The 57671-nt window shown below is 71.4% G+C and carries 51 protein-coding genes (1 of these 51 running past the window's edge); 23 read left to right on the top strand and 28 right to left on the bottom strand.

What is annotated here, in order from left to right; all coding sequences use genetic code 11:
* Window positions 1–135: 135 nt before the first annotated feature.
* Together AB0B94_RS26490 and AB0B94_RS26495 are read right to left on the bottom strand one after the other, a co-directional pair.
* A complete protein-coding gene (locus AB0B94_RS26490) occupies window positions 136–1593 on the bottom strand; it encodes an ATP-binding protein (RefSeq protein WP_357285952.1) in 1458 nt (485 codons plus the stop codon).
* A 42-nt stretch (window positions 1594–1635) separates the two neighbouring features.
* Entirely contained in the window at window positions 1636–3294 is a 1659-nt protein-coding gene (locus tag AB0B94_RS26495; RefSeq protein ID WP_357285955.1) for an FAD-dependent oxidoreductase, read from the bottom strand.
* Window positions 3295–3445: 151 nt separating this feature from the next.
* Here AB0B94_RS26495 and AB0B94_RS26500 point away from each other — a divergent pair, with 151 nt between their 5' ends.
* From AB0B94_RS26500 to AB0B94_RS26530, 7 genes are all read left to right on the top strand, one after another.
* On the top strand, window positions 3446–5683 hold the full coding sequence (locus tag AB0B94_RS26500; protein WP_357285958.1) for a hypothetical protein: 2238 nt from the start codon (window positions 3446–3448) through the stop codon (window positions 5681–5683).
* 43 nt (window positions 5684–5726) lie between these two features.
* Window positions 5727–6218, top strand: coding sequence for an SsrA-binding protein SmpB (gene smpB, locus AB0B94_RS26505; RefSeq protein WP_357285962.1), 492 nt, complete (start codon window positions 5727–5729; stop codon window positions 6216–6218).
* Between the two features lie 319 nt (window positions 6219–6537).
* The gene (locus AB0B94_RS26510) at window positions 6538–6930 is read left to right on the top strand and encodes an SCO5389 family protein (RefSeq protein ID WP_357285967.1); all 393 of its coding nucleotides are present in this window, start codon (window positions 6538–6540) and stop codon (window positions 6928–6930) included.
* 460 nt (window positions 6931–7390) lie between these two features.
* Window positions 7391–7813: a MerR family DNA-binding transcriptional regulator gene (locus AB0B94_RS26515; protein WP_210782284.1), complete on the top strand. Its 423-nt coding sequence runs from the start codon at window positions 7391–7393 to the stop codon at window positions 7811–7813.
* Between the two features lie 164 nt (window positions 7814–7977).
* Entirely contained in the window at window positions 7978–8769 is a 792-nt protein-coding gene (gene modA, locus AB0B94_RS26520; RefSeq protein ID WP_357285972.1) for a molybdate ABC transporter substrate-binding protein, read from the top strand.
* Window positions 8766–9602, top strand: coding sequence for an ABC transporter permease (locus AB0B94_RS26525; protein WP_357285976.1), 837 nt, complete (start codon window positions 8766–8768; stop codon window positions 9600–9602). Before modA ends, AB0B94_RS26525 begins: the two co-directional genes overlap by 4 nt.
* Window positions 9599–10666: an ABC transporter ATP-binding protein gene (locus AB0B94_RS26530; RefSeq protein WP_357285979.1), complete on the top strand. Its 1068-nt coding sequence runs from the start codon at window positions 9599–9601 to the stop codon at window positions 10664–10666. The genes AB0B94_RS26525 and AB0B94_RS26530 overlap by 4 nt, the downstream gene beginning before the upstream one ends.
* A 282-nt stretch (window positions 10667–10948) precedes the next feature.
* On the opposite strand, the gene AB0B94_RS26535 is transcribed toward AB0B94_RS26530, so the two are convergent.
* From AB0B94_RS26535 to AB0B94_RS26550, 4 genes are all read right to left on the bottom strand, one after another.
* A complete protein-coding gene (locus AB0B94_RS26535) occupies window positions 10949–11362 on the bottom strand; it encodes a type II toxin-antitoxin system Phd/YefM family antitoxin (protein WP_112590058.1) in 414 nt (137 codons plus the stop codon).
* A 29-nt stretch (window positions 11363–11391) separates the two neighbouring features.
* Window positions 11392–11964 carry a GNAT family protein gene (locus AB0B94_RS26540; RefSeq protein WP_357285982.1) on the bottom strand — a complete coding sequence of 191 codons (573 nt, stop codon included), beginning with the start codon at window positions 11962–11964 and terminating at the stop codon, window positions 11392–11394.
* 75 nt (window positions 11965–12039) lie between these two features.
* A complete protein-coding gene (locus AB0B94_RS26545) occupies window positions 12040–12480 on the bottom strand; it encodes a hypothetical protein (RefSeq protein WP_357285985.1) in 441 nt (146 codons plus the stop codon).
* A 34-nt stretch (window positions 12481–12514) separates the two neighbouring features.
* The gene (locus AB0B94_RS26550) at window positions 12515–13741 is read right to left on the bottom strand and encodes a hypothetical protein (protein WP_357285988.1); all 1227 of its coding nucleotides are present in this window, start codon (window positions 13739–13741) and stop codon (window positions 12515–12517) included.
* A 176-nt stretch (window positions 13742–13917) separates the two neighbouring features.
* On the opposite strand from AB0B94_RS26550, the gene AB0B94_RS26555 reads away from it, so the two are divergent.
* Window positions 13918–15471 carry an NAD(P)/FAD-dependent oxidoreductase gene (locus AB0B94_RS26555; RefSeq protein ID WP_357285991.1) on the top strand — a complete coding sequence of 518 codons (1554 nt, stop codon included), beginning with the start codon at window positions 13918–13920 and terminating at the stop codon, window positions 15469–15471.
* Window positions 15472–15504: 33 nt separating this feature from the next.
* Here AB0B94_RS26555 and AB0B94_RS26560 read toward each other — a convergent pair whose 3' ends face one another.
* Together AB0B94_RS26560 and AB0B94_RS26565 are read right to left on the bottom strand one after the other, a co-directional pair.
* Window positions 15505–16323, bottom strand: a complete 819-nt coding sequence (locus AB0B94_RS26560) for a hypothetical protein (protein ID WP_357285994.1) — start codon at window positions 16321–16323, stop codon at window positions 15505–15507.
* Between the two features lie 102 nt (window positions 16324–16425).
* Complete coding sequence (locus AB0B94_RS26565) at window positions 16426–17151, bottom strand: TetR/AcrR family transcriptional regulator (RefSeq protein WP_357285997.1); 726 nt, start codon at window positions 17149–17151, stop codon at window positions 16426–16428.
* A 22-nt stretch (window positions 17152–17173) separates the two neighbouring features.
* Here AB0B94_RS26565 and AB0B94_RS26570 point away from each other — a divergent pair, with 22 nt between their 5' ends.
* Both AB0B94_RS26570 and AB0B94_RS26575 read left to right on the top strand, forming a co-directional pair.
* The gene (locus tag AB0B94_RS26570) at window positions 17174–18301 is read left to right on the top strand and encodes an NAD(P)/FAD-dependent oxidoreductase (RefSeq protein ID WP_357286000.1); all 1128 of its coding nucleotides are present in this window, start codon (window positions 17174–17176) and stop codon (window positions 18299–18301) included.
* 234 nt (window positions 18302–18535) lie between these two features.
* Window positions 18536–22000: a ThuA domain-containing protein gene (locus tag AB0B94_RS26575; RefSeq protein WP_357286004.1), complete on the top strand. Its 3465-nt coding sequence runs from the start codon at window positions 18536–18538 to the stop codon at window positions 21998–22000.
* Window positions 22001–22125: 125 nt separating this feature from the next.
* Here the strand turns inward: AB0B94_RS26575 and AB0B94_RS26580 are convergent, their stop codons facing one another.
* Window positions 22126–22593 (bottom strand): nuclear transport factor 2 family protein, encoded by a 468-nt coding sequence (locus AB0B94_RS26580; RefSeq protein ID WP_357286007.1) that lies wholly within the window; start codon window positions 22591–22593, stop codon window positions 22126–22128.
* 195 nt (window positions 22594–22788) lie between these two features.
* Here AB0B94_RS26580 and AB0B94_RS26585 point away from each other — a divergent pair, with 195 nt between their 5' ends.
* Entirely contained in the window at window positions 22789–23433 is a 645-nt protein-coding gene (locus AB0B94_RS26585; RefSeq protein ID WP_357286012.1) for an alpha/beta hydrolase, read from the top strand.
* An 82-nt stretch (window positions 23434–23515) separates the two neighbouring features.
* Window positions 23516–24040, top strand: a complete 525-nt coding sequence (pyrE, locus tag AB0B94_RS26590) for an orotate phosphoribosyltransferase (protein ID WP_357286015.1) — start codon at window positions 23516–23518, stop codon at window positions 24038–24040.
* Window positions 24041–24409: 369 nt separating this feature from the next.
* Here pyrE and AB0B94_RS26595 read toward each other — a convergent pair whose 3' ends face one another.
* From AB0B94_RS26595 to AB0B94_RS26640, 10 genes are all read right to left on the bottom strand, one after another.
* A complete protein-coding gene (locus tag AB0B94_RS26595) occupies window positions 24410–27475 on the bottom strand; it encodes a S8 family serine peptidase (protein ID WP_357286019.1) in 3066 nt (1021 codons plus the stop codon).
* Between the two features lie 362 nt (window positions 27476–27837).
* On the bottom strand, window positions 27838–29019 hold the full coding sequence (locus AB0B94_RS26600; protein WP_357286022.1) for a hypothetical protein: 1182 nt from the start codon (window positions 29017–29019) through the stop codon (window positions 27838–27840).
* Window positions 29012–29815, bottom strand: a complete 804-nt coding sequence (locus AB0B94_RS26605) for a sugar phosphate isomerase/epimerase family protein (protein ID WP_357286025.1) — start codon at window positions 29813–29815, stop codon at window positions 29012–29014. Before AB0B94_RS26605 ends, AB0B94_RS26600 begins: the two co-directional genes overlap by 8 nt.
* Window positions 29812–30963: a dihydrodipicolinate synthase family protein gene (locus AB0B94_RS26610; RefSeq protein WP_357286027.1), complete on the bottom strand. Its 1152-nt coding sequence runs from the start codon at window positions 30961–30963 to the stop codon at window positions 29812–29814. Before AB0B94_RS26610 ends, AB0B94_RS26605 begins: the two co-directional genes overlap by 4 nt.
* A complete protein-coding gene (locus tag AB0B94_RS26615) occupies window positions 30960–32111 on the bottom strand; it encodes a Gfo/Idh/MocA family oxidoreductase (RefSeq protein ID WP_357286032.1) in 1152 nt (383 codons plus the stop codon). The genes AB0B94_RS26610 and AB0B94_RS26615 overlap by 4 nt, the downstream gene beginning before the upstream one ends.
* Before the next feature lie 38 nt (window positions 32112–32149).
* On the bottom strand, window positions 32150–32944 hold the full coding sequence (locus AB0B94_RS26620) for an ABC transporter ATP-binding protein (protein ID WP_238669169.1): 795 nt from the start codon (window positions 32942–32944) through the stop codon (window positions 32150–32152).
* Between the two features lie 4 nt (window positions 32945–32948).
* Window positions 32949–33953 carry an ABC transporter substrate-binding protein gene (locus AB0B94_RS26625; protein ID WP_091400123.1) on the bottom strand — a complete coding sequence of 335 codons (1005 nt, stop codon included), beginning with the start codon at window positions 33951–33953 and terminating at the stop codon, window positions 32949–32951.
* Between the two features lie 23 nt (window positions 33954–33976).
* Complete coding sequence (locus tag AB0B94_RS26630) at window positions 33977–34945, bottom strand: ABC transporter permease (RefSeq protein ID WP_357286037.1); 969 nt, start codon at window positions 34943–34945, stop codon at window positions 33977–33979.
* Between the two features lie 168 nt (window positions 34946–35113).
* Window positions 35114–35830: a cupin domain-containing protein gene (locus AB0B94_RS26635; RefSeq protein WP_357286041.1), complete on the bottom strand. Its 717-nt coding sequence runs from the start codon at window positions 35828–35830 to the stop codon at window positions 35114–35116.
* Complete coding sequence (locus AB0B94_RS26640; protein WP_357286045.1) at window positions 35823–36167, bottom strand: cupin domain-containing protein; 345 nt, start codon at window positions 36165–36167, stop codon at window positions 35823–35825. The genes AB0B94_RS26635 and AB0B94_RS26640 overlap by 8 nt, the downstream gene beginning before the upstream one ends.
* Before the next feature lie 93 nt (window positions 36168–36260).
* On the opposite strand from AB0B94_RS26640, the gene AB0B94_RS26645 reads away from it, so the two are divergent.
* A complete protein-coding gene (locus tag AB0B94_RS26645) occupies window positions 36261–37334 on the top strand; it encodes a LacI family DNA-binding transcriptional regulator (RefSeq protein ID WP_357286048.1) in 1074 nt (357 codons plus the stop codon).
* On the top strand, window positions 37331–38350 hold the full coding sequence (locus tag AB0B94_RS26650) for an aminoglycoside phosphotransferase family protein (RefSeq protein WP_357286051.1): 1020 nt from the start codon (window positions 37331–37333) through the stop codon (window positions 38348–38350). Before AB0B94_RS26645 ends, AB0B94_RS26650 begins: the two co-directional genes overlap by 4 nt.
* A gap of 52 nt (window positions 38351–38402) precedes the next feature.
* Here the strand turns inward: AB0B94_RS26650 and AB0B94_RS26655 are convergent, their stop codons facing one another.
* Window positions 38403–39065, bottom strand: coding sequence for a fasciclin domain-containing protein (locus AB0B94_RS26655; RefSeq protein ID WP_357286054.1), 663 nt, complete (start codon window positions 39063–39065; stop codon window positions 38403–38405).
* Window positions 39066–39198: 133 nt separating this feature from the next.
* Here AB0B94_RS26655 and AB0B94_RS26660 point away from each other — a divergent pair, with 133 nt between their 5' ends.
* A complete protein-coding gene (locus AB0B94_RS26660; protein ID WP_357286057.1) occupies window positions 39199–39684 on the top strand; it encodes a GNAT family N-acetyltransferase in 486 nt (161 codons plus the stop codon).
* Between the two features lie 151 nt (window positions 39685–39835).
* On the opposite strand, the gene AB0B94_RS26665 is transcribed toward AB0B94_RS26660, so the two are convergent.
* Entirely contained in the window at window positions 39836–41119 is a 1284-nt protein-coding gene (locus AB0B94_RS26665) for an MFS transporter (protein ID WP_357286060.1), read from the bottom strand.
* Window positions 41120–41244: 125 nt separating this feature from the next.
* Between AB0B94_RS26665 and AB0B94_RS26670 the strand changes: the two genes are divergently transcribed.
* Together AB0B94_RS26670 and AB0B94_RS26675 are read left to right on the top strand one after the other, a co-directional pair.
* Complete coding sequence (locus tag AB0B94_RS26670; protein ID WP_357286063.1) at window positions 41245–42447, top strand: FAD-dependent oxidoreductase; 1203 nt, start codon at window positions 41245–41247, stop codon at window positions 42445–42447.
* Entirely contained in the window at window positions 42444–43361 is a 918-nt protein-coding gene (locus AB0B94_RS26675) for an RNA polymerase sigma-70 factor (RefSeq protein ID WP_357286066.1), read from the top strand. Before AB0B94_RS26670 ends, AB0B94_RS26675 begins: the two co-directional genes overlap by 4 nt.
* 16 nt (window positions 43362–43377) lie before the next feature.
* On the opposite strand, the gene AB0B94_RS26680 is transcribed toward AB0B94_RS26675, so the two are convergent.
* A complete protein-coding gene (locus AB0B94_RS26680; RefSeq protein ID WP_357286069.1) occupies window positions 43378–44283 on the bottom strand; it encodes a LysR family transcriptional regulator in 906 nt (301 codons plus the stop codon).
* Between the two features lie 152 nt (window positions 44284–44435).
* Here AB0B94_RS26680 and AB0B94_RS26685 point away from each other — a divergent pair, with 152 nt between their 5' ends.
* The gene (locus AB0B94_RS26685) at window positions 44436–45374 is read left to right on the top strand and encodes an SDR family NAD(P)-dependent oxidoreductase (protein WP_357286075.1); all 939 of its coding nucleotides are present in this window, start codon (window positions 44436–44438) and stop codon (window positions 45372–45374) included.
* A gap of 56 nt (window positions 45375–45430) precedes the next feature.
* Here the strand turns inward: AB0B94_RS26685 and AB0B94_RS26690 are convergent, their stop codons facing one another.
* Window positions 45431–45991: an NAD(P)H-dependent oxidoreductase gene (locus AB0B94_RS26690; RefSeq protein ID WP_112672976.1), complete on the bottom strand. Its 561-nt coding sequence runs from the start codon at window positions 45989–45991 to the stop codon at window positions 45431–45433.
* 137 nt (window positions 45992–46128) lie between these two features.
* Between AB0B94_RS26690 and AB0B94_RS26695 the strand changes: the two genes are divergently transcribed.
* Window positions 46129–46602, top strand: coding sequence for a MarR family transcriptional regulator (locus AB0B94_RS26695; protein ID WP_238669158.1), 474 nt, complete (start codon window positions 46129–46131; stop codon window positions 46600–46602).
* Window positions 46603–46686: 84 nt separating this feature from the next.
* On the opposite strand, the gene AB0B94_RS26700 is transcribed toward AB0B94_RS26695, so the two are convergent.
* The 5 genes from AB0B94_RS26700 to AB0B94_RS26720 form a co-directional block, all read right to left on the bottom strand.
* On the bottom strand, window positions 46687–48534 hold the full coding sequence (locus AB0B94_RS26700; protein ID WP_357286081.1) for an IucA/IucC family siderophore biosynthesis protein: 1848 nt from the start codon (window positions 48532–48534) through the stop codon (window positions 46687–46689).
* Window positions 48531–49139, bottom strand: coding sequence for a GNAT family N-acetyltransferase (locus AB0B94_RS26705; protein ID WP_357286084.1), 609 nt, complete (start codon window positions 49137–49139; stop codon window positions 48531–48533). The genes AB0B94_RS26700 and AB0B94_RS26705 overlap by 4 nt, the downstream gene beginning before the upstream one ends.
* Entirely contained in the window at window positions 49136–50413 is a 1278-nt protein-coding gene (locus AB0B94_RS26710; protein WP_357286515.1) for a SidA/IucD/PvdA family monooxygenase, read from the bottom strand. Before AB0B94_RS26710 ends, AB0B94_RS26705 begins: the two co-directional genes overlap by 4 nt.
* 35 nt (window positions 50414–50448) lie before the next feature.
* Window positions 50449–51987 carry an aspartate aminotransferase family protein gene (locus AB0B94_RS26715; protein WP_357286091.1) on the bottom strand — a complete coding sequence of 513 codons (1539 nt, stop codon included), beginning with the start codon at window positions 51985–51987 and terminating at the stop codon, window positions 50449–50451.
* A gap of 80 nt (window positions 51988–52067) precedes the next feature.
* Window positions 52068–53099, bottom strand: a complete 1032-nt coding sequence (locus AB0B94_RS26720; protein ID WP_357286094.1) for an ABC transporter substrate-binding protein — start codon at window positions 53097–53099, stop codon at window positions 52068–52070.
* A gap of 157 nt (window positions 53100–53256) precedes the next feature.
* Between AB0B94_RS26720 and AB0B94_RS26725 the strand changes: the two genes are divergently transcribed.
* The 4 genes in view from AB0B94_RS26725 to AB0B94_RS26740 are tightly spaced (at most 29 nt apart) and all read left to right on the top strand, a layout consistent with a single transcriptional unit that may run on beyond the window.
* Window positions 53257–54285: an iron chelate uptake ABC transporter family permease subunit gene (locus AB0B94_RS26725; protein WP_357286518.1), complete on the top strand. Its 1029-nt coding sequence runs from the start codon at window positions 53257–53259 to the stop codon at window positions 54283–54285.
* On the top strand, window positions 54282–55310 hold the full coding sequence (locus tag AB0B94_RS26730; protein ID WP_357286097.1) for an iron chelate uptake ABC transporter family permease subunit: 1029 nt from the start codon (window positions 54282–54284) through the stop codon (window positions 55308–55310). Before AB0B94_RS26725 ends, AB0B94_RS26730 begins: the two co-directional genes overlap by 4 nt.
* Window positions 55311–55339: 29 nt before the next feature.
* Complete coding sequence (locus AB0B94_RS26735; RefSeq protein WP_145788821.1) at window positions 55340–56164, top strand: ABC transporter ATP-binding protein; 825 nt, start codon at window positions 55340–55342, stop codon at window positions 56162–56164.
* On the top strand, window positions 56161–57671 hold the 5' portion of the coding sequence (locus AB0B94_RS26740) for a penicillin acylase family protein (protein WP_357286102.1). 547 nt of this gene lie beyond the right edge of the window; 1511 of the gene's 2058 nt are visible here — the first part of the coding sequence; its start codon is at window positions 56161–56163; the stop codon falls past the right edge of the window. Before AB0B94_RS26735 ends, AB0B94_RS26740 begins: the two co-directional genes overlap by 4 nt.

Genomic DNA, 57671 nt, shown 5'->3' on the forward strand with positions numbered 1-57671 from the left:
GGCGCGGGGCGGCGCGGCGCGGGGCGGCGCGGGGTGGGGCGGCGCGGGGTGGGGCGGGGCGAGGTGGGGCGGGGCGAGGCGGCGGGGGGACTTGCTTGGTCCGGGCGCCGCCTGATCCTGCCCGCGTGCTGCCCGCTAGGTGGTCGGCGGGTCGTGGGGCGCGTCCGGTGCGCCCTCGATGATCGGCAGCAGGACCCGGAAGGTGGTGCGTCCCGGCTCGGTCTCCACCCTGATGTCGCCGTGGTGTTTGTGCACCACGATCCGGTAGGAGATGTCCAGCCCCAGACCGGTGCCCGCGCCGACCGGCTTGGTGGTGAAGAACGGCTCGAAGATGCGCGGGCGCACCTGCGGCGGGATGCCCGGCCCGGTGTCGACTATCTCCACCGCCAGTTGGTCGCCGACCCGTCCGGTGCGGACGGTCAGCACACCCTTCTCCCCCATCGCGCCCAACGCGTTGTCGATCAGGTTGGTCCACACCTGGTTCAGCTCGGCCGCGTACGCCGGGACGGGTGGTAGGTCCCGGTCGTACTCGCGGACCAGCTTGACCTCGGCGGGGATCTTGCCCTTGAACATCACCAGCGTGGCGTCGAGCAGGTCGTGCACGTCCACCACCCGGTGCGGCGCGCGGTCCAGCTGCGAGTACTGCTTGGCGGCGTCCACGAGCCCGGAGATCCGGGTGACCGCGTCGCCGATCTCGCGCATCAGCAGCTCGGTGTCGACGGTGTAGGTGAGCCAACGCACCGCCGCCTCCAGGTCCGCGGCGCCGACCGCGTCCTTCACCCGAGCCAGCCAGGCTGCGTCGAGCCCACCGCCGACCAGGATCGGCGCCAGGTCCCAGGCTCCGCCGACGCCATGGTCCTCCAGCCAGTCGGTGAGGGTGTCCTCGGCGTCGGAGGTGGCCATCGGGGTCAACTTCGGCGCGGTGGCCACCCGGGAGACCGCCTCCTCCTGCAGGGCGACCAGGCCGTGCAGGGCGCTTCCGTCGAGCCGCCCGTCGGCGATCATGGCAAGCTTGTGCCGCATCCCGGCGACCCGGTCCCGCAGAACCGACGTGGCCCGCACCGCCGCCGCGGCCGGGTTGTTCAGCTCATGGGTCAGCCCCGCAGAGAGCGAACCGAGCGCCAACAACCGCTCCCGCTCACCGACGATGGCCTGGCTGTCCCGCATCCCGAAGAACAACCCTTCCAACAGGTGCATGGGCATCGGGAACCAGGACCGCAGGGCGTACGCGAAGTCCTCCGCCGGCAGCACGAAGAACTCCGCGTCGGTCACCGCCCGCAGGCTGTTGCGGTAGATCTGCTCGACCTGGTCACCCAGGTACGCCTGAGTCGCCCCGCCGTACACCCCGCGCTGGTCGGTTCGGCTGACCTCGACGTCGTCGCCGCGCACCAGGCGACTCAACGCCACCGCCCCGCGCACCAGCACGAAGAAGCAGGTCGCGGGCTCACCCTCGCCGTACACGAGGGTGCCGCCGGCGCGCTGCTCGACCCGGCCGTGCTCGGCCAGCCAGTCGAGCTGCCCGTCGTCGAGCGCCTCGAACAGGAACAGGGTGCGCAACTGCGCCGGTGTCAGCCGGTCAGACTCGGTGGGCACAGGGACTCCTTCGCTCGCGGCTGTGGGGCTCGCAACACCGGCTCATTGGGCCTCCAGGTAGCGGTGCACCAGCGACACCGCCATCGCACCCTCGCCAACGGCCGAGGCGACCCGTTTGACCGACTCGGCCCGCACGTCCCCGGCGGCGAACACGCCGGGCACGCTGGTTTCCAGGTGGTACGGGTCGCGCGACAGCGACCAGCCGGCCGGCCGCCGCCCCCCGGCGAGCAGATCCGGACCGGTCACGATGAAACCACGGTCGTCACGGACCAGCACCCCGTCCAGCCAGTCGGTGCGGGGCTCCGCGCCGATGAAGATGAACAACCAGGAGGTGTCGACCGAGCGGGCCTCCCCGGTGCGGGTGTCGCACAGGGTGAGCCGTTCCAGGTGGTCCTCCCCCGCCCCGCCGACCACGGCGGTGTGCGGGTGCACGGTGATCTTGTCGATCCGTTCCAGCTGGTCGATCAGGTAACGCGACATCGAGGCGGTCAGGTCCGCACCACGGATGAGCAGGTGCACCCTCGACGCGTACCGGGAGAAGTGGACCGCCGCCTGGCCGGCGGAGTTGGCCCCGCCGACGATGTAGACGTCCTGCTCGACGCAGCTTGGCGCTTCGGTGGCGGCGGCGCCGTAGAACACCCCCCGCCCGGTGAAGTCGGCCAGTCCAGGAGCGTCGAGCACCCGGTACGACACGCCGGTGGCCAGCACCACGGTGTGCGCGGCGATCTCGGTGCCGTCGCCGAAGCGCAGCAGGCGGGCGCCGCCGGCCTCGCTGAGACCGACCACCTCCCGGGCACTGAGCAGCTCGGCACCGAACTTGACCGCCTGCCGCCGAGCCCGATCGGTCAACTGCGCGCCGGAGACACCGTCCGGGAAGCCCAGGTAGTTCTCGATGCGGCTGCTCTGCCCGGCCTGACCGCCGGTCGCCCGTCGCTCCACGAGCACGGTGCGCAGTCCCTCCGACGCGCCGTACACCGCCGAACCGAGACCGGCGGGGCCACCGCCGATCACCACCAGGTCGTAGAAGTCACACGCCGGCACCACAGTCAACCCGGCCAGCGCGGCCAACTCGGCCTCGCTCGGGGCGACCAACGCCTTGCCCTCCGGCGTCACCACCAGGGGTACGTCCGCCTCGGTGGCCCCGGCCGCGTCGAGCAACCGGACCCCCTCCGGGTCGTCGGACAACAGCCACCGGTACGGCACCAGGTTGCGGGCCAGGAAGTCGCGGACCTTGAACGACGGGGCCGACCAGCGGTGCCCGACGACCCGGATCTCCGCGCTGGCCGCGTCCGGGGTGACCGCCCACGCCTCCAGCAGCCCGTCGACCACCGGGTACAGCTTCTCCTCGGGCGGGTGCCAGGGCTTGAGCAGGTAGTGGTCCAGGTCGACCACGTTGATGGCCTCGATCGCCGCGTCGGTGTCCGCGTACGCGGTGAGCAGCACCCTGCGGGCCGCCGGGAAGATGTCCATTGCCGCTTCCAGGAACTCGACGCCGGTCATCTCCGGCATCCGGTGGTCGGCCAGCAGCAGCGCCACCTGTTCGCCGCGCAGTTTGACCTCGCGCAGCGCGTCCAGCGCCTCCGGGCCGGAGGACGCCCGCAACACCCGGTAGCGGTCGCCGTACCGGCGCCGGATGTCCCGGGCCACCGCCCGGGACACCACGGGGTCGTCGTCGACGGTCAGGATCACCGGGTTCGCCATGGCGCCATGAAATCACCTGTCGAGGGTCGACCGCACCATGGCCGAGTCCCGGCTCACGGTTGGCCGCCCCGCAGACGGGTAAGCCGGGGAGCCGCGCGGGTGGCCGGACATCGACGACCCGCCCGGTCGCCGCGCACACCTCGGGGGGCCCATGGCGGACGCGACACCGACCGAACCGACGACGTCGGGCGGGATCGTGGAGCTACGGGTGCACGGTGTCTCCGGCGCGGGCGCGGACCAGGTGTTGGACCGGCCGCACGTGCACCAGGTCGCCGGGGACCGCAGCGGAGGTTTCTACCGACCGCGCCCCGGCTATCCGGACTCCACCGGGACGGACGGGGTGACGCTGGAGGCGTACCGCTGGAGTGACCTGCCGTCCGGCACGGCGGTGCGGACGCTGTCACTGGTCTTCCTGCTGCCGTTCATGCTCTGCAACGTGGCGCTCTGGATGCGCCCGGCGAAAACCGTCTCGAACCGCGGCTTCATGGCGCTGTGCCGGATACTCGCGCTCACCCTCACCATGCTCTACGTGCTCTCCATCGTCGGGGTGGCGCTGGACCTGATCGCCTGGCGCTGCATGGACACCCCGTCGTGCCTGGCCGGCCGGAGCTGGCTGTCGTGGCTCGGCGGGCGACCGACCGGTCTGCGCCTGGGTGTGCTGGCGTTCCTGCCGGTCGCCGCCATCGGGCTCGTCTGGTGGCTGGGCGCACGCCCGAGCCATTCGTTCGACGCCTTCCGGACGCCGGCGACGCGGACGTCGAAACACCAGCTCAGCGCCGTCGGCCAGTGGGACGGTGAGCCACTGGTGGGTCGGCTGCGCTCGGTCCACGTCGCGGCGGCGTTCGCCACGCTGAGCGCCAGCCTGCTGGCCGCGCGAGCCAGCCAGCACCGCTCGTCGGTGATGGTGATCCTGCTGACGGCCACCGCGGCGGTGCTGCTGGCCTGCCTGGTCCTGGTCAGCGTGGTGCCCAGCATCGACCGTACCGACCCGTCGCCCCGGGTGGACGGCATTTTTCGCGGGCTGCGCACCATCGCCTGCGGCCTCACGATGCTGGTGATCGTGCACGTCGTCATCAGCCCGGCGCCATGGCCGCAAGGCGGCGCGCTGCCCGGTTACGGCGCGATCGTGGCCTGGCTGTTCGTCAGCCAGACGGTGCTGGTGGTCGCGCTCGCCACGCTGGTGATCTGGCGGCGGGGCGGTGGGCAGAGCCGGTCACCCATACGCGCGTTGGGAGCGCCGGTCTTCATGACGATCTCGGCCGGGCTCGCGGTGGCGTTCTCGGCCGAGCTGGTCTACCGGGTAGCGGACCTGCTCGATCGCGAGGGTACGACAGCGGACGGCCTGGAAACCAGCCCTCCCCTGGCGTACAAATGGGCGATCTTCGGGTTTTTCCTGGCCGTGGTGACCGCGCTGCTGGTGGCCGGTTTGGTCACCAGAATGACCCGGCGCGGGCGACGGCGCGCCGCCCGGGCGATCGTTGCCGCCGACTTCCCGCACGCGCCGCCGAGCGCGGCGGCCCGGCTGCGGCGGGTCGAGCAGGCGGTGGCCCGGGCCCGCTTCACGGAACGGTTGGAACCGCTCTCCGTGGTGTACGCCGGCCTGGCGGCGCTCGGCCTGGCCACCAGCGTGCTCGGCCTGCTCCAGCTCCTACCCGGCGACGTGGCGCAGCGCTACGTCGGCGTGCCGGAGGGCATGGTCAACTTTTTGATCGGTTCCGGTAGCTACGTGATCGCCGCGATCCTGCTCGGCCTGGTGGTGGGCGGCATCTTCGCGTACCGGACGGCGCAGTTCCGCCGGTACGTGGGCGTGCTCTGGGATCTGGGCACCTTCTGGCCCCGGGCGGCGCACCCGTTCGCGCCGCCCTGCTACGCCGAGCGGGCCGTGCCGGAGTTGGCCAAGCGGATCACCTACCTGGTGGAACAGGGCCACTGTGTGCTGCTGGCCGGGCACAGCCACGGCTCGGTGCTGCTCGCCGCCACGGTTCTGCAACTGCCCACCCGGATCACCGAGCGGGTAGCCCTGCTGACCTACGGGTCACCGCTGGGCCGGCTGTACTCCCGGCTCTTCCCGGCCTACGCCGACGAGCCGGCGCTGCGGGAGATCGGCGAACGAATCGGCTGGCGCTGGATCAACCTGTGGCGGGACACCGACCCGATCGGCGGCTGGATCTTCGCCTCCCACCGTCCCGGGGAGACCGAGACGCTGACCGGTCCGCCGGCAAGCGTGGACCGGCGGTTGACCGACCCGCAGGACGTGGTGCCGGCGCCCAGCGACAGCGTTCCCCCACCGATCCTCGGACACTGGCCGTGCGAGTCGCAGGAGGCGTTCACGGACGCGGTACGGGAACTCACCGCGCGACTACGCCCCGCACACCCGGCAGGCGACTGAGCCGGCCGGTACTACTGCTCCGGCAGCCGGATATCGTCGCCTGGTGACTGCGTCCAAGCCACCCGCCCGCCGGTTGATCGCCTCGAACAAGAAGGCCCGGCACGAGTACACGGTGCTGCGCACGTACGAGGCGGGCATCGTGCTGGTCGGCACCGAGGTGAAGTCGCTGCGCGAGGGGCGGGCCTCGCTGGTGGACGCGTTCGCGCACGAGCGTGACGGCGAGATCGTGTTGTACGGCCTGCACATCGCCGAGTACACCTACGGCACGTGGACCAACCACGCCCCGCGCCGCAACCGCAAACTGCTGCTGCACCGTGCCGAGATCGACCGGATCCTGGACAAGGTCCGCGAGGGCGGGGTGACCCTCGTTCCGCTGTCGATGTACTTCGAGAACGGCTACGCGAAGGTCGAACTGGCCCTCGCCAAGGGCAAGCGCTCCTACGACAAGCGGCAGACCCTGGCCGAGCGCGACGCCAACCGGGAGATCGCCCGCGAGCTGGGCCGGCACCTCAAGGGCCACCCCCGCCGGCCCTGACGCCGTGACGGGCCATCCGCGCGCTTCCCGTGGGCGCGCATTCGCAGCGCCCGTCGCAGGCTCTCTTCCCTAGCACCGTCGCACGTGCTGCGTGCGGTCGCCTTCGCGTGGGCTCGCGCGGGCGCGCTCGCTGGTGGCTCTCGCGGGCGCGCTCTCGCGGGCGCTTCGCGGGCGCGCTCTCGGGTGCGTTCCTACGTGCTTCGCGTGTAGGTCACGGCGCGGCGCGCCGAGACATCGTTGACGTCGTCCGAGAGACGTGGTCTGCTCAGTCGACGCCGTTGTTGAAAACGGTAATCATTGGCTTAAGCGGAGGAGAACCATGTCGCTCACTGTCCCGCCCGCCCTGCTCGACGCCGCCGAACGCGGCCCCATCGACGACGAGGCGTTCATCGCCTGCGTCCGTGACTCACTGCCGTACGCCTGGGCCACCATCAGCCGGGTCGTCGCCGAACTGGAGGCCAGCGACGCCGACCTGTCCGACAACGTCGTCCCGCCGCCCACCGACGCCGACCGGGGCCAACTGCTCCGCGCGCTGGCGAGCGATGCGATCCGCGCCGGTCTGGAGCGACACTTCGGCGTACGCCTGGCCTTCCAGAACTGCCACCGCGTCGCCGCGTTCCGTCCGTCCGCCGTCGACACCGAGCGCTACCGCCGCTTCGTGTCGACCCGTGGCCAACTGCTCAACCAGTCCCCCGAACTCCGCAACTGCTGACCCGCGGCGGGCGGGCTCCCGCGAGCCCGCCCGCCCCCACGCCAGCGCTGCCGCGCCCCGCCCCACCGCGCCCCGCCTCACCGCCCGCCTCACCGCGCCCCGCCTCACCGCCTCACCGCCTCACCGCCTTACCGCGCCCCGCGCCCCACTCCCACGCCCCACGCCTTGCGCCCCATGCCCACGCCCACTCCCGTGCCCGACTTCCGCGCCCCGCGCGCCGCGCCAGGCGCCCGTGCCACGCGCCATGATCGTGCTCGATCCACGATGTAGTGGCCTCGTCGATACGCCGATACCACTACTTCCTGGTTCGAGCACGATCTTGCGGCCCGCCCGAGCACGCCATGGGCATCCTGAGGCCGAACGCGGAGACGCAGCTGCCGGCCTTGACACTCATTTATCCACGCGACTGCTGCACATCCTGGCCTTCCGTCATGGCAAATGCGGGCGTTAAGGTGAGCGGGTGACGACGTACCGGATCGGGGAGGCGGCCGACCTGCTCGGCGTCAGCGCCGACACCATCCGCCGCTGGGTGGACGCCGGGCGCCTGACGGCCGGGCGCGACGAGCACGGCCACCGGGTCGTCGACGGCGTCGACCTGGCGTCCTTCGCTCGCGCTCAAGCCACCGATCCGGATGCGGGCGCCGAGTTCTCCTCGGCCCGCAACCGGTTGCGCGGCATCGTCGTCGACGTCCGTAAGGACACGGTGATGGCCCAGGTCGACATCCAGGCGGGCCCGTTCCGGGTCGTGTCGCTGATGAGCCGGGAGGCCGTCGACGAGCTCGACCTGCGGGTCGGTTCGGTGGCAGTTGCCGTGATCAAGTCGACCACTGTCGTGGTCGAGCGGGCCGCACCCGCCCCGGCGCGCGGACGGTCGGCCAGATGAACGCGCGGACAGTAAGCCAGATCAACGCGCGGACAGTAAGCCAGATCAACGCGCGGACAGTAGGCCAGATCAACGCGCGGACAGTAAGCCAGATCAACGCGCGGACAGTAAGCCAGATCAACGCGCGGACAGTAGGCCAGATCAACGCGGGGACATCGGGGCGGATGAACTCGCGGAGCAGGCGTACGGCGGTGGCTGTCCTGGTGGCGGCCGGCCTGGCGGTGACCGGCTGCGGCGCGGGCGACGGCCGGGCAACCGGCAGCGGTGGGAACGGGCGGGTGACCGGCCCGGTGACGGTGTTCGCGGCCGCCTCGCTGACCGAGTCGTTCACCCGCATCGGGAAGGACTTCGAGGCCGCCAACCCGGGCAGCCGCGTGACCCTCAACGTCGCCGGCAGTTCCGCCCTGGCCAACCAGATCACCCAGGGCGCGCCGGCGGACGTGTTCGCCTCGGCCGCCCCGGCGAACATGACCACTGTCGTCGAGGCTGGCGACGCCGATGGCACGCCGAGCGTCTTCGCCCGCAACCAGCTGGTGATCGCGGTGCCCCGGGGCAACCCGAAGGCAGTGGCCGGCCTGGCCGACCTGAGCGGCCCGGGTGTGAAGGTGGCGCTCTGCGCCAGTCAGGTTCCCTGTGGCGCGGCGTCCCGCAGAGCACTGGACGCGGCCGGCGTCGCGCTGACGCCGGTCACACTGGAACGGGACGTCAAGGGTGCGCTGGCCAAGGTGAAGCTCGGCGAGGTCGACGCGGCACTGGTCTACCGCACTGACACCCGGGCGGCGAGCGCCGACGTGACGGGCGTGGAGTTTCCCGAGTCGGCTCGGGCAGTCAACGACTACCCGATCGTCGCGCTGAAGGACGCCCCGAATCCGAACGGCGCACGGGCCTTCGTCGCGTACGTCCGCTCGGCGCCGGCGCAGGCGGTCCTCGCCGAGGCGGGGTTCCAGGCTCCGTGAGGCGGGTCCACGACCACAAGGCATCCCGCGTTCGCCCGGCCACGTCTCGACGCAGGGGTGGGGTGCCGGCGGCGCTGTTGATCCCGGCCGGTCTGGGGTTGCTGTTCCTCGTCCTGCCGTTGGCGGGGCTGCTGATCCGGGCACCGTGGACGACCCTGCTGCAGCGGCTCACCGAGCCGGGCGCGTTGACCGCTCTGCGGCTGTCGGTGCAGACCGCCACCCTGGCCACCGCGCTCTGTCTGCTGCTCGGGGTGCCGCTCGCCTGGGTGCTGGCCCGGATCGAGTTTCCCGGCCGTCGGCTGGTGCGCGCGCTGGTCACCGTGCCGCTGGTGCTGCCGCCGGTGGTCGGTGGGGTGGCGTTGTTGCTGGTCTTCGGCCGGCGTGGCCTGCTCGGCGGCTGGCTGGACGGCACGTTCGGTATCACCCTGCCCTTCACCACCACGGGGGTGGTGCTGGCCGAGTCGTTCGTCGCCATGCCGTTCCTGGTGATCGCCGTGGAGGGTGCGCTACGCGCCGCCGATCACCGCTACGAGGAGGCCGCGGCGACGTTGGGCGCCAGCCGGTGGACCACCTTCACCCACGTCACGCTGCCGCTGGTGGCGCCCGGTCTGGCCGCCGGGGCGGTGCTCTGCTGGGCGCGGGCGCTCGGCGAGTTCGGTGCCACCATCACCTTCGCCGGCAACTACCCCGGTCGGACGCAGACCATGCCGCTCGCCGTCTACCTGGCGTTGGAGACGGACCTGGAGTCCGCGATCGTGCTCAGCCTGGTGCTGCTCGTCGTGTCGGTGGGCATCCTGGTGTCGTTGCGGGAGCGCTGGATGACCACCGCATGAGCGACCGACTTCTCGACGCGCGGCTCGTCGTCGACCGGGGCGTCTTCCGGCTCGACGTGCCGCTGCGGGTCGCGCCGGGCGAGGTGGTGGCGCTGCTCGGCCCGAACGGCGCCGGCAAGACCACGGCGCTGCGGGCGCTGGCCGGGCTGCATCCCCTCACCGACGGGCACGTCACCCTCGACGAGGTCGACCTGGACCGTCCGGCGACCGGTGGCTGGGTACCCACCGAACGCCGGTCGATCGGAGTGGTGTTCCAGGACTACCTGCTCTTTCCGCACCTCAGCGCATTGGACAATGTGGCCTTCGGGCCGCGCCGGCACGGCGTCGAGCGGCGGGCCGCCCGCGCCACGGCCCGGGAGTGGCTGGGCCGGGTGGGGCTTGACGCGCAGGTGCAGCGCCGGCCTCGACAGCTCTCCGGCGGTCAGGCGCAGCGGGTGGCGCTGGCCCGCGCGCTGGCCGTGGCACCGTCGCTGCTGCTGCTGGACGAGCCGCTCGCCGCGCTGGACGCCCGCACCCGGCTGGACACCCGCGCGGAGCTGCACCGGCACCTGTCGGCGCACGCGGGCGCGACGGTGCTGGTCACCCACGACCCGCTGGACGCGCTGGCGTTGGCCGACCGACTGGTCATCGTCGAGGGTGGCCGGGTGGTGCAGGAGGGTGACGGACCGAGCGTCACCGCCCGCCCGCGCACCGACTACGTCGCCCGGCTCGTCGGGCTGAACCTGTACCGGGGTCGCGCCGACGGGCACGGGGTTCGGGTGTCGCCGGAGCTGACCCTCACGGTCGCCGACAGGTTGGACGGCGAAGCGTTCGTGGCGTTCCGTCCGGCCGCTGTGGCTCTGCACCCGGCCCGGCCGGAGGGCAGCCCGCGCAACACCTGGGCGGGCACCGTGGCCGGCGTACAGCGCCACGGTGACAACGTGCGGGTGCAACTGGACGGGCCGATCGGGGTGGCCGCCGACGTCACGCCGGCCGCCGCCGCCCAGCTGCGGCTTGTCCCCGGCCAGCAGGTCTGGGTGGCGGTCAAGGCGACCGAGACTCACGCGTACCCGGCCACTGGCTGATCCGGCGTCCGCCGACCCGCGCAGACACCAGCCCGCGCGGATGGCGGGCCCGCGCAGACACCAAAGCCCACACAGACACCAAAACCCACGCGGACACCAAAACCCACGCGGACACCAAAACCCACGCGGACACCAAAGCCCATGCGGACGGCGGGCCCACGCGGACACCAGCCCGCTCACCACGCCAACGCGGACCCCGTCAGGCGGTCGCGACACCGCCGCACACACAGGGCGCGGCACCCGGCTCAGCTGGCGCGGCCAACTCGCGGGCGCGGACGCGGGTCAGCCGGCGAGCAGGTCGGCGTGTGCGGCGCGCAGCCTGGCCAGCGTCGGGTCGCTGCCCGGGACGACCCGGCTATCCAGCTCGGCCCACGCCTCGGCCAGCGCCGCGCGGACCGCGCCAAGCTCGGCGGCGTGCCGCTGGGTGCTGCGTCGGTGCTGCTCCTCGAGGCGGCGGGCCCAGCCGGCGGTGACTGTCGCGAGCCGGTCGGCGTCGGCGCGGGCCTGGGCGCCGCTGCGGGCGGCTGCGGCGGGGACGATCGCGGCGACCGGGCGGGGATCGCCGTCGCGGGTGACGACGGTGACCGCGTCGGTCAGCTCGGCCAGCGCGACGAGCTGACTGAACCGGGTGCGCGCCTCACGCAGCGGCACGGAACGCGGCGGGTCGGAATGAGGGGTGAGCGCGGGGACGGCCATGGATGCATGGTGCCGCGCGGGTATGACAACTATTCGTTGTCGCCAGTGGACGGTGCGTGGCGGGCGGACCATTCGTCAGCCAGCACCGACCAGATTTCAATGTCGATCCGACCGTGCGGTCCGGGGCTGACCTGGCGCAGCGTGCCGTCGAGGCGCAGGCCGAGCCGGTCGGCGAGGGCTTTGCTGCGGGTGTTGTCGGCGTTGGTACGCCACTCCACCCGCTGGATGCCGCGCTCGCGCACCGCCCAGTCGACGATCCGGCGCACCGCCGGGGCGACCATGCCTCTGCCCTGCGCCGCCGGCTCCACCCAGCAACCGACCTCGCAGACGCCCCGGGTCACGTCGAACGACACGAACATGACCCCACCGACGAGCGAGCCCCGCCACCACAGGCCCCAGATGCCACCGCCGTCGCTGGCCCAGAGGTCGGCGTAGCGCTGCAACACGGCACGGGCCGACGGCAGGTCGGTGGCGACGAAGGACGGCGACACCCAGGGTTGGATGTGCTGGCGGGCCCGATCGAGGTGGACGAGGAACTCCTCGGCCCGCCACGGCTCCAGCGGGCGCAGCTCGACGTCCTCGGTCAGCGGCAGGGCGAACACCGGGCCTCCACTCAGTCTGCTTCGTCGGTAGCAGGCTCGCACGGGCACCTTGGTCGAGGCACGCCGCCCTCACGCTCACGCCGGCAGGTGGGTCTGCAGCGCGGCGAACTGGGCCACGGTCAGGTAGGAGGGGTTGGCGGCCTGCGGCTGACGGAGCACCTCCAGGCCGGCGAGCCGGTCATCGGCGCGCAGCAGCAGCCGGGACACCCGGTCCGGTTCGGCGAGGATGCGCAGATCCAGCGGCACCGACCACTGCTGCCCGGGTGCGCCTGGCTCGGCCGCCCCGGTGACCCGTCCGACGCCCCACACCCCGTACGGCAGTCGACTCCGGCTGCCGCTGGCCCAGAAGACCACCGGCTGTCCGGCGCACATCAACCGCGCCCGGTAGCCGGGACGTACGCACCAGCTCGTCACCAGTGGCTCACTGGCGAACCGGGCGGTGAGGTCGACCTGGTCCGCGTTGCCCTTGATCAGCCAGGCGCCCAGGTCGTCGAGGCGTACCCGTGGCTCGGTCATCGCGTACATCTTGCCCGGCCGACGGCAGCGCCAATCAGATGATCGTGTGGGTCCAGTAGCTGAGCCAGAGTACGAACAGCACGCCCTGCACCACGGCGAGCGTCGCGGTCAGCCACACGTCGACGCTGGCGTGGCGGGCCCAGCGGGCCAGCACCAGCGCCACCGGAAAGGCGGCGAGCAGATAGCGCAGCAGGCTCTTGTACACCGGCGGGCCCATCGACAGCGGCACCAGCACCATGAGGATGCCGTACACCAGGTAGGCCAGCTCCCGGCGGCGGAACCCGGCGACCAGCAGGGCGAGGACGGCCACGGCGAAGCACGCCCGAGCGGCGTCGCGCGGCTCCCCGACCAACCCGTTGAGCAGCACCGGGACGGGGTTCTGCACCTTGATGCCCCAGCCGGTCTCCTGGGCGTGCTGGTAGGCGAACCAGTCCCCGCCCCGCCATCGGCAGTAGGCCATGAAGGTGAACCATCCGGCGGGTAGCAGCAGCAACGGCCAGCCGATCCGGAGGTAGCCGAGCAGGGCGCGCGGCCCGAGCCGCCAGTCGTGCTGCCGGAGCAGCACCAGGGCCAGCGGCAGCGCCACGAGCAGGCCGACGGAGCGGCTCATCGCCAGGAAGTAGCCGATCACGCCGACCAGCAGCCACTGGCGTCGCTCGGCGTAGTAGAAGGTGGCCAATGCGAGGCAGACGAAGAGCGACTCGGTCAGCGCGGCCTGGAACAGGAACGCGGTTGGCAGCAGCACCAGGTACCGCGTGAACCGGCGGGCCGCGTACGCGTCGCCGAGCAGCAGCTCCGCCAACCGGTAGCCGTACCAGAGGGCCAGCAGGAACGCGACGTTGCTGATCAGCAACAGGGCCAGTGCGGTGTCGCCGCCGATCAGCGCGCCGACCGGCCGGGCCAGGAACGGGTACAGCAGGGGGAAGCCGAAGTCCACCCACGGCCCGGTCAGGGGCAGGGTGCTCAGCCGCAGGTAGAGCAGCGAGTCCCAGGCGAACCAGAAGGAGATCCACCGTTGCCCGGAGATCTCCCGCTGTTGCGCCCACATCAACGCCTCATCCGGGGGTGGGGCACCGGGGACGCCGTCCCAGGCGTGCAGGACCAGCAGCCCGAGCACTGTGAGCAGCAGCTTCGCGCCGAGGAACAGGCAGATGACGTACGGCCAGGGCGCCGGCACCCGGCGGGCCAGGCGCGCTCCGCCGCGGCCGGCCGCGACCGCCCGCGCGGCCAGCGTCGTCGCGCCGCTGCGCCACCGGTTCATCCGCCCCGCTTCCCCGCTCCCCCGGTCCGCCGGCCGCGCGGGGGAGTCGCTCTTCTCGTGGTACGCCGCAGCGCGCCCCGCCGAAGCAGGGGCCAACCGCCATCAAGTGTGACATTCTGCGCAGAGCGGGTGGACGCCGCGCCTCAACCATGGCGGTGAGCAGGGAGCGCGTCAGCATGAGCGAGCAGAACGGCACTGTGGTCATCGGTGCGGGGCCGGCCGGGCTCACCGCGGCGTACGAGCTGCTCCGGCACGGCCGGTCGGTGCAGGTGTTCGAGGCCGACGAGGTGGTCGGCGGGATCAGTCGGACAGTGGAGCGCGACGGGTGGCGGTTCGACATCGGCGGGCACCGGTTCTTCACCAAGGTGCCCCGGGTGGAGGCGTTCTGGCACGAGATCCTGCCGGACGAGGATTTCCTGACCCGGCCCCGGATGAGCCGCATCTTCTACCGGGGCGCCCTGTTCAACTACCCGCTCAGCGCCGTGAACGCGCTGCGCAACCTGGGTCTGCCGGAGGCCGTCCGCTGCCTCGGCTCGTACGCCCGCGCCCGGCTGCGCCCGCCACGGGACCAGTCACACTTCGAGGGCTGGGTGTCGGCCCGGTTCGGTTGGCGGCTGTACTCGATCTTCTTCAAGACCTACACCGAGAAGGTCTGGGGTATGCCGGCGGACCGGTTGCAGGCCGACTGGGCGGCGCAGCGGATCAAGAACCTGTCGCTGGCCACGGCGATCCGCAACGCGCTGCTGCCCCGACGTCGACGTACCGACGTGACCAGCCTGATCGAGGAGTTCCAGTACCCGAAGTACGGGCCCGGGATGATGTGGGAGCGCTGCGCCGAGCAGGTCCGCGAGCGGGGCGGGCAACTGTCGACAGGCAGTTGGGTCACCGCCGTGCACCGCGACCCGGCTCGTCGACGGGCGATCAGCGTGACTGTCAACGGCGCGGGCGGGCAGCGTACCGAGGCCGCCGACCACGTGATCTCGTCCATGCCGATCTCGGAGCTGGTGACCGCGCTCCACCCGCCGGCGCCGCCGGAGGTGCTGGCCTGCGCGGCCGACCTGCGCTACCGCGACTTCCTGACGGTCGCCCTGGTCGTGCCGGCGGAGTTCTCGTTCCCTGACAACTGGATCTACGTGCACGACCCGGGGGTACGGGTGGGCCGGATCCAGAACTTCGGCTCCTGGTCGCCGTACCTCGTCAAGGACGGCCGCACCTGCCTGGGCCTGGAGTACTTCGTGTTCGAGGACGACGAGATGTGGCGTACCCCGGATGCCGACCTCGTGGCCCTCGCCACAGCGGAGCTGGAGCGGTTGGGGTTGGTTCGACAGGGCGTGGTGGAGGCCGGCTACGTCGTCCGCATGCCCAAGGCCTACCCGGTGTACGACGAGCGCTACCAGCACAACGTGGACGTGATCCGGGCCTGGCTGACCGAGGCGGTGCCGAACGTCCATCCGGTGGGCCGCAACGGCATGCACCGCTACAACAACCAGGACCACTCGATGCTGACCGCGATGCTCACGGCCGAGAACATCGCCACCGGGAGTACCCACGACGTCTGGTCGGTCAACGTGGAGCAGGACTACCACGAGGAATCGTCGCGCCCCGACGGCCGACGGGGCACCGGCCGGGACGCGCCGGTGCTGCCCAGCCGGATCGTCGCGGCGCCGATCACCCTGCCGGAGGGGTCGGACGACCGAGCCCCTGTAGCGACTCCCCCGTCTCACGCGTGAAGCCGAGCACGCTCTCGCGGCACGGGCGGGTGCTCAACGCCGCCGGAGCGTGCAGTACGCCACTGTGGCGTCGTCCGGGCTGTGCGCACCCGCGCCACCGGTGGTCCGCGCCTCGGCCTGCCGGACGCGGGCGATGACGCCGGCCGGCCCGCTGGCCCGAAGCAGGTCCAGCACGCCCGGCCAGTCGGTCCGACCGTACGGGCTGACGATGCGGCTGGCGCCGTTGCTGAGCAACGCGACACCGTTCAGGTCGGCGAGGGACCTGCTGCCGGTCACCGCCTTCCGCGCCGCGCGCGGGTCGTCCTTGGCGATCCAGTAGCCGCCCGGCTGGTTGCGGCGGGCACGCAGCGCGGTGGCGCAGGAGGCGCGCACCCGGTCGTACTCCGGCGTTTCCTGGGCAATGCCGGCCAGCGGCGCCGAGCATTCCCGCCGGGCAGCCACCTCGCGCTCATCGGTGATCACCAGCGGGTCGCCGCCGACCTGGTCGATAACGAGAAAGGAGTCCGCAAGAAGGAGCCAGTCCAGGCGGCCGTCAAGGGCGCGGACCATCGCGACGGTGGCCTGCGGGCTGCTGGGGTCCGCTATGTCGCAGGTGTCGCCGTGCTCGGCGGCGATGTCGCCGATGGCGGTGGCGAGGATCGCGGCGAGCTCTCGCCCGTCGCCGCGCGACAACTGGCCGAGCAGCGCGCCACCGAGGCGGTGCGTGTACCAGGCGACGCCGTGGGAGCAGAGCGATTCGGCTCCCGGAATGCCGGCACCGTCGAGCAGGACGACAGCGCCGGGAACCGCCCCGACGAAGTCCTCGTTCGACCGGTCGGCGATGCCGGCGCTCGTCGCCAGGCTGACGTCCACTCGTGGGCTCCTGTCCGGACTCGCGTCATCGTCTGTGTGGGTACCGGTATATCGCTCAACGAGACACCTCCGGCCGGCGAGCCGCTGGCCGCAGCGCACGGTTCACCCCGAGCGCCGGCGGGTGATGCCGTCCAGGATGGTGGTCAGGTTGTGGTTGAAGGTCTCCTCGGCGTTGAGGTGGGCGCCGTCGATGACGAGTCGGGCCACTGTGGGGTATCTGCCGGTCTTCAACATGCGCGTGAGGTAGGGGCCGAGGCTGGCCTGGAAGGCAGCTTCATCGGTGCCGGTGGCACGTGCGGTGCGTCGTTCGGTGACCTCTCTGCGGACCGATCCGACGATGACGGCGTTGAGGGCGCCCACGGCTCGTTGGAGATCGTCGATGGCACGCACGCCGGGTGCCGCACTGAGCGCCGCCGCGGTCGCCTCGCCCACGGCGAGCGCGTGTGGTCCCAGGTGTGGCCGTCCGCCGAGCAGGTCGGAGAACCATTCATGGTCAAGGGCGGCAGCGCGGGTCGCGTGGGCGATGGCCAGCACCGTGTCGCGCCATCCGGAGCGCTGGCCCACCTCGGCGATCCGGGCATAGACGACGTCGACCATGAGATCGAGTAGCTCCGACTTGTTGATCACGTAGTCGTAGAGCCGCATCGGACCGACACCGAGCTCTTTGGCGATCTTGCGCAATGACAGCCCGTCGAGGCCGTGCGCGTCGGCGAGCCGGATCGCCGTGGCGGCGATCTTCTCGCGGCTCAACGGCACTGGCACCGCCCGCGGCTGAGGTTCGGGCCGCTCCCACACGGGCAGCGGCCCGCTAGCGTACGGTGTATCCACTAATACAGTGTACGGTAGCGCTGTGAGTACGCGAATTGCGATCGCCGGTGGTGGACTCGGCGGGTTGACGCTGGCTCGGATCCTGCACCGGCGCGGCATCGACGCCGTGGTGTACGACCGGGAGGCAAGCCGATCCGCGCGACCCCAGGGCGGCACCCTCGACCTCCACCCGGAGTCCGGACAACTGGCCCTGACCGAGGCGGGTCTCGCCGACCGGTTCCGGTCGAAGGCGCGCCCCGAGGGCGAGGAACATCGCATCCTCGACCCGACCGGACGCACCCTGATACACCACGTGCCGCAACCCGGCCAATTCTCCGGGCGTCCCGAGATCGACCGGGGCGCACTGCGTGATCTTCTGCTCGACTCCCTCCCCGGCGACACGGTTGCCTGGCGGCACCGGCTCGTCGCGGCGACCCCCCGACCCACCGAAGGCTGGGAACTGACGTTCCACGACGGTCAACGAGCCAGCTGCGACATCCTCATCGGTGCCGACGGCGCGCGCTCAGTCGTCCGGTCACTGCTGGCCGACGTCGCACTGTCCTACGTGGCCACACTCGTGCAGCTGAGCGTCGCAGACGTCGACCGGCGGCATCCCGATCTCGCCGAGCTGGTCGGCCCCGGAAACCTGTGGTGTGTCGGCGTGAACCAGATCCTGGCAGCGCAACGTCTCGGCGACGGCAGCCTCCAGGTCGGGATCTCGCTGCGCGCGGAGGGCCAGCCCCTTGATACCTACCGCACTAAGCAGGCCCTGCTGGACCTGTTCGCCGGCTGGAACCCCCGCCTCACCGCACTCATCGAGGCGGCCGAGGACGCGCCGACGCCACGCCTGATCGAGGCGATGCCCATCGGCACGCGCTGGACCAGCCGGCCGGACGTCACCCTCGTCGGCGACGCCGCGCACCTCATGCCACCGGTCGGCGAGGGTGCCAACCAGGCCATGCTCGACGCCGCAGAGCTGGCCGGCCAACTCGCCGCCGACCCCGCCGACCCGAATTCGGCGATTCGGTCGTACGAAGAGTCGATGTTCAGCAGGATTCACCCGATCGCGGAAATGTCCGCACGGGTCCAGGCGATGATGCTCTCCCCGACGGCGGCGGAAGACATTGTTCGTTTCTTCACCAGGCCGGCGGAACCGGCACGCGCAGACTGACATCTGGCCCCTGTCGAAGCGGCTGACGACAGTTGTTCCATGACGACGGATGTAAGGCCACTCCCGCGTAAGCCGTACCCATGGGCCTGTGGGGCCCACCGACGCGCGGACACCACCGGGGCGGGAAACCGCTTACCTGAACTCTATTGACGGTCATCGTTGGCTGTCAGTACCGTGATGCGGGCAGCGAGAAAGCGCTTTCCGACCCCTCACCGTCCGACAGGGAGCGCCCCCATGCCCCGACACCTCCGTGCGTTCTGCCTGATCCTGCTCGCCGTCGCCACAGTGGTGAGCACCACCACCGCCCTGCCCGCCGAGGCCGCCCCACGCTTCCGGGTGCTGGTCTTCTCCAAGATCACCAACTTCTACCACGACTCGATCCCGGCCGGCATCGCCGCGATCCAGCAGCTCGGCGCCGCCCACAACTTCGAGGTAGTCGCCACCACCGACGCGACGGCCTTCACCGACGCCAACCTCGCCACCTTCGACGCTCTGGTCTTCAACAACACCAACAGCCTCCCGACCTCGGGCGACCTGCTCAACACCAGCCAGCGGGCCGCGTTGCAGACGTTCATCCGCAACGGCGGCGGCTGGGCCGGTCTGCACGCCGCCTCGGCCAGCGAACGCGACTGGCAGTGGTACGAGGGCCTGGTCGGCACGATCTTCGACTACCACCCCGACTTCTCGTCCACCGGCGGCACCTTCCCCGGCCGGGTCAAGGTGCTCGACCGGGCTCACCCCTCGACGCGCAACCTGCCGGAGCTCTGGGAGCAGAGCGAGGAGTGGTACAACTGGCGGACCAACCCGACCGGCAACGTGCACACCCTCGCCCAGATCAAGGTGCGCGACGGGATCAACGGCCTGGACGAGGGCGTCGACCACGCGTACTCCTGGTGTCAGCGTTACGACGGCGGGCGGTCCTGGTTCACCGCCGGCGGGCACGCCAGCTCCCAGTTCAGCAGCCCGACGTTCCTGGAGCATCTGCGCTACGGCATCGAGTGGGCGGCCGGCGCGGTCGCCGGTGACTGCTCGGCCACCAGGACCAGCAACTTCGAACGGGTGGGGCTGGTCACCGAGAACCTGGCCGACCCCTTCGAGCTGGCCGTCGGCCCGGACCGGAAGGTCTACTACATCCAACGCACCGGTGCGCTGAAGGTGGTCAACTCCGACACCCTCCAGGTCACCACACTGCTGGACTTCGCGTACACCTCGGCGATGACCGACCAGTCCGACGGTCTGCTCGGGATGACCCTGGACCGCAACTTCGCCAGCAACGGCTGGATCTACCTGCTCTGGTCGGACAAGACTCTCAAACAGCTCAACCTGTCCCGGTTCACCGTCGCCAACAACAGCGTCGCGCTCTCCTCGGAGAAACGCCTGCTGACCATCCCCACCTACCGGGGTGAGGGTCGGGCCAACTCGCACATGGGCGGGTCGCTGGCCATGGACGCCACCGGACGGCTCTACGCGGCTATCGGTGACAACACCGACCCGTTCGCCTCCAGCGGCTACACCCCTGTCGACGAACGCGCCGGCCGCGCCGCCTGGGACGCCCAGGGCACCGCCGGCAACACCAACGACCTGCGCGGCAAGATCCTGCGGATCACCCCACAATCCGACGGTACGTACACAGTGCCCAGCGGCAACCTCTTCCCGGCCGGCACCGCGAGGACCCGGCCGGAGATCTACGCGATGGGCATGCGCAACCCGTTCCGGATCACCATCGAACCGCAGACCAACGCGGTGCTGGTGGCCGACTACGGTCCGGACGCCCGCGCCGCCGACCCCAACCGTGGTCCGGAGGGGACTGTGGAGTTCAACCGGATCACCGGTGCCGGCAACTTCGGATGGCCGTACTGCGTGGGCAACAACATCCCGTTCAACGACTACAACTTCGCCACCAACACCGCGGGGGCGAAGTTCAACTGCGCGGCACCGGTGAACAACTCACCCAACAACACCGGCCTGACCACCCTGCCGGCGGCGAAGTCCGCGCTGGTCTGGTACGCGTACTCGGCCTCCACCCAGTTCCCCGAGCTGGGCACCGGCGGTGGCGGGCCGATGAGCGGCCCGGTCTACGACTACGACCCGGCCAACACCCGCACCACGAAGTTCCCCGAGTACTTCGAGGGCAAGTGGATCACCTACGAGCTGACCCGCAGGTGGTTCAAGACACTCTCGATCCACAAGACGGCGCAGACCTTCAGCAACGCGCGCTTCGGCCCGACCGCAGTGGGTGACCTTCAGTCGATCAACGGGATCTTCGACAACATGAGCTGGATCCAGCCCTTCGAGGCGGAGTTCGGCCCGGACGGTTCGCTCTACGTCATCGACTTCGGCGAGGGCACCGGCAGCGGTCGCGGCGGCAGCAACGCCGGCGCGGGCATCTACCGGATCGACTACGTCGCCAACGGGCGGCCACCGACCGCGAAGATCGCCGCCACCCCGGACAGCGGACGTACGCCGCTGGCTGTCACGTTCTCCTCGGCCGGGTCGTCCGCCGGTGACGGGTCGGCGCTCAGTTACGCCTGGGACTTCACCAACGACGGCAGCACCGACTCCACCGCCGCCAACCCGAGCTTCACCTACTCGACGGCCGGGAAGCACACCGCCCGGCTGACCGTGCGCAACAGCGGCAACGGGTTGACCGCCACCGCCGTCACCGACGTGGTGGTCGGCAACACCCGACCGACGGTGACCATCAGCGTGCCCGACGGCGGGTTCTTCGACTTCGGTGACAAGATCCCGTACACGGTGACGGTCACCGACCCGGAGGAGACCAGCATCGACTGCGCAAAGGTGACAGTGCAGACGCAGCTGGGCCACGACTCGCACGCCCACCCGCTGGACGTCTACACCGGCTGCTCGGGGCTGCTCGCCACCGAGGCGGACGCCGATGACGGCCACGGGCCGGGGCAGAACCTCTACACGCTGATCACCGCCCAGTACACCGACGGTGGCGCGGCCGGCGGCGTACCGGCGCTGACCGGCTCGACCCGCGTGCAGTTGCAGCCCAAGAGCAAGGAGGCCGAGCACTTCAGCGCCCAGTCCGGCGTCACTGTCAACGAGCGGGCCACCGCCCGCGCCGGCAAGCGGCTCGGCGAGGTCGACCACAACGACTGGGTGGCGTTCGGGCCGGCGGACCTGCGCAACGTCGGCTCGGTGACGCTCGGGGTGACCAACGGCGGGCTCGGCGGCACCATCGAACTGCGCACCGGCTCGCCCACCGGCACGCTGATCGGCACTGCCACCATCGGCTCCACCGGCGGATGGGACAACCTGGTCTCGCCCACCGTCACGCTGTCCAACAAGCCCACCGGCACGACCACCCTGTACGCGAAGTTCGTCAACGCCGCCCAGGTCAATGGCACCCCGGACCTGCTCGCGCTGGACTGGCTGCGGTTCAACGGCGCCGGGGTCAAACAGGAGCCGGGCGGGACGCTCTCCCTGGCCGCCAACCCGACCGGCGGCACCGCACCGCTGACCACCACGCTCACCGCCACGGCGGCGGCGCCGTCCGGGCAGAGCATCACCGACTACGCGTGGGACTTCGGCGACAACAGCGCCATCACACACGGGCCGACACTGCGGTCGACCACCCATGCCTATGCCCGCAAGGGGACCTTCACCGCCCGGGTGACTGTCACCTACACCAGCGGGGAGACCCGCTCGCTCAACCTGACCATCACGGTCAGCTGACCCCGGTCGTCGGCGGGCGGGAGCGTCCCGCCCGCCGGCGCTCGCGGCGAACGGCCGGAACTCCGCCGCGGCACGCACCAACGCCCTCGCCGCGGCGGATGCGTGCGCATGGTCTCGGGCACGAATCAGGGTCGGGCTGCGCCATCGATGGAGGTGCTTCCTTGCGGACGCAGTGCGGTCAGGAGGCTGTCGAGTTGACCCCAGGCCCGCGCGCTGGCGATGGGGTCGATGTAATCTCTGGACTCGATGATGAGCCCATTGCGGATACGCATCACGAAGACGCAGGGCACCGTGAATGCCTCACCTGTCTCGGCTACCCGCCCCTGATAGGCGAACTCGGCGACAATCACCTCGGGGTCCGCAGTCTCGTGAATTATCACGTCAATTGGCTTACGGATCAGCGTCCGGGCGACCGGAGGCGGCGCGGTGAAGTGCTCGTGCAGGTCGTTGCGGCTATGCAGCGGCGGCGGGTTGAGCGGGTGGAACGGATGCGTGACATGGGTCTGTTCGGCGTACAGGTCGGCCAGCTCCTCGTACGGACCGTCGCAAACACCGGTCACCAGTCGGAGGAAAGTTTCGCGTGGGCTGCTCATGCCGGGCTTCCTTCGCAATCGGTAGATGTCACCTGAGCCACGCCGAGGACTACCTTCGGGGTGGCCGGTGCCCCATCGACGGCACCCTACTGACCTCAGCTCGATTCGACTGACCTGAAGCGCTCTCGTCGTCCGTATCCAGTGCATCGTCATCGACGCAGGCGGGTGTCGTACCCGTATGTGAGGCTTCGCGGTATGGCGACTTTCGTTCTGATCCACGGCGGTGGGGGCAGCGCCTGGGACTGGCATCTCCTTGTCCCCGAGCTGACCGACCGCGGCCACGACGTTGTGGTACCGGAGCTGCCGATCGAGGACAGCTCCGCGGGGTTCGCCGAGTTCTGCCGGACGGTCGTCGACGCGATCGGCGACCGGAGCGACCTCGTGGTCGTCGGGCACTCGTACGGCGCGTTCACCGCGCCGCTGATTGCCGACAAGCTGCCGGTGCGGCGGATCGTCCTGCTCACACCGATGATCCCCATGCCCGGTGAGCGACCCGGTGACTGGTGGGCGAACACCGGTTACCGCAGCGCCGAAGGGCTCAGTGAGGAGCAGCAGTTCTACAACGGTGTCCCGGCCGAGATTGTCGCGGCGGCAGCGGCGCACAACCGGGAGCAGGTCAGCGCGGAGGGCGACGAGCCGTGGCCCCTGGACGCCTGGCCGAACGTGCCGACGACGGTGCTCCTCGCCCGCGAGGACCAGTTCTTCCCGGCGGACTTTCAGCGGCAGGTTGCCGCCGACCGGCTCGGCGTCGTCCCGGACGAGATCGACGGCGGCCACACGGTTGCGCTCAGCCACCCGAAGCAACTCGCCGACCGCCTCACCGCGTACCCGCTGTCCTGAGGGCGGGACCACGGCCGTCACGATCCGCACCTCCGGCTACGGGCACGATTCGTTGATCCGGGCGAGATGCGAGGCTGAGCAGATGACCTACCCGCTCGCGCGCCGCGTCTACGACACCTGCCACCTCACCGGACGATTCCATCTACGGTCCGGGCAGGTCAGCGAGGAGTACTTTGACAAGTACCTGTTCGAAGGGCAGCCGGATCTGTTGCGCGAGGTCGCCGAGGCGATGGTGGCCATGCTGCCGGAGTGCGACGTGCTGGCGGGAATGGAGATGGGCGGCATCCCACTCGCCACGGTGATGTCACAGCTGACGGGGCTGCCCACAGTCTTCGTGCGGAAGCACGCCAAGGAGTACGGCACCAACAAGGCCGCCGAGGGCGGTCCGGTGAACGGGCGGCGTGTCGTGCTGATCGAGGACGTCGTAACCACGGGAGGCGCGCTACTGGCATCGTGCGCGCAGCTACGGTCCATCGGGGCCCAGGTGGAGACAGTGGTCTGCGCCATCGACCGCGAGCAGGGGGGTCGTGAGAACCTGGCCGCTGACGCGCTACAACTCCGTGCCGCCCTCACCCGCAGCGACCTCGAAGCTTCCTTGATCACTTGACAGCTTCGACGCCGCTCGACCAGCGGCATGAGAACTGCTCTCGTGACGTCGTCGCTATGAGACGGTCGGTTGATGTTACGTGGACGACTACTGACCGAGAGCCTGCGCGTTGGCGTCGACGTACGCGTACCTTCACTACGCCGTGGAATACGGCCGGACGGTCGGCGTACCCGGTCATCAACTCGACTGGGGCGAATAGGAGCGTTATCCAAGGCGGGCCAGAAGGTATCAGGCTGGGCGACGTGAGCGGGCACGGCGATAGAGCTTGGCTCGTCCGCGGCCGTGCCGGCCGGCCGGCGTCACCACCCGACCGGTGGTGCCGGGTGTGGGGCGGTGCACATCGGTGCCGCCCCACACCCGGCTGAACGGTTACTGCCAGGAACTCTGTTGGGTGTAGACGAGGTTGCCGGGAACCACAGTGCCGTTGGTGCGGTATTCGGTGTACGCCCAGAAGTCACCCTCTGCCAGCGGCTTGTTCGGCTTCAGCGTGAAGTTGAAGCCCTGACCGCGCTCCGAGGTGGAGGGCAGCGTGAGGGTGGCACCCGAATACGTGGCGTTGCGGCCGATGATGGCGTGGCCCAGCTCGAAGTCGACGACGGGACCACCGGGGTACTGTGCGAACACGTATGCGGTGTAGCGCCCCGGCTCGGGCAGGAACTTGTACGCCTGCTCGGCGCTGGTCCAATACCTGTCACTGCTGTAGACGAGGGTGTCGCCCTTGTACAGGTACAGGTCGAGGTTCGTGTTCGGATCAGCGGTGTTGGCCTCGACGACAATGCCGGCGGTGTTCGCCGGCACCGTGAAGTCGACCTTCTTCACTCCCGTGGCGCTCGGGTCGAACACGCCCCCGTAGACGCCGGCCGGCATCGAGTACGACGTGCGCCGCATCGGGGTGTAACCGGTGCTGCGACCGGCGAGCGGGCCGGTGAAGCCCGGCTGGACCATGCCGAAGGCGCCGTTGCTCATCCGGGCGAACTCCTCCCCGTCGTCCGCGTACGGCCGGGCCGAGATGCCCCACGGGCGGGCGGCGACCGGGATCCGGGCGCTGTGCGCCTTACCCTGCCAGGTGATCGACCCGGTCACGTACCGGTCCCAGGGCGCGCTGCCCCGACGCAGCGTGATGGTGACCGTCGCGGACTTCCCGGGCGCCAGGGTCACCGATGCCGGCGACACGGTGACCTTCATGCCGGGCAGGCCGGACACCGACGAACGGTAGGTCTCGCGCGCCTTGCCCACATTGGTCAGGGTGCGGGTGATGGTCACCGGCCGGGTCCCGTCGTACTCGCGCAACGAGATGGCCGGCAGGTTGAGTGCCTTGCCGTCGGGTTCGGTCGTCTGGCCGAACTCGATCAGCTCGGCGGCCGTGGGCTCGATGACCAGTCCCGGGTCGCTGGCCCGGGGCAGATTGATGAAGCCGCTGCCCTGCTCCAGGGGGCTGCTGGTGCCGACGGTGTCGGTGGCTGTGGTGCGCAGCGCGGAGGCGACCGCGCCGGGTGACCAGTCCGGGTGTGCGGCGCGCAGGACCGCCGCCGCCCCGGCCACGTACGGCGAGGCCATCGAGGTGCCGGAGTACGCGTCGTACTGTCGCCCGAAGTTGCCCACCGGTGAGACCGCGGCGATGATGTTCGACCCGGGCGCGACCAGGTCCGGCTTGAAGACGCCGAGGGTCACCTTGTCCGGGCCGGTGGAGGAGAAGTCCGCCACGCTCGGTATGCCCGGGACGCTGGAGCCGTCACCACCGGTGCGCAACGAGACGGTGGCGTCGGTGGGGTGGCGCATCAGGTAGTTGAACAGCGTGCCGGCCTGCTTCTCGGTCGGCAGGTAGACCACCGGGAAGTTGAAGATGGAGTTGATCCGGTAGTTGCCGACCGGGTCGAACACCATCATCGCCGCCCCGCCCTTGGCCTTGATCTCCGCGGCGGAGCCGAACATGTCGGACAGCGCGCAGGCGACCACCTTGCCCTTGATCTTGGCGGGGTCGAGGCTGCCGGGCTCGCAGTAGACAGCGCCCAGATCCGGCGAACCGGCCTGTTCACCGAAGACCAGCGGCAGTGCGCCACCGCCGGGCAGGGCGTCCAGCGAGCCGCCGACCAGCTTCGTGCCGTCGCCCAGCTTGGCGGTGGCCTCGTCGAGCTTGGTCACCGCCGCGCCGACAGTGGTCACCCAGGGCGCCGCGTTGCTGATGGCTCCACTCACGATGCCGGTGTTGCCGGCCGACGCCGCCACGAACACCCCGGACAGGGTGGCGTTGAGGAAGGCGATGCCGATGGGGGTGTTGGCCTCCCAGTCGCCGAGCTGCGAGCCGATCGAGAAGTTCAGCACCTGCACGCCGTCGGCGACGGCCGCGTCGATGCCGGCGATGATGTCGGCGTCGTAGCCCATGCCACCCCAGAGCACCTTGTAGACGGCGATCTGAGCGTCCGGTGCCACCCCGGAGACAGGACCGAAGCGACGACCGTCGATGGTGACGTTCGGGATCGGCAGACCGGCCGCCGTGGAGGCGGTGTGGGTGCCGTGCCCGGATGCGTCACGGGGGGACAGGAACTCACCCTCGGGCACCGAACCGCCGCCGGCGAGCCACGAGTCGGCGAAGTACCGGGCACCGACGATCTTGCCGTTGCAGTGCTCGGCCACGAAGGCCACACCGGTCTGGCAGGTGCCGTGCCAGTTCGCGGGAGCGGGCATCTTCTTGGCGAACGACGCGCTCTCCGGCCAGATGCCGGTGTCCAGGACGCCGATCACCATGCCCGCGCCCGTGCCGGGGCCGGGCTTGGCCGGCCGGCCGGAGCGGTCCGTGGGCGCCGACTGGTCCGCGTCACCGGGGGTGGCGGGCGTCGGGTTGGCGGCGGTCGCCTCGGTAGCGGTGGGCGGCGCCGAGGGGGTGCCGAGGGCCCGCGAGGCGGTGACGGCGCGAACGCGCTTGTCCGCCCGCAACGCGCCCACCTGCTGGGCGGTCAGCTTCGCCGAGAACCCGTTGAAGGCGGTGGTGTAGACGGCGTTGACAGTGACCCCGGCCGCGGCGGCGACGGCGCCCCGCTGCGTGTCGAGGTGCCGGCGGTACGCCCGCGACGGCGTCGACGTCACGTCCAGCCGGTTACCCGCCGCCGGGCGGGTCCGGGCCAGACCGGACACCCCACCGGTGTACGTGGTCAACGGGTCTTCGGCCAGTTCGACGACGTACATGCCGGAGCCGGTCTCGTCGACGGCTGCCTTCGGCGTGCCCGCACGGTTGCCGCCGGGTCGACGGTCGGCCCCGTCGGTCAGGGTGACCTTCCGGTCCGACCCGGCGGTGAAGTAGCCGGCGCCGTTGCCCGACGACCCCGTGGGTGCCGCCGACGCCGTTCCCGCGACACCGGTGGTACCGGTGATCAGGGCGACGACAAGCGTAGGTATCGCCAGTCCCCGCAGCCTGTTTCCGCTCGTGCCTGTAGCCACGAGACTCCTTTCGGTTGCTCCCTTGTGGAGCTTTTGATCGATCGCGACCCGCCCATGGGAGCGCTCCCCCACCTAAGCCGCCGATGGTTAATCGATGGTTTGCACGGTGTTACGGATCGCCGGTGCGTATAAGATCACGTTCTGCCGGCCGCGCCTAGATCACTTTTTCCAGACGGTGCCAGAGCAGGGCGTACACCCCGGCCAAGGCCAGCCCGGGCAGCGGCGCGACGCCGACCCCGCCGAGGTGGGATCGAGCGACACCCATGCCCTGTCACCTGACGGCCGCCCAGGCGTGGTGAGGGTGGCCTCGAACCGAACCGCCGCCCATGCGGGCGGGGCATCGCCGCCGGGGGCGTCGCGGGCTACCAGCGCGTTGAACGCCGCCGTGTCGGAGGCCGAAACCGCCAGAGCACGGTGAGCGCTCCGGCGACGGCCAGCCCGAGCAGCGGGGCGACACCCACCCCGGCCAGCGTGCAGGCGACCGCGAGCAGCGCCGGCGGCATCCAGCACCAGGCGGGCACGGTACGCGGGACACGACCGCGCCGACGGGCCGCCGCTTCCACCGCCATCGGCACCACCAGCACCGGCAACGCGGCGGCCAGCAGAGTCAGCCAGGGCAGCACCAGACGGTCGAACCGCGCCACCGCCAGCATCCCGCCGAGCACCGCGACGAGCAGCATCGCCGCCCGCGCCGGCAGGCGGGCAGCCAGGCCGCGCAACGCCAGGGCACCGGAGTACGTGGTGGTCAGCGCCGCCGCGAAGACCGCCACCGCGACGAACAGGTTCGCGTACCCGGCCAGCCCCGTGCCGGTGGCGAGCAGCGCGACCACGTCGGCCGAGCCGGTCCGCAGCCACAGGCCGGCCCCGGCGAGCACCCCGAGTAGCGCCGGCCCGGTCAGCAGCCCCACGCACCAGGCCAGGTCCCGCCTTCGGGAAAGGCCCACGCTGAAGTCGGGTGCGCGCAGCGCGAACACGGCCGCGTACCCGATCAGCGCGGCGGCGTCGGCGAGCCCGCCGCCGGCGAGGCGGACCGGCGCGCTGGGTGGTGGAAGCACCGTCAGGCACCAGCCGACCAGCACCACCGCGCTGAGCGTGGTGACCACAGCGACCCGGTTGCCGAGCCGGGCCGGCCCCCAGGAGACGGCGAGCACGGCCACCTCCAGCAGCGCCGGCCCGGTCCAGCCCGGCAGGTGGGTCAGCGCGGCCAGCGAGGCCCCGCCAAGCCCGACGTTGAACCCGTTCCAACCGACCATCGACACGGCCAGCACCGCCGCCAGCAGCAACCGCGAGGTGTCCCCCAGGTACGCCGGCAGCACCGCCGTCAACGTCCCGCCGTCGCCGAGCGGTCGGCGCAGCCCGATCCGGCCCTGCCCCCAGAGCAGGGCCGCCATCAGCGCCCCGCCGACCAGCAGCCCGGCCACCGGCACCGCGCCGCCGTGTCGGGCGGCCATCGCCGCGCCGAGCACCAGTGTGGCGGGTGCGGTGCCGATGCCCAGCCAGGCGCCGACCGCCGCCGGCCACCGCCGTTCCGGGCTGTCAGGCAACGTGGCGCAGGTAGCCGGCGATCGCCGCGTCGAGCACCTCCGCGCCCGGACGCGCCCACACCTCGGCGGAGAAGACCTCCACCTCGATCGGGCCGACGTAGCCGGCGGCGTCCACCGCCTCGCGCAGCCGACGCAGCTCGATGCAGCCGTCACCGGGCAACGCCCGGCCGAGCAGCACCCCCTCCGGCAGCGGGGTCACCCAGTCGCAGACCTGGAACGCGGCGATCCGGGCGGCGGCCCGCGCGATCTGCGCGTACACCGTGTCGTCCCACCAGACGTGGTACGCGTCGACCACCACGCCGACCACCGCCGGGTCGAACCGCTCGGCGATGTCCAGCGCCTGGCCCAGGGTGGCGATCACACACCGGTCGGCGGCGAACATCGGGTGCAGCGGCTCGATGGCCAGCCGTACCCCGGCGGCCTCGGCGTGCGGGGCAAGCTCGCCGATCGCGTCGGCGACGTGACGCCGCGCGCCGTCGATGTCCCGACTGCCGGCCGGCAGCCCACCGGAGACCAGCACCAGCTCCGGGGCGCCGAGGGCGGCCGCCTCCTCGATGGCCAGCAGGTTCTCCGCGCGCCAGTCGTCGGCGGAGAAGAACCCGCCCCGGCACAGCGACGTGACGGCGAGGCCGGCGTCGCGGACCAGCTTCGCCGAGCGGGCCAACCCGTACTCGGCCACCGGCTCCCGCCACAGGCCGATGCCCGGTACGCCGGCCGCCACGCACCCGGCCACCACGTCGGGCAGCGGCCAGCGTTGGGCGGTCGCCTGGTTGAACGAGAACCGCGCGAGGCTCACTGCTCCACCCCCGCCACCGTGAAGAAGGCTCGGGCGCGGGCGGCGGCCAGGTCGGCGTCGGGCAGCAGCCCTGCCGCGTCGGCCAGGGTGAGCAGAGTGGCCAGGTGTGCCGGGGAGCGGCCGGACTGCGCGCCACCGACCATCGTGAAATGGTCCTGGTGCCCGGCCAACCAGGCCAGGAACACGATCCCCGTCTTGTAGTGCCAGGTCGGCGCCGCGAACAGGTGCCGGGCCAGCGGCACGGTGGGCCCGAAGATGTCGTCGTACGCCGTCAGGTCCCCCCGGTCCAGGGCGGCCAGCGCCGCGGCGGCGGCCGGCGCGATGGCCGCGAACACCCCGAGCAGCGCGTCGGAGTGACCCACCTCGTCGCCCCGGATCAGCTCCGGGTAGTGGAAGTCGTCACCGGTGTAGAGGCGTACCCCGGCCGGCAGGCGACGGCGCAGGGCGACCTCCCGGTCGGCGTCCAACAGCGACACCTTGATGCCGTCCACAGCCGACTGGTGTGCCTTGATCAGCTCGATCACCGTGTCCGCGGCCAGGTCCAGGTCGGCAGCACCCCAGTAGCCGGTCAACGCCGGGTCGAACATCGGACCCAACCAGTGCAGCACCACCGGTTCGTCGGCAGCGCTCAGCAGCTCGTCGTACACCCGCAGGTAGTCCTCCGGGCCACGCGCGGCGGCGGCCAGGTGCCGGCTGCACATCAGCACCGGCCGGGCTCCGGCAGCGCGCACGTCGTCGAGCTGCTCGGCGTACGCGGCGGTGACCGCCGCCACTGTGGCCGGGCCGACCGGCAGTTGGTCGGTGCCGACCCCGGCGACGATCCGCCCGCCGACCGCGCGGGCCTCGGCGGCGCTGCGCCGGATCAGCTCCCGGGTGGCCGGATAGTCCAGCCCCATCCCCCGCTGGGCGGTGTCCATCGCCTCGGCGACCCCCAGCCCGTACGACCAGAGATGCCGCCGGAAGGCGAGGGTGGTGTCCCAGTCCACCGCTGCCGGTGCGCCCGGCACGTTCTCGGCGCCCGGATCGGCGACCACGTGCGCGGCGGCGTACGCGATCCGGCTGGTCGCCGGGGCGGCCGGGTGGGCGAAGCCGCCACCCCCGGCGAGCCGGTGCCGCCGTCCACCGGGCAGCACCACCTCGGCGGTCATGAGCGCAGCTCCGGCACCTCGACGCGACCACCCTCGCGGGCGGAGCGCAGCCCCAGCTCGGCGAGCTGCACGCCGCGCGCGCCGGCCAGGAAGTCCCACCGGAACGGCTCACCGGCCACGACGTGCCGCAGGTACGCCTCCCACTGCACCTTGAAGCCGTTGTCGAACTCCTCGTTGTCGGGCACCTCGGCCCACTGGGCGCGGAAGTCCTCGGTGGCCGGCAGGTCCGGGTTCCACACCGGCTTCGGGGTGACCGCCCGGTGCTGCACCCGGCAGTTGCGCAGGCCGGCGATCGCGCTGCCCTCCGTGCCGTCGACCTGGAACTCCACCAGCTCGTCGCGGTACACCCGCACCGCCCAGGAGGAGTTGATCTGCGCGATCACGCCGCCGTCGAGTTCGAAGGTGGCGTACGCGGCGTCGTCGGCAGTGGCGGCATACGGGCGACCCGCCTCGTCGACCCGTTCGGGCACGTGGGTGGCGGTCACACAGGAGACGGCCGTGACGGTGCCGAACAGCTCCTCCAGCACGTAGTGCCAGTGCGGGAACATGTCGACGACGATGCCGCCGCCGTCCTCGGTCCGGTAGTTCCACGACGGCCGCTGAGCGGGCTGCCAGTCGCCCTCGAAGACCCAGTACCCGAACTCGCCGCGCACCGAGAGGATCCGGCCGAAGAAGCCGCCGTCGATGAGCCGCTTGAGCTTGCGCAGACCGGGCAGGAAGAGCTTGTCCTGCACGACACCGGTGCGGACGCCGGCCGCGTCCGCCGCCCGGGCCAGGTCGAGGGCCGCCGCGGTGTCCTCGGCGAGCGGCTTCTCCGTGTAGATGTGCTTGCCGGCCTCGATGGCCTGCCGGATCGCCTTCTCCCGTTGCTGGGTGACCTGCGCGTCGAAGTAGATCTCGATGTCGTCGCGGGCCAGCGCCGAGGTCAGGTCGGTGGTCCAGTCGGTCAGCCCGTGCCGCTCGGCGAGCTCCCGTAGCTTCGTCTCGTTGCGCCCGACCAGGACCGGTTCCGGCCAGATGGTGGTGCCGTCGGCCAACGCCACACCACCGGATTCGCGGATGGCCAGCAGCGACCGGACGAGGTGCTGCCGGTAGCCCATCCGTCCGGTCACGCCGTTGACGATGATGCCGATCGACCTGCGGGTCATGGTGTTCCTTCCGTCGTGCTGGTGGTGCCGATCCGCGCTCAGTGGTTGGCGGCCGCGCTGCCGAGCAACCCACGCAGGTCGGTGGCGAGCCGGTCGAAGCGGGGGTCCGACATCACCTGCGCGTAGTCGCGGTGCGCCGGCAGCTCGACCGGGAAGGTGCGGATGATCCGGCCGGGCCGGGGACTCATCACCACGACCCGGGTGCCGAGGAAGACCGCCTCGGCGATGGAGTGGGTGACCAGCACCACGGTGGTTCCGGTCTCCCGCCAGATCCGGTGCAGTTCGGCGTTCATCTGCTCGCGGGTCAGTGCGTCCAGGGCACCGAACGGTTCGTCCATCAACAGCACCGGCGGGGAGTGCAGCAGCGCGCGGCAGAGCGCCACCCGCTGCTGCATGCCGCCGGACAACTCGTGTGGCAACGCCTTCTCGAAGCCGGTCAGGCCGGTCATCTCGATCAGCTCGTCGGCGCGGCGGGCCGCCTGCGCCCGATCCATGCCGCGCATCTCGGCCTGGAGCAGGATGTTGGCTCGGGCACCGCGCCACTCCAGCAGGGCGGCCTTCTGGAAGACGAAGCCGATCTCCTTCTGCGGGCCGCGCACCGGGCGCTCCAGCAGCGAAACGTCACCGCTGGTCGGCTTGACCAGCCCCGCGACGATCTTCAGGAGGGTGGACTTGCCGCAGCCGGACGGGCCGACGATAGTGACGAACTCGCCCGGCTCGATGTCCAGCGACACGTCGTCCAACGCTGTGGTCTGCGACCGTCGGGTGGTGAACCGGACTGTCAACCCGGACATCCCGATGGCGGTGCCGGTGGCTGCCGGCGCGGCGGTCACCGGGTCACCCCTGCGCCGCGTACGAGGAGTCCCAGTACGCGCTGGGCGCTCCCGGGTCCTTCAGCTCGGCGTAGCGCGACATCAGGTCGATGGTCTCGGTCCACTGGGCCTCGGTGTTCACCCCGGGCGGGCCGTCCGCGCCGATCAGTGGCATGTTGAGCGTGAGCTGCTTGGTGAGCACCTCGGGCGCCGGCTCGTTCTCGGCCAGAGCCGTCATCGCGCTCACCGCGCCGGCCGGGTCCCGGGCGGCGTCGGCCCAGGACTTCTGGGTTGCCCGGACGAACTTGCGGACCAGCTCCGGGTCCTTCTGCAGGGTCTGGGTGTTGGCGATCAGGCCGGTGCCGAGCAGGTTCATCCCGTAGTCGGCGAAGAGCAGCACGTCGACCTTCTTGCCGGTCTTGCTCTCGATGGTGGGCGCCTGGTCGTGGAAGAAGCCCATGATGGCGTCGACCTTGCCCTCGGCCAGGGCGGCGATCTTGCCGGCGGCGTCGACGTTGACCACCTTGACGTCGTCCTTCTTGAGGCCGTTCTTCTCCAGCCAGGCCGGGAAGGTCGCGTAGAGGGCGTCGCCGGGGGTGCCGCCGACGGTCTTGCCCTTGAGGTCGGCCGGGGTCTTGATGTTCTCCTCGGTGAAGAACTCCACGGAGGAGGGTCCCTTCTCCAGGTACGCGCCGAGGCTGCGTACCGGCATGCCGCTGGCCACCGACTTCAGCAGCACCGGGCTGTCCGCCCACCCGAAGTCGGTCTGCTTCTGGGCGACCTGCTTGACGGTGTTGCCGGAGCCGTTGCCGGGCAGGATCTTGAGGTCGATGCCCTCGGCGGAGTAGTAGCCCTTCTGCAGGCCGTAGTAGAAGGGCGCGTGCTCGCCGTAGGGCACCCAGTTGAGGGTGAGGGTGACCTGCTTGCTGCCGTCGGCGTTGGTGCTGCCGGCGGGATCGTCCCCGCCGCAGCCGGTGGCGGCGAGGAGCAGGGCGGCGGTGGCCAGGATGGTGGTGGCGGTGCGTTTCATCGGTGCCTCCGTGATGGGGTCGGTCAGGAGGTGGTGAGGGACACGCCGGCCCGGCGGCTGGCGTGCCACGGAATGAGCAGTGCCTCGGCGATCTCGACCAGGACGAACAGGACGATGCCGATGGCCGACATCAGGATCAGGTCGGCGAACAGCAGTGGGGCGTCGAGGTTGCCGTTTGCCAGCAACAGGACGTAGCCGAGCCCTTCGCTGGCGCCGACGAACTCACCGACCACGGCACCGACCACGGCGAGGGTGACGGCCACCTTCAGGCCGGCCATCAGGTGCGGCAACGCGTTCGGGAAGCGAATCTTGCGGAAGGTGCGCCACGGCCCGGCGCCCATCGTGGCGGCGAGGTCGAGCAGCTCCGGGTCGGTGGAGCGCAGCCCGGCCACGCCGGAGATGACCACCGGGAAGAACGCGATGAGCACGGCCAGGATGATCTTCGGGGTGAGGCCGAGGCCGAACCAGACCACCAGCAGCGGCGCGATGGCGATCTTCGGGATCACCTGTGCGAACAGGACGATCGGGTAGAGCGCCTTGTCCAGGGTGCGGGAGTAGGCGATGGCGACGGCTGTGACCAGACCCAACGCGGCCGCCAGCACGAAGCCCAGCACCGTCTCGTAGAGGGTCACCACTGAGTGCCGGGCCAGCTCGGACCACTGGGTGGTCATCGTCTCCCAGACCTGGCCCGGGGTGGGCACCAGGTAGTTCGGGACGTACTCGCGGGCCGCCACGAACCACCAGGCGGCGAAGAAGACCGCGAGCACCAACGCCGGGCGCCAGAGCGAGTCGGCGAAGGTCACCGCCCGCCGACCGAGCGTGGGACGTGGTGGACGCCCGCCGCCGGTCGGCGGCTTCAGCACAGTGGACGACCGTGTGCCGCCGAGGCCGTCCGCACCGACCCCGCCGGGCCCGGCGGCGGTTGCTCGCGCACCACCGGCCTGGTCGGCGGCGGCCTGCCGGCCCGCCGTGTCCAAAGAGTTCTCGGTCACGCGGAACCTCCTCGGGGCCCGGCACGACGCCCATTGAGCGGGGCCGGTCGACGGATCAGGCAAACGCTTTCCTGGAGCGTAGGCGGCCCCCTCACGCCGGGCAAGGCCTTTCCTCGATCTGTTTCCACCGATGCCTGGCAGCCGCCGACAGCAGTCCCGAAGGGACTGTCAACCGGCCGCCGGATAGGTGTCGAGCAGGCCGCACATACCCAACCGGCCCCGCTCGACCGGCTCACTCACCGCGTACACCCCGGCGTCGCCCAGGTGGCCGGGATCCCCCCGCCCCAGGGCGTCGAGCTGCGCGGCGGTGTCGGCGGCGGCGCGGCCCGCGCCGACCTCCCACCGCTGCCGCCACCTCGTCAGCAACGGCTGGCGCAGGGCGATCGCGTGGGCGTGGAACGCGGCCAGCGCCGCCGGACCACCGGAGCGCAACGCCTGGAAGCCGGTCACCGCCAGATCCCGGCGGCGGTACGCGGCCCGCACGTCCGCGCCCGGCGCCCCCCCGTCGGGCAACGCCGCCGCCGCGGCGTACGCGGCCGGGTCGGCCAGCACCTCGGATGGGAAGGTCAGCACCGCGTCGCCCGCCTCGGGTAGGCCGCTGTTCTGCATCAGCACCACGATGCGCAGCCCGCCGGCGTTGACCAGGCGATGCACGGTGCCCGGCTCGAACCAGACCACCACCCCCGGCCGCAGCGGCGTCTCCCGACAGCCGGCCATGGTCAGGGTCTGCACCACGCCCTCGCCGTCGGTCACCACGTACCCCTCGGTGCAGCACAGGTGCACGTGCGGGGTGCCGCCGACCAGGCCGTCCGGGGCCACCGTGTCGTAGACGCGCAGCCGGGACACCCCGATCCCGCCGGGCAGCGGTGCCGGCCGATCACGCATCGAAGTACTCGTCGGTGTCGTCAGCGGCCGGCAGGGACACCAGCAGCACCGTCAGATCGCCGATGGCCCGGTGCCGACAGCCCGGCTTGATCAGGAAAGCGGACATCGGCCTCGCGGGGTGCCGGACGCCGTCCAGCTCGATCTCGCCCTCACCGGCGAGCACGATGTAGTACTCGGTGGCGATCCGGTGGTGGTGGGTCACCGCGTCCTGCACCTGGAGCAGATGCACGCTGGCCTGGCCCTCGCTCTCGGCGATGAAGCCGCGGCGGGTGGTTCCACACGAGCAGCGCCGGGCGGGCAGGTCGTCAAGTTGACGTACCGCGAAGCGATCGGACACGGCCGGGCCTCCCTGCGGGAAAGGGCTTTCTCTGCGGTACGGTGACGCTAGCCGGAGCGACGAAACGTCGTCAACAGATCGAGGGGGTGGGCCATGGCGACCCTGTCCGATGTGGCCCGCCGGGCGGGCGTCTCGCCCGCCACCGCCTCCCGCGTCATCAACGGCAGCAGCAAGCCGGTCACCGACGAGCTGCGCGAACGGGTGCTCGCCGCCGTCGCCGAGTTGCAGTACGTGCCGAACGCGCACGCCCAACTGCTGGCCCGCTCGCACCGCAGCGCGGTCGGCGTGATCGTGCACGACGTCTCCGACCCGTACTTCGCCGAGATCACCCGGGGGCTGCAACGGGTCGCCACCGACCAGGGCCGGCTGCTGATGATCTGCAACAGCTACCGGGATCCGGACCGCGAGCTGGAATACGTGGAGCTGCTGCGCGGCCACCAGGTGGCAGCGCTCATCCTGGCCGGCTCGGGCTACCACGACGAGGCGTTCACCCGGCAACTCAACGAGAAGCTCGCCGCGTACGAGGCCACCGGTGGGCGGGTGGCGGTGATCGGCCGACACGAGCACTCCGGCGACGCGGTGATGCCTGACAACCGGACCGGTGGCTACCTCGCCGGGCGGGAGCTGTGCTCTCTGGGGCACCGGGCGATCGGCGTGGTCGCCGGCCCGCGCATCCTGACCACCACCACCGACCGGCTCGCCGGCCTCCGGCAGGCCCTCAGCGAGCAGGGCCGCGAGCTGCCCGAATCGCGCATCCGGTACGCGGAGTTCGACCGCGACGGTGGCGCGGAGGCCACCGCCCGGCTACTCGACGCCGACCCGGAGCTGACCGCGATCGTGGCGCTCAACGACTCGATGGCCATCGGCGCGCTCGCCACCCTGCGCACACGTGGGTTGGCAGTGCCGCAGCAGATCTCGGTGCTGGGTTTCGACGACATGCCGATCGCCCGGGACGTGACACCGGCGCTGACCACAGTGCGACTGCCCCTGGTCGACATGGGGGTGCGGGCGATGTCCCTGGTGCTCGGCGTCGGAGCACCGACCCCCCGGGTCGAGGTGCTCCCCGCCGAGCTGGTCCGCCGCGACACCGCCGGTCCCGTTCCCCGGTCCACCCGCGCCACAGCGGGTTCCGCGCCTCGCGCACGGCGAGGTGACAACACGTCGTGACCAGTGCCAGCCCGACCCAGCGGCCCCTCACCCGCGCCGACGTGGCGTACCTGGTCGGTGCGTCGTTCGGGCCACACACCCGGGTACGGGACGCCGGTCCGCTGGCCGGCGGCGGGTACGCGACGGTCTGGTGGGTGCTGCTCGACGACGACCGTCGGGTGGTGCTGAAGCTGGCCCCGGCGGCCGGAACGCCGCTGCTGCGCTACGAGCGCGGGCTCTGCGCCGCCGAGGAGCGCTACTTCCGGCTCGTCGCGCAGCGGGCGCCGCAGGTGCCCGTCCCCCCGGTGCTCGGGCGCGGCGCCGACCCGGCGTACGGCGAGTGGTTGGTCACCGCGATGCTGCCCGGCCGGTCGCTGGCCGACCTGGCCGAGGCCGGTGTCGTGGTCGACGACGGCCCGGCGCGCTACGACCTCGGGGTGGCCCTCGCCGCGGTGCACCGGATCACCGGTGAGCGGTTCGGGTACGACGATGACCGGGCCTCCGGGCCGACCTGGCGGGCGGCGTTCACGGCGATGCTCGACGCGCTCCTGGCCGACGCGGTCGACTGGGACGTCCGACTGCCGGTCACGCCGGAGCAGCTGCGCGCGCTGGTGGGGCGGCACGCCGACGTGCTCGACGAGGTGCGTCGACCGGCGCTGCTGCACTTCGACTGCTGGGACGGCAATGTGCTGGCGGCACCCGACGGCTCCGGCCGGTTACGGCTGCGCGGCCTGGTGGACGGCGAGCGGTTCCTCTACGGCGACCCACTGCTGGACCTGGTCTCGCCGCTGCTCTTCCGGCGCGTCGAGGACGAGCCGGAGCACCCGGTGCTGCGCGGCTACCAGGCCGGCGCACCCGAACCGTTGGTGCTGAACGCTTCGGCACGCCGCCGCCTCGGCCTCTACCGGTTGCACCTCTACCTGCTGATGACTGTGGAGATGCCCAGCCGCGCGATGACCGCGCACAGCCATCCCGGGCGGTACGCCCGGCTGGCGGCCCTGCTCGACGAGGAACTCGCCGCGCTCGCCTCGGGCTGACGGCCCGGCGCGGGTGGCGTCCGCCGCGTGGTCGGACGCCACCCGCCCCCGGTCAGGGCAGGTCGATCGGGCGCAGCACCCGGTCCACGGCGTGCGCGATCTGCCGGTTGCCCTTGTTGACGTCGTAGGAGACGACCCGGGCGTCACGGTCGTTGGTGTCGGCGTCGACCAGCCGCACCTGGCGGAAGAAGTACAGGTAGGTGCGTACGTCGACCTCGACGGAGGAGCCGAGCGCTGTGGTCAGGTCCGTGCCGTCGGCCCGGACCGCCGTCCTGCGGTCGATGGTGGCGCCCGGGACCACGTGGTAGAGCAGCACCGACTCGACGGTGTCGATGCCCAGCCCGGCCACGGCGGTGAAGGCGGCGCTCTCACTCGGCAGCTTCCGGGCCTGTGTGATCTCGCGGACCAACTGCTGGAAGGCCGCGTCGGTGGGAATGAACGCGGTCAGCGCCACGGTGCCGTCGGTGAGCACCTTGACCGGCGAGTTCGGCTTGGCCTCCAGCACGGCCAGCACGGCCGCCGTCAGGACGTCGAAGTCACGCGAGTTGCTGTCGAAGCCGCTCTTGTCCTTGGTGAGCACCTGGGCGAGTGACGTCGTACCGAGCGGCGTGGGCTTGCTGGTGGCCTGGGCGGCCGGTACGGCGACAGTGGTGGTGGCCAACGCGGTGGCCACGGCGCCCACCGCCATCCGGGCGGCGATTCGTGCGATCTTCATCAGCGGGCCTTTCGTCGAAGCGACCGGATCCGTGACGTCTCGTCACGACCCATGCTTCGCACCGGGGACGCCGCGCGGATGCAGCCCGCGATATCGCGTTGTCCGGGACTCGTCCGGGGCTTAGCCTCCCCGGGTGCTGATTCGGGAGTTCGTCGACCAGGACTGGTCGCAGGTGTGGCCGATCATCGAAGAGGTGATCCGGGCACAGGAGACCTTCGTCTACGACCCGGCGATGACCGCCGAGCAGTCGTACGGCATGTGGGTCGAGGCGGCGCCGGCGCGGACCGTCGTCGCGGTCGACGGCGAGCGGGTGCTCGGCACCGCGAAGATGGGCACCAACAGGCCCGGTCCGGGCGCGCACGTGTCCACCGCCAGCTTCATGGTCGCCGCCGCCGCGCGGGGCCGGGGCGTGGGGACCGCGCTGTGCCGCGACGCCCTGACCTGGGCCCGCCAGCAGGGGTACGCCGGCATGCAGTTCAACGCAGTGGCCGAGAGCAACGGGTCGGCGGTGCGGTTGTACCAGCGGGAGGGCTTCGAGGTGGTCGGCACCGTGCCGGGCGCGTTCCGTCACCCCACCCTCGGCCGGGTCGGCCTGCACGTGATGTACCAGGAGTTCTGAAACCAACCTCCGCGCCCGCTCGGCTCGCGCGGGAGGCCACTGTGGTGGTCGGCGCCTTTGGAGCTGATGTCACAAACGAATCGGCCGCTGGTTGGGCCGTCCGGATCTTCCCCACGGCCTGAATCGTTTACGACATCAGCTCCAAAGCGTCTTAACTAACGGTGCCGGCGGCCGGAGCCGGGCCCAGCAGCCCGGGCTGCCCGGCGACCGGCTCCGCGCCGGCACGACGGATCGGGGTGAAGAGGCCGCCGACCGCGACCAGCAGGCATCCCGCGCCCGCCGCGAGCGTGACCGCCGGAGTCCCGTACCGGCCGGCGGCCCAGGTCAGCACGACAGCGCCGGCCGGACCGAGGGCGTAGTGCGTGCTCCAGAACGCCGACGTCACCCGGCCCAGCAGGTGATCGGGGGTGATCTCCTGACGCAGGGACATCGAACAGATCCCGCCGACACTGACACAGCACAGGTACACAGCGGTCAGCGTGGTGACCGCCGGCACGGTGTTGGCGATGCCGACCCCCGCCACGGCGAAACCGCAGATCGCGTGCGCGCCGATCCAGGTGGCGCCGAAGCCACGACGACGGCGCAGCGGGGCCACCAGCAGCGCACCGGCGACAGTGCCCAACGCCGCCAGGCCGAGCACCGTGCCGACGGTGCCCGACGAGCCGCCGAGGTCGTGCGTGACGTGGTAGATCAGCACGTCGACGAAGCCGTAGGTGAGAAAGATGAAGACCGACAACAGGACTGTCAGCGCGCGCAGCACGGGCTGCCGCCACAGGAACCGCGCCCCGGCAAGGAACTCAGCCAGCGGGCGTTGCCGGGCCATCCCCTCGTCCACCTGAACGGGACGCAGGCGGATCAACCACAGGCCGGAAGCCGAGAGCGCGAAGCTCGCCGCGTTGACGGCGATGGCGGTGGCCGGGCCGAAGCGGGCCGCCACCACACCGGCGAGCAGCGGCCCGAGGACGGCCGCCGCCGCGTACGTCGCCTGCAACCGGCCGTTGGCCTCGGTGATCCGATCGGAGTCGACGAGGTTACGGACCGCGGTCACCGCGGCGACCTGGAACAGCATGCCGGCTGCCTCGCAGATCGGCAGCACGACGAAGAGCAGCCAGACCTGCGGGCCGGCGAGCCACGCCAGTGGCACCACCGCGTAGAGCACCAGCCGGGTCAGGTCCGCCACGATCATCAGGGTGCGGCGGTCGTACCTGTCGACGAGCACCCCACCGAAGATCCCGGCGACGACTGACGCCGCGCCCGCGACGGCGGTGAGCAGGCCCATCTTCGCCACCGACCCGGTCGCCTGGAGCACCAGCAGCGGCACCGCCAGGTAGGCGAACGAGTCACCCGCCGCCGAGAGTGACTGCGCGACCCAGTACGTGCCGAAGGTCCGGTCCCTCCAGAGCGGAGTCCGCCCGTTTGTGGCAGATCGGCTCATCGCGCCAAGGGTAGTCAACGTGGTCGTCCGACGCTGGCCGTGACGGGCGCCACAGGGCTGCCATGTCACGAACCGACGAGCGGCACGCATCTCATGGTCGTCACGTCGATCAGAGAGGCGAAACAATGAACACAGCGCAACGACAGGTCCCGGCGGGCACACACCACGTGCTGATCCTCGGCGCGGGCTACGCGGGCCTGGCCGCGGCGACCCAACTCGCGGCCCGGACCAGGCGGGCCGACGTGCAGGTGACGGTGGTCAACGCGCAGGAGCGATTCACCGAGCGCCTCCGGTTGCACATGACGGCGACCGGGCAGCGGCTCGCCGAGCTGGACATCCCTGAGCTGCTGGCGGGAACGGGTGCGCAGTTCGTGCGCGGCTGGGTGACCGCTGTGGACGCCAACGCGAAGACCGTCCGCGTCGACGACAGCCGGGTGCTGCGCTACGACACCCTGGTCTACGCGTTGGGCAGCGTGACGGACACGGCGGCGGTCCCTGGCGTCGAGGAGCACGCGTACGCCCTGGACGCTCCGAGCGGCGCGACCACGCTGGCGGACCGACTGGCACGGCTCGGCGCCGGCACTGTCGTCGTGGTCGGCACCGGGTTGACCGGGGTCGAGGCGGCCGCGGAGATCGCGGAACGGCACCCGGAGGTCGGTGTCACGCTGGTGGGCCAGCAGGACCCGGGAGCGGGCATGAACCCGAAGGCCCGGGCGTACCTGCGGGGAGCGCTGACCCGCCTCGGCGTCCAGGTGATCACCGGAGCGGCGGTCACCGCTGTCCGGCCCGACGCTGTCGAACTGGCCGGTGTGGAGACCGTGGCGGCCGACGTCGTGCTCTGGACGGGTGGCACCCGGGTGGCGCCGCTGGCCGCCGCCGCCGGGCTGACCGTCGACGAACGCGGTCGCGTCGTCACCGACTCGGCGTTGCGGTCGGTGTCGCACCCCGAGGTGTACGCGATCGGCGATGCGGCAGCCATCCGGCAGGGGTACGGGGTGCTGCACGGCACCTGCCAGAGCGGCATGCCGACCGGCGTGCACGCGGCGGTGTCGATCGCTCGCGCGCTGCGGGGCAGGCAACCCAGGCCGTTCCGGTTCGGTTACTACCACACGCCGGTGAGCCTGGGTCGAAACGACGCGGTGGTGCAGTTCACCCACCCCGACGACAGCCCTCGCCGCGGGTGTCTGACCGGGCGGATGGCGGTCTGGTACAAGGAAACCGTGAGCGCTTCGCCCTGGCCGACCTACCGTCGCATGTCGCGGTTGCCCTCCTCCGGCGCGTTCTGGCCGCGTGGTGGCCGCCTCACCCGCCTGCGGGACGCGCGGTGACGCACCCGCCGGACGCCGACGAGCAGGTGTTCCACAGTCACCGCAACCTGCTGTTCTCGGTGGCCTACCGAATCCTCGGCAGCGCGGCCGATGCCGAGGACGCCGTGCAGGACGCCTGGATCAGCTGGTCCTCGGCAGACCGCTCCCAGGTCGCCGACCCCAGGGCGTACCTCGCCCGCATCGTGTCGAACCTCGCGTTGCAGCGCCTACGCTCGGCCCGGCACCACCGCGAGACCTATCCGGGGCCGTGGTTGCCCGAGCCCGTGCTGACCGAAGGGGACGCCGCCGACGCCGTCACCGACGCCGAGTCGGTGTCGATGGCGATGCTGGTGGTGCTGGAGACTCTCAGCCCACTCGAACGCGCCGTGTTCGTCCTGCGGGAGGTCTTCGACTTCAGCCACGCGGAGATCGCGGCGGCGGTGGAGCGCTCCGAGGCCGCGGTCCGCCAGACCGCCCACCGTGCCCGCGAGCATGTGCGGGGCCAGCGGCCACGTTTCACGGCGGACCGGTCGCAGCAACGGGGGGTCACCGAGCGGTTCCTCGCCGCCGCGACCGGTGGCGACATCAACACCCTGCTGGAGCTGCTGTCCCCCGACGTCGCGTTGTGGACCGACGGTGGCGGTAAGGTCCGGCAGGCACTGCGTCCCGTCAGGGGTGCGGGAACTGTCGCCGCGTGGTTCGCGGCCATCGGCACCGTCACCTACCAGGGGGTTGCGCCGCACGACATGCGCGCCGCCCTGGTCGAGATCAACCGGGGGCCGGGTCTGGTGTTCAGCGGTGCGGGTCGGGTGGTCGCCACCGTCTCCTTCGACATCGACGCCGACGGCCGCATCACCGCCATCCACAACGTCGCCAACCCCGACAAGCTTCGCGCCGTCGCCGACGGCACCACCCACCACCTCGCGACGCGTTGAGCCGGCCGACTCCCCGTCAGCCGGTGCTGGTGAGGTCGGTCGTCGCCGCGAGCTCGGTGACCACGTCCAGGAACCGGCGCAGCCCAGGCGCGGTATTGCCCGCCAACCACACCATCTCGGTGTACGCGTAGGCGCCGGCCAGCGGGACGAACACCACGCCGGTGCGGCGGAGACTCGCCGCCGAGCAGGCGAGTCGGGTGACGCCGAGTCCGGCGGCGACCAGGCCGAGGAGGCTCTGCACGCCGGCCTCCTCCTGAACGACTGTCGGTACGAAGCCCGCTTCCCGGAACTGCTCCTCGTAGGCACGGTGCCAGGGTTCCCAGGAGCCGCGCGGCGTCATGACCCACTGTTCGTTGGCCAGGTCGGCGAGGGTCAACTCGTCGCGCCCGGCGAGCGGGTGGCCCTCGGGCAGCACCGCGCAGACCGGTTCGGTGGTCAGTCTCCTGGACTCCAGGCCGGGAACGAGCGGGGTCCGGGTGAAGGCGACGTCGAACTGCCCGTCGAGAACGCCCTGGACCAGGGGCGCGATGCTTGTGGACTCGGTGGTCAGGTGCAGGTCGGGCAGGTGGTGGCGGACCGCCCGGACCACCGGGGGCAGCAGGTGGTTGGCGACTGTGGTCAGGAAGGCGAGCCGGAGGGTGCCGACCTCACCCCGCAGGGCCCGCCCCACGACGGCGACGGCCTGCTCGGCGCGGTCGGTCACGGCGCGCGCCTCGGGCACGAACAGGGCGCCGATGTCGGTGAGGGTGGTGCCGCGGCTGTCGCGGTCGAACAGTTTCGCCCCGAGGGCGCGTTCCAGCGCGGTGATCTGCTGCGAGAGCGACTGCTGGGCGATCATCAGGCGGGCGGCGGCCCGGGTGAAGCTCAGCTCCTCAGCGAGGACCAGGAAGTACCGCAGTTGTCGCAGCTCAGGCGTGGCCACAGGAACAGACTGTAGCCACGCCAGGAAGCGCGTGTTGGCGGTCCGCGTAGACCTCCGCGCACGATCGGTGCGGAGGGCGGTGCCGGCACGCCGTACGCCTGTACGGCGAGCTGCCACTGTCACGCGAGGACACCTACCGAAGGAAATCGATCATGTCGGGATCACGCGTCAGCACGCCGTTCAACGCCCGGTCCACCGCCGCCGACGTCGTGGCCGGTGTCGACCTGACCGGGCGACGCGCCATCGTCACCGGCGCCTCGTCGGGCATCGGGGTGCAGACCGCCCGGGCGCTGGCCATGACGGGCGCCGAGGTGACACTGGCGGTACGGGACGTGCGGGCCGGCGAGCGGACCGCGCGGGAGATCGCCGCCGGGACCGCGAACCGCCTGCTCCGGGTCGCGCCCTTGGACCTGTCCGACCAGCGGTCGGTCGCCGAGTTCGTGGCCGCCTGGGACGGGCCCCTGCACATCCTGGTCAACAACGCCGGGGTGTCGGCGACCCCGGAGATGCGCACGGCGGAGGGTTGGGAGTTGCAGTTGGCCACCAACCACCTCGGCCACTTCGCGCTCGCCAACGGCCTGCACCGGGCCCTCGCCGCGGCCGGTCGGGCCCGCGTGGTGTCGCTGAGTTCCATCGCCCACGTTCAGGCCCCGATGGTCTTCGAGGACGTCAACTTCCGGGAACGCCGGTATGACCGGCTGCTCGCCTACGGCGAGTCGAAGACCGCCACCGCGCTGTTCGCTGTCGAGGCGAACCGGCGTTGGGCCGGCGACGGCATCACCGTCAACGTGGCCAATCCGGGCGCGGTCGCCACCAACCTGGGACGGCACCTCACCGAGCAGGACTACGCGCAGCTTCCGGCATTCGATTTCAAGACCCCGCAGCAGGGAGCCGCGACGTCCGTGCTGCTCGCCGCCGGGCCGCAGTTGGAGGGCATCGGCGGCCGGTACTTCGAGGACTGTGCGCAGGCGGTGCGCCACGACCCGGCGGACCCGCTGCGCGGCGTCGCCGACCACGCGATCGACCCCGCGGCGGCGGCGCGACTGTGGCAGCTCTCGCTGGATCTGTTCGCCGGCGCGGAGCGTGCCTGAACGTCCGGGAACGGCCGTGGGATCCCCCGCGGCCGTTTCCGGACGACGCGAACCGCTCAGCCCTTGCGCAGCGGGGCGAGCGCGGTGCTCCAGGCGACCACCTGGTCGAGCGTGGCGGTCAGCGAGTCCTGGTGGAACTGGTTGGGCTTGAAGACGCTGAAGTTCTCGAAGTCGGTGAAGAGCGACAGGGCGACCTGCGAGCGCACGTCGGCCATCTGGAGCTCACCGGAGATCAGACGCAGGTGCTCCACGGCGCGCGTCCCGCCGACCGAGCCGTAGCTGACGAAGCCGACGGCCTTGTTGTTCCACTCGGCGTAGAGGAAGTCGATCGCGTTTTTCAGGGCGCCCGAGGTCGAGTGGTTGTACTCGGGGGTGACGATGACGAACCCGTCGAACGACGCGATCGTCTCGGCCCACCGCTTGGTGTGCGGCTGGGTGTACTGGCCCATCGAGGGCGGGTACGCCTCGTCGAGGTGCGGCAGCTGGTAGTCGAGCAGGTCGATCAGCTCGTACTCCGCGTCGGAGCGCTGCTTGGCGATCTCGAGCACCCAGCGGGCGACGGCCTCGCCGTTACGCCCCGGGCGGGTGCTTCCGAGGATGATCCCGATCCTGGTCATGTGTGGCGCCTTTCAGAGGTCCTTGCCTGACGACCGGAACGCTAGCCGGTGCTTGATTGGTCAAGCAAATATGTGGCCTATGGGCGTGGTCACACGGAGGGTGAGCACTTGCTCGGTCAAACAAGTATGATACGAGGATGTCCAACACCTCCGCAGCGACTCCGCAACCCCTCACCCCAGACGAGGAAGCGCTGGTCCGCGCCCTGGGTCAGGTCATGCACGTGCTGCCCCGCGCGATCGACGCGGACATGGTCGGTGACCGTCAGCTACCGCTCACCGAGTACACGGCGCTGATGAACCTCTCCGAGACACCGGACCGGCGGATGCGCATGAACGAGCTCGCCGCGCTCTGCCACCTCTCCCTCAGCGGCATGACCCGCACGATCATCAGGCTGGAGACGCAGGGCCTGGTCCGTCGGGAACGGTGCGAGGAGGACGCGCGCGGGTGGAACGCCGTCCTCACCGACGCGGGCTACGCCCGCCTGGAGGAATCCTGGCCGAGTCACCTGGCCGCCGTACGCCGCCGGTTCCTCCAGCACTTCGAGGGCCTCGACCTCGCCGCGTTGGCCCGCGCGTTCCAGCAGGCCGGCACGGCAGAGCCGACCGACTGAGCCAGCGCCGGCCCGGTCGGTCGGCAACCCGCCCATTCGCCTACTGCACCCGCTGGCGTGCGCGCCGACCACACGCGACAGCGATCACCGGGCCGGGGCGTGGGCGGCGAGCGGGTTGGTGAGGGTGCCGACGAACTGGAGCGCCGCGGACGGGTCGGCCAGGTCGATCATCTGCTGGTTGTCGCGCAGTTGCAGCCGGTTGAGGCAGGACAGCGTGAACTCCGGCGCGAACAGGTCGTAGTGGCGGACCCGTTCGGCCAGGTGCGGCACCCGGTCGAAGTAGTCGGCGGCGCAGGCAGCGACAGTGCGCCAGAAGTCGTCCTCGGCGAGCACACCGGCCTCGACCAGGACGGCGTTGAGGTGCCGCAGGAAGCAGTCCACCACGTCGGTGAAGATGCTCAGCAGCTTGGTGTCGTCGGGCACCTCGACGCGGATCCGCTCCACCGCCGCCGGCAGCTCGACCCTGTCGCTCATCACCGCGATCTCCTCGGCGATGTCCTTGAAGATCACCCGCTGGACGGTGTCCTGCTCGTCGAGGACCAGGATGACGTTCTCGCCGTGCGGCATGAAGGCCAGATCGTGGGCGTAGAAGCTGTGCAGCAGCGGGGTCAGGTACGCGTCCAGGTAGCGACGCAGCCACACCTCGGGCGCCAGGCCGGACCGGGCGATCAGCGCGGCCGCCAGTGACCCGCCCTCGTCGTCGACGTGCAGCAGCGCGGCCATGGTGGACAGCCGCTGCCCCGGCGCCAGCTCGGGCACCGGGCTCTCCCGCCACAGGGCTGCCAGCATCTTGCGGTACGGGGAGGTGCGCTCGGTCGCCGCCTCGTACTGCCGGTGCCGGTAACCCACAGCGGCTCGCTCCCGGATGACTGTCAGGCCGGTGCCGGTCAGCACCTCGTCGCCGGCGATCAGGTCGGCCAGCCAGTCGTTGATCGCCGGGGTGGCCGCCATGTACGCCGCCGACAACCCCCGCATGAAGCCCATGTTCAGCACCGACAGCGCGGTCTTGACGTAGTGCCGCCCCGGCTCGCTGACGTTGAAGAAGGTTCGGATGGACTGCTGGGCGAGGTACACGTCCGGCCCGGGCCCGAGGTGCACCAGCCGCCGCTGGGCCAACTCGCCGGCGAAGGTGACAGCCAGCTTGTTCCACCACTGCCACGGGTGCGCCGGGATCAGGTGGTAGTCGGCGAGGTCCAGCCCGAGATCGGCCATGGTGCCCGCGAACCGGGCCCGGGTCTCGGCGTCCAACTCGCGCTCGATGAGCGTGTCGTAGTCGAGGTCGGCGGCGCTGCTGAACGTCGAGTGGTCCCGGTGCGCGGCCAGCCACTCCAGCCGCACCGGCGCGGCGGCCTCCGGGGCGTACCGGTGGTACTCGTCGACGCCGAAGCCGAGCCGGCCGTTGTTCGCCACGAAGCACGGATGGCCCTCGGTCATCGAGGTCTCGATGGTCTGGAAGTCCGCCTCGGCCAGCTCGGCGGCGCTCGGCGCGGCCTGGGCCAGCTTGTACGCCGTACCCGCCAGCGTCGAGGTGATCTCCTCCAGGTAGACCGGGAGCACCCGCGCGGAGAGCCCGAGGGTGTCGCGCAGTTCGACGATGAGGTCCACCGCGTCGGGGGCCACTGACGTGCCGTCGCGGTGTCGGGTGATGCTGTCCGCGTCGATCTGCCAGTGCGCCAGGGCGAGCACCCGCGCCGCGAACCGGTAGGCGACGGTGCCGTCGTCGCTGCGGACCTCGTACCACTGCCGCTCATCGGGGCCGGTCACGGCCTCCGGGCGAAGCAGCCGCTCGTGGGTGAACTCGGCGAGAGCCTTGCGGACCAGCAGCCGGTTGGCCCGGGCCCAGCGCTGCGGGGTGAGGTGCCCGACCGGGTCGCCGGAGGCGCTGTGCGCGGTGGCGACTGGCGTGTGGGTGGGGACGGCGGTGGTGGTCACGCCGGGGCTCCTTCGGTTCGGGTGGCAGCGGCGCTGTCGACAGTGGCGCGATCGGCGGCGGCCTGGAACTGGGCCCGGGTGCAGACGCTGAGCAGCGCGTCCTTCTCGGGCTTGACGATCGGGCCGACGACGGTGAAGCCGACGGCGGCGTTCAGCGCGTGCACAGCGGTGTTGCGCACGTCCGGTTCGACCACCACCCGTCGGGTCGTCGGATCGGCGAAGAGCCACGCCATGACGGTGCCGATCACCGCCCGGGTGAAGCCGTGCACCGGCGCGTCGACCGGCGCGCAGAGGAAGTGCATGCCCACGTCACCGGGCTGGTGGTCGTACAGGCCGACCAGCTCGACGTGGGCCGGGTCGTAGCGCTCCGCCAGGAAGGCGGGACTCCCCCGCCACAGGCCGAGGTACGCGTCGTGGTGCGGGTGCTCGACGATGCGCCGGTACTCCTCGGTGACCTGGGCCAGGTCGGCGTCCTGCATCATCCAGAACGCCGCCTTCGGGTGGGTCACCCAGGTGTGCAGCAGCGCCGCGTCGGCGTCCGAATCGAGCGGCCGCAGCGCGAACTCACCGAGCCTGTCGTCGACGTGGGTGAAGACGGTGGTCACGACGACACCCCGAACTCCTGGAAGGTGATGCTCTTCTCGATCGGGTAGTGCTCCCGGCCGAGCAGCTCGCTGATGATCCAGGAGTTGCGGTAGGCGCCCATGCCCAGGTCCGGTGAGGTGATGCTGTGCGTGTGGGTGCCCGCGTTCTGTAGGAAGATGCCCCGCCCGCTGTGGTCGATGCTGTAGTTGCGGGCCACGTCGAAGCGGCCGTGCGCGTCCCAGCGGATCCGGTCCCGCACCGGCGTGAGGAACTCCGGCACCCGGTAGTGGTAGCCGGTGGCCAGGACGAGGCCCTCGGTACGCAGGACGAAGTCGCGTTCCTGTTCCACCTGACGCAACCCCAGCGTGTACTGCCCGTCCCGGTGCTCGGCGCTGACCAGCTCGGTGTTGGTGAGCAGGCGGGTGTTCACCGGCCCGTCGACGCTGTGCGCGTAGAGCAGGTCGAAGATGTCGTTGATCAGGTCGGCGTTGATTCCCTTGAACAGGCCCTTCTGCTCGGACTCCAGCCGGTAGCGGGTCGCCTCGGGCAGGGCGTGGAAGTAGTCCACGTAGTCCGGCGAGGTCATCTCCAGCGTCAGCTTGGTGTATTCGAGCGGAAAGAACCGCGGCGACCGGGTCACCCAGTTGAGCTGGTAGCCGTAGCGGTCGATGTCGCCGAGCAGGTCGTGGTAGATCTCGGCGGCGCTCTGCCCGCTGCCCACCACTGTGATGCTGCGCTTGGCGCGCAGCGCCGAGCGCTGCTCCAGGTAGTGGGAGTTGTGCACGGCGTCACCGGGCAACTCGGCCACGGCCGGGGGCAGGTGCGGCGGGGTGCCGGTGCCGAGCACCAGGTGCCGGGCCCGGTATTCCACCGTCTCCCCCGTGCCGGTGCTGGCCCGCACCACGTACCGCTCGTCGGCGGTGTCGTACTCCACAGTTGTCACGCTGTGACCGAAGCGCAGGTTCGGCAGTTTCGCCGCCGCCCACCGGCAGTACGCGTCGTACTCACTGCGCAGCGGGTAGAAGCTCTCCCGGATGTAGAACGGGTACAGCCGGCCGATCTCCTTGAGGTAGTTGAGGAAGGAGTACGGCGACGTCGGATCGGCGAGGCTGACCAGGTCGGCGATGAACGGGGTCTGCAACCGGGCGGACTCCAGCAGCATGCCGGGGTGCCAGGCGAGGCTCGGCCGCGCCTCCAGGAACACGCCGTCGAGCTCGTCGATGGGCGCGGTGAGGCAGGCCAGGCCCAGGTTGTACGGGCCCAACCCGATGGCGACGAAGTCGTGGGTGGACATCGGGGTCTCCAGGCGCGGGTTCGTGGTCACCGGCGTCAGCCGACGTGGCAGGTCAGGTCGGCGTCGACGTGGTCGTGCACGTACCGGCCGGCGTGGGTGGCGATCAGGTCGAGCACGTACCCGACGTCGTCGACTGTGGTTTCCGGGTTGAGCAGTGTGAACTTCAGGAAGTGCCGGCCATCCACCCGGGTCCCGGCGACCACTGCGAGACCGGACGCCGCGAGGGCCTCCCGGGCGTGCAGGTTGGCGGCGTCGGCCAACTCCCGGCCGGAGCCGGTGGGCAGGTACCGGAACACCACAGTGCTCAGCTCCGAGCGCGTCACCACCTCGAAGCGCGGATCCTCGCTGACCAGCTGCCAGGCGTCGGCGGCCCGGTCGACGACCTCGTCGAAGAGCCCGCCGAGCGCGTCCGGGCCCATCACCCGCAGGGTGAGCCAGAGCTTCAGCGCGTCGAAGCGGCGGGTGGTCTGCAGGCTCTTGTCGACCTGGTTGGGGATGCGCTGTTCCACCATCCGGGCCGGGTTGAGGTAGTCGGCGTGGTACGTGACGTGCCGCAACGTCCGCCGGTCGCGGACCAGCAGCGCGCTGGAGCTGACCGGCTGGAAGAACGACTTGTGGAAGTCCACTGTCACCGAGTCGGCACGCTCGATGCCGTCGAGCAGGTGCCGGCGCGTCGGTGAGACGAGCAGACCGCAGCCGTACGCGGCGTCCACGTGCAGCCAGACGTCGGCTGCCGCGCAGATCCCGGCCAGCTCCGTGAGCGGGTCGATCGAGCCGAAGTCTGTGGTGCCGGCGGTGCCGACGACGGCCATCACCACGAGCCCGGCCTGGCGGCACCGCACGATCTCCGCACTGACCGCTGCCGCGCTGATCCGTCGCCGGGTGTCGGTGGCCACCGCGATGACCGCGTCCGGGGAGAGGCCGAGCAGTTTGGCCGACTTCTGCACGCTGAAGTGGCCGGCAGCGGAGGTGATCACGCGCAGCCGGGGCAGCAGCTCCGCGCGCGCCGCCGGGCCGATGGCGTCGACGCACGCCTCCTCCCGGGCCAACAGCAGCGCCTGGAGGTTGGACTGGCTGCCGCCGCTGGTGAAGACCCCGTCCGGATGCGGACCGAGTCCGATCCGCTCGGCCGTCCAGTCGATCAGCCGGCGCTCGATGAGGGTGGCCCCGGCGCTCTGGTCCCAGGTGTCCAGTGAGGAGTTCACGGCGGTCAGCACCGACTCGCCGAGCAGTGCCGGGATGGCCACCGGGCAGTTGAGGTGGGCCAGGTAGCGGGGGTGGTGGAACCAGACGGCGTCGCGCAGGTAGACGTCCTCCAGCTCGTCGAGGGCGGCGCCGGCGTCGCCCAGCGGACGGTCCAGGTCCACCCGGTCGACAAGGGGGGCCAGTTCGGCCGGCGTGATTCCGGTGCCGGGACGGTCCACTGTGGCGACCCGACGGGCGACCCGGTCGACGCCGTCGGCGATTGTCCGGCGGTACTGCTCGACCGAGCCGCCATGCAGCAGCTGGGCCCGCGCGGCGGTTGACGCCGGTGGCGGCGTGGTGGTCTCGACTGGGTACGTCGGCACGGTCACGGAATGTCCTTCCACGTTCTCCACGAGGGCAGCCGGAATCCACCCCGGGCGCGGCGATGCGCCTCGGGATGTGGTTTCCGTCAGCTGACCTTCTTCGCGTTCCGGATGGCGGTGGCGAGGTTCTCCAACAGCGGCGCGGAGCCGGCGTACGAGAAGCGGGGCACCGCGTCCCACGGGCTCACCTGGTTGGCCTTGACCGCCGGCAGTTGCTGCCAGGTCGGCTTGGCGGTGAGGTCCTTGGCCTGTAGAGCGGTGCTGCGGTTGTCGAGCAGGATCAGGTCGGCCGGGAACTTGCCGGCGCTCTCCCAGCTCAGCGCCTCGAAGTAGTCGCCGGCTTCGAGCTTGGTGGGGACCACGATGTCGACGCCCAACTCGGCGAAGTACATCAGGTCGGTGCTGACCTTCGGGTTGGAGACGTAGAAGAGGTCGGGGCTGCCGGAGCAGGCCATCACAGTGATCCCGGGGTTGGCCTTGACCGCCTGCCGGACCGCCTCGGCGGCGGCGTCGAAGCGGGCTTTTCCGTCGGTGACCTTCTTCGCTGACAGGTCCGCGCCGAGCGACTCGGCCAGCGCCGCGTACCGCTCGATGGGCTTGGTCATCGGCACCCGGGCGGTGGTGATCGCCACACTGGGCGCCAGCGGGAGGATCTTGGCCTTGCTCTCGTCCGGCACGTACCAGAGCGCGTCCGGGTCGTACATGTGGGTGACAAGCAGTTCGGGGCGCAGCGCCGCGTACTTCTCCAGGCTGAACTCGCCCCACACGTTGCCGAGGATCTCGACGCCCTCGACGTTCAGGTCCCCGGCTTGCGGCTCGGCAGTGCCGTCGGCGCGCTTGGTCTCACCGAACACGCCCACGAGCTGCTTGTCGAGACCGAAATCGATCAGTGCCGCCGCCACGCCGGTGAAGGCCACCACGCGGGTCGGACGGGCCGCCGCCGCTACCTTCGTGCCGCGGTCGTCGGTGAACGACCAGGGGCCGTTTCCGTTGCCGGCGGCGGGTTTCGCGGCGTCGTCGGTGCCACAGGCGGCAAGCAGGGTGGCCAGTGTGGCAGCGCCACCGGCGGCCAGCAGGCCACGGCGGGAGAGGCGGCGGGCGGACAGGGCATCGGGCATGGTGTTGTCTTTCGATCAAGGGTTGGCCGGGGTCGACCAGGGCAGCGGGGTTAGGTTAGCCTAACCTCGGTCATTGTCAACAGCGGTACGTCGTGTCGCCACCACCCCGGAGCCCACACTGGACGCCACACCCACAGTCACCCGACCGGCACCACCCGTGCCGGCCAGCGAAGCGGCCGTACCCCCGAGCCGGCGTGGCCGTCGGGCGGCCCGCGCCGCCGGGCTGGTCAGCGCCGTGGCACTGCTCGCGGTGATCGTGGTGCTCAGCATCGCGGTCGGCGCGAAGGCCATGCCGCTCGCCGACGTCTGGTCCGGGTTGCTGCACCGCGACGCCACCGAGTACGCGGTGGTGCACCGGATGCGCCTACCCCGCACCCTGCTCGGGCTGCTCGCCGGCACCGCCCTCGGTGTGGCGGGCGCGGTCATGCAGGCCCTCACCCGCAACCCACTCGCCGACCCCGGGCTACTCGGCATCAACGCCGGCGCGTCCGCGGCCGTCGCCACCGCCGCCGCGTTCCTGGGCGTCACCGCCGTCGGCGGGTACGTCTGGTTCGCGCTGCTCGGCGCGGCGGCGGTGACCGCGCTCGTCTACGCCGTAGGCGGCGGACGCGGCGCCACACCGGCCCGGCTCGCGCTGGCCGGAGCCGCGCTCAACGCCACCCTCTACTCCTACGTGAGCGCGGTGATGCTGCTGGACACCGCGTCGCTGGAGCGGCTGCGCTTCTGGACCGTCGGCTCGCTGGCCAGCGCGGACTCCGCGACCGTCACCCGGGTGCTGCCGTTCATCCTCGTCGGGCTGCTGGTCGCGCTCGGTGCCGCCCGTCCGCTGAACGCGCTGGCGCTCGGCGACGACGCGGCGCGAGCCCTCGGCGCTCGACCCGCGCTGATCCGCGCCGCCGTCATCGTCGCCGTCACCCTGCTCTGCGGCGCGGCGACCGCCGCGTGCGGGCCGATCGTCTTCGTCGGGCTGCTCGTGCCGCACCTGGTCCGTGCCCTGACCGGCCCGGACCTGCGCTGGCTGCTGCCGTACTGCGCGGTGCTCTCACCCGCGCTGCTGCTCGGCGCCGACGTGCTCGGCCGGGTGCTGGGCCGCCCCGGAGAACTCCAGGTAGGCATGGTGACCGCCGTGCTGGGCGGCCCGCTCTTCCTGTGGCTGGTCACCCGCCGACCGGTGGCGCAACCGTGACAGTTCTGCGTACCTCATGGGGGTTGTCGCTGCGGTTCCGGCCCCGCGCGTTGGGCGTCGGTGCCGGCGCGGCGGTGCTCGCCGCCGGCTTCGGCCTGGTGGCCCTGGGCAGTGGTGACTACCCGATGGGGCCGGCGGACGTGCTCCGCACGCTGACCGGCGGCGGCACCGTCGCGGAGCAGTTCATCGTGCTCGAACTGCGCCTGCCCCGGCTGGTCACCGCAGTGGTGGTCGGCGCGGCGTTGGCGCTCGCCGGCACGGTGTTCCAGTCGCTGGTACGCAACCCGTTGGGCAGCCCGGACATTCTGGGCTTCACCCAGGGCGCGTCGACCGGCGCGCTGGTGGTGGTCGTCCTCGGTGGCAGCAGCCTGGCGTTGGCCGGCGCGGCGGTCGTCGGTGGCCTCGGCACCGGTCTGGTGATCTACGCGCTCGCCTGGCGGCGCGGAGTGCACGGCTACCGGCTCATCCTGGTCGGCATCGGGGTGGCCGCGATCCTGACCGGCGTCAACGGCTACCTGCTGACCCGGGCGCCCCTGATGGAAGCCGCCCGCGCGGTGCTCTGGCTCACCGGCAGCCTGGACGGACGGGGCTGGGCAAACGCCGGGCCGCTGCTCGCCGTCCTGGTCCTGTTGGCGCCGCTGGTGCTCGTCGGCTGCGCTCCGGCGCTGCGGATGATGGAGTTGGGCGACGACGCGGCCAGCGCCCTGGGGGTGCCGGTACGCCGGCTGCGCCTGGTACTGCTCGCTGCCGCCGTGCTGCTGGTCTCGTTCGCGGCAGCCGCCGCCGGGCCGGTGTCCTTCGTGGCGCTCGTCGCCCCGCACGTGGCGAAACGACTGACCCGGGCCCCTGGTCCGAACCTGCTGCCGTCGATGGCCGTCGGCGCGGCGCTGCTGGTCGGGGCCGACCTTGTGGCGCAGCGCGCGTTCGCCGGGCACCAACTCCCGGTCGGCGTGGTGACCGGCGTGATCGGCGGCGGTTACCTGGTCTGGCTGCTGGCGATGGAACGTCGGGCCGGCCGGCTGTGAACACCAGTGACGCCCTCGAAGGAGCACCCATGCGACCCGGCGATTCCCGACTCGGCGGCACCGCGCTGACCCTCGCCTACGACCAGCGCACCATCGCCGAGAACCTGACAGTGGCGGTGCCCGACAGATCCTTCACGGTGATCATCGGCCCGAACGCGTGCGGCAAGTCGACGCTGCTGCGCGCGCTGTCCCGGATGCTGCGCCCCAGCGCCGGTGCGGTGCTGCTGGACGGACGCGACATTCACGATCTGCCGGCCCGCACCGTGGCCCGGACACTCGGCCTGCTGCCGCAGTCGTCGATCGCACCGGACGGCATCAGCGTCGCCGAGTTGGTCGCCCGGGGTCGCTACCCCCACCAGGGGCTGCTGCGGCAGTGGTCCCGCGAGGACGAACGGGTGGTCGAGGAGTCGATGGCCGCGACCGGTGTCGACGACCTCGCCGACCGGGCGGTGGACGAACTGTCCGGCGGGCAGCGGCAACGGGTCTGGATCGCCATGGCACTGGCCCAGCAGACGCCCCTGCTGCTGCTCGACGAGCCGACCACGTACCTCGACATCGCCCACCAGATCGAGATCCTGGACCTCTGCGCCCGGTTGCACGAGGAGCAGGGCCGCACCCTTGTCGCGGTGCTGCACGACCTGAACCACGCGGCCCGCTACGCCACCCACCTGATCGCCATGCGCGACGGACGGGTGGTGGCCGCCGGGGAGCCGGCGTCGGTGGTCACCGCCGACCTGGTGGCGGAGGTGTTCGGGCTGCCCTGCCGGGTGATCGACGACCCGGAGACGGGCACCCCGCTGGTCGTCCCCGCGGCCCGACGCCGGGCCACCACAGTGGCCCCGGAGCCGGCGTGAGCGAGCGCAGCGCCCGGCGTTTCCGTGACCCGTGGGGGGTTCCGCACCTGCGGGCCGACGACCCGCTCGCCCTCGCCACGGCGCAGGGCCGGGTGACCGCGTACGACCGGGCCTGGCAGATCGAGGTGGAACGGCACCGCGCCCAGGGCACCAGCGCGGCGTTCCTCGGCCCCGACGCGCTCGGCTGGGACCGCTTCGTCCGGCAGGTCCGGCTCGACGACACCGCACGCCGCTGCCACGCGGCACTGGACCCGGCGACCGCCGAGTGGGTGGGCGCCTACGTGGACGGCGTCAACGCCAGCCTCGCCGCCGGGGCGGCCCGGTCACCGGAGTTCGCCGCCACCGGGCTGCGCCCTGGTCGGTGGGAGCCGTGGACGCCGCTCGCGGTCTGGCTGGGCCACCACATCCTGTTCGCCGGGTTCCCCGGCAAGCTCTGGCGCGAGCACGTGGCGCAGCGACTCGGGCCGGACGCGGTCGACAGGTTCGCCACCGACGGGCCCGCCGTGGCCGGCAGCAACGGGTGGCTGCTCGCCGCCGAGCGCACCGGCACCGGGGCGGCGCTGCTCGCCGGCGATCCGCACCGGTTCATCGAGGATCCCGGCGTCTACCAGCAGATCCGGCTGGCCTGCCCGGAGTACGACGTGGTCGGGTTGGCGGTGCCGGGTGTGCCGGGCATCGCGCACTTCGGGCACACCGGTCCGGTGGCCTGGGCGATCACCAACGCGATGGCCGACTACCAGGACGTGTACGCGGAGCGGCTGCGCCGCGACGGCCCCCGGGTGCAGGCGCTCGGCCCGGACGGCTGGCGACCGGCGCACCGCCACGTCGAAACGATCGAGGTGGCCGGGGCCGACCCGGTCGAGGTCGAGGTGGTGGAGACCGATCGTGGTCCGGTGATCGCCGGTGGGCCGGACGACGAGAGTGCCGTCAGCCTGCGCTACCCGCCCCGGGTTCGGGGTGACCTCGGTTTCGCGACGCTGCCGGAGCTGCTGCGCGCCCGCACCGTGGCCGATGTGGACCACGCCCTGCGGCACTGGGTGGAGCCGGTCAACGTGGTGCAGGCGGCGGACACCGCCGGAGGGCTGCTGCACCGGGTCGCCGGCGCGGTGCCGGTACGGCACCCGGAAAACGGTCGGCGGGTGGTCCCCGGATGGGACACCGCGTACGCCTGGCAGGGCTGGCACGCGCCGATGCCCAGCGCCGAGGTGGTCGGTAGGTCGGTGATGGCCAACGAGCGCGGGCTGGCGGCACCGCTCGGTGTGGAGTTCGCCGCAGCGCACCGGGCGCATCGCATCGCCGAGCTGCTCGACGCCCGTTCGGCCTGGACGGCCGACGAGATGGCCTCGGTGCACACCGACACGTACCTGGGCGCGGCCGGGCCGCTGCTGGCGGTCCTCGCCGAGTCGACGGGGCTCGGTCCGGCCGCCGCCGCGCTGCGTGAACGGCTGCTGCGCTGGGACCGCCGGATGGCCGCCGACAGCACGGACGCGGCGGCCTACGCCATCCT

Source organism: Micromonospora sp. NPDC048986 (assembly GCF_040649335.1).
GTDB classification, from domain to species: Bacteria; Actinomycetota; Actinomycetes; order Mycobacteriales; family Micromonosporaceae; genus Micromonospora; species Micromonospora alfalfae.

What these genes read in the sequence shown, in the direction of transcription:
- AB0B94_RS26495 (WP_357285955.1), bottom strand. Translation starts at nt 3,294, where the DNA reads ATGGCGAACCCGGTGATCCTGACCGTCGACGACGACCCCGTGGTGTCC.
- AB0B94_RS26500 (WP_357285958.1), top strand. Translation starts at nt 3,446, where the DNA reads ATGGCGGACGCGACACCGACCGAACCGACGACGTCGGGCGGGATCGTG.
- AB0B94_RS26510 (WP_357285967.1), top strand. Translation starts at nt 6,538, where the DNA reads ATGTCGCTCACTGTCCCGCCCGCCCTGCTCGACGCCGCCGAACGCGGC.
- modA (WP_357285972.1), top strand. Translation starts at nt 7,978, where the DNA reads ATGAACTCGCGGAGCAGGCGTACGGCGGTGGCTGTCCTGGTGGCGGCC.
- AB0B94_RS26530 (WP_357285979.1), top strand. Translation starts at nt 9,599, where the DNA reads ATGAGCGACCGACTTCTCGACGCGCGGCTCGTCGTCGACCGGGGCGTC.
- AB0B94_RS26535 (WP_112590058.1), bottom strand. Translation starts at nt 11,362, where the DNA reads ATGGCCGTCCCCGCGCTCACCCCTCATTCCGACCCGCCGCGTTCCGTG.
- AB0B94_RS26545 (WP_357285985.1), bottom strand. Translation starts at nt 12,480, where the DNA reads ATGACCGAGCCACGGGTACGCCTCGACGACCTGGGCGCCTGGCTGATC.
- AB0B94_RS26550 (WP_357285988.1), bottom strand. Translation starts at nt 13,741, where the DNA reads ATGAACCGGTGGCGCAGCGGCGCGACGACGCTGGCCGCGCGGGCGGTC.
- AB0B94_RS26555 (WP_357285991.1), top strand. Translation starts at nt 13,918, where the DNA reads ATGAGCGAGCAGAACGGCACTGTGGTCATCGGTGCGGGGCCGGCCGGG.
- AB0B94_RS26575 (WP_357286004.1), top strand. Translation starts at nt 18,536, where the DNA reads ATGCCCCGACACCTCCGTGCGTTCTGCCTGATCCTGCTCGCCGTCGCC.
- AB0B94_RS26580 (WP_357286007.1), bottom strand. Translation starts at nt 22,593, where the DNA reads ATGAGCAGCCCACGCGAAACTTTCCTCCGACTGGTGACCGGTGTTTGC.
- AB0B94_RS26585 (WP_357286012.1), top strand. Translation starts at nt 22,789, where the DNA reads ATGGCGACTTTCGTTCTGATCCACGGCGGTGGGGGCAGCGCCTGGGAC.
- pyrE (WP_357286015.1), top strand. Translation starts at nt 23,516, where the DNA reads ATGACCTACCCGCTCGCGCGCCGCGTCTACGACACCTGCCACCTCACC.
- AB0B94_RS26610 (WP_357286027.1), bottom strand. Translation starts at nt 30,963, where the DNA reads ATGACCGCCGAGGTGGTGCTGCCCGGTGGACGGCGGCACCGGCTCGCC.
- AB0B94_RS26615 (WP_357286032.1), bottom strand. Translation starts at nt 32,111, where the DNA reads ATGACCCGCAGGTCGATCGGCATCATCGTCAACGGCGTGACCGGACGG.
- AB0B94_RS26625 (WP_091400123.1), bottom strand. Translation starts at nt 33,953, where the DNA reads ATGAAACGCACCGCCACCACCATCCTGGCCACCGCCGCCCTGCTCCTC.
- AB0B94_RS26635 (WP_357286041.1), bottom strand. Translation starts at nt 35,830, where the DNA reads ATGCGTGATCGGCCGGCACCGCTGCCCGGCGGGATCGGGGTGTCCCGG.
- AB0B94_RS26645 (WP_357286048.1), top strand. Translation starts at nt 36,261, where the DNA reads ATGGCGACCCTGTCCGATGTGGCCCGCCGGGCGGGCGTCTCGCCCGCC.
- AB0B94_RS26655 (WP_357286054.1), bottom strand. Translation starts at nt 39,065, where the DNA reads ATGAAGATCGCACGAATCGCCGCCCGGATGGCGGTGGGCGCCGTGGCC.
- AB0B94_RS26665 (WP_357286060.1), bottom strand. Translation starts at nt 41,119, where the DNA reads ATGAGCCGATCTGCCACAAACGGGCGGACTCCGCTCTGGAGGGACCGG.
- AB0B94_RS26670 (WP_357286063.1), top strand. Translation starts at nt 41,245, where the DNA reads ATGAACACAGCGCAACGACAGGTCCCGGCGGGCACACACCACGTGCTG.
- AB0B94_RS26685 (WP_357286075.1), top strand. Translation starts at nt 44,436, where the DNA reads ATGTCGGGATCACGCGTCAGCACGCCGTTCAACGCCCGGTCCACCGCC.
- AB0B94_RS26690 (WP_112672976.1), bottom strand. Translation starts at nt 45,991, where the DNA reads ATGACCAGGATCGGGATCATCCTCGGAAGCACCCGCCCGGGGCGTAAC.
- AB0B94_RS26695 (WP_238669158.1), top strand. Translation starts at nt 46,129, where the DNA reads ATGTCCAACACCTCCGCAGCGACTCCGCAACCCCTCACCCCAGACGAG.
- AB0B94_RS26710 (WP_357286515.1), bottom strand. Translation starts at nt 50,413, where the DNA reads ATGTCCACCCACGACTTCGTCGCCATCGGGTTGGGCCCGTACAACCTG.
- AB0B94_RS26720 (WP_357286094.1), bottom strand. Translation starts at nt 53,099, where the DNA reads ATGCCCGATGCCCTGTCCGCCCGCCGCCTCTCCCGCCGTGGCCTGCTG.
- AB0B94_RS26735 (WP_145788821.1), top strand. Translation starts at nt 55,340, where the DNA reads ATGCGACCCGGCGATTCCCGACTCGGCGGCACCGCGCTGACCCTCGCC.